Below are 57,671 nucleotides of genomic sequence, written 5' to 3' on the forward strand. Positions count from 1 at the left end.
GCTCGATCTCAACCTGATTCCCTCTCACCGGCCCGCCGCCGAGGCATTCGTCAGCCGCCGAGTACCCAGGGCCCGGCAGAGTCGTGAGGGTCTCCGACTTGGCAGGCCTCAGGGAATGCCCGCGCTGCCGACACCATCGGCCCCTGCCGGGTCGGCCTTCGCCGGGTCGGCCCCTGCCAGGTCGGCCTGCCCTGCGTTGGCCCCTATGGAGCTGCCCCGTTTGTGCTGCCGAGGGAGTGGGAGCGTGGACGGGGCAGCTCCATAGGGGCCAAAGGGCAGGTCCCCGACCGGGTGAGGGGGGTATTCGTCAGGCCGCCGCCCGACTGCCCGCTGCACGGGGCTGCGTGGCGGCGACCTCCTGGGGCATTCGCGGGAGAGGGGAACATGGCCGAGGACCGGTGAGACCGAAGCCCTGGCCAGGATCTCGGCTCATCCGCAAGGAGCGGAACGGGACTCCCGGACGCACGTACCAGTCAGGCGAGGTGGGCAGCAGCGCCAGGCTCCCCAACGGGCAGGGCAAGTTTGGTCAGGCGGCGAGGGCGGCGTAGCGGCCGGCGCGGTCGAGCAGGCCCTCGTGCGTGCCGGACTCGACGATCCGGCCGTGGTCGAGCACGGCGATCTGGTCGGCGTCGCGCACGGTGGAGAGCCGGTGGGCGATCGTGATCGTGGTACGTCCCCGGGACAGCTCGTCGAACGCCCGTTGCACGGCGCGCTCGGTCTCGGTGTCCAGCGCGCTGGTGGCCTCGTCGAGGACCAGCACCCGGGGATCCCGCAGCAGGGTACGGGCGATGGCGAGGCGCTGCTTCTCCCCGCCGGAGAACCGGTGCCCCCGCGAGCCGACCATGGTGTCGTACCCGTCGGGCAGGGCGACGATGAGATCGTGGATCTGGGCGGCGCGGGCCGCGTCGGTGATCTCGGCGTCGGTGGCGTCCGGCCGGGCGTACCGCAGGTTCTCCCGCACGGTGGTGTGCAGCAGGTACGTCTCCTGGCTGACCACGCCCACGACGGCGGCCAGGTCGGTCAGCCGCAGGTCGCGCAGGTCGATGCCGTCGATGGTGATCCGCCCGGCGGTGGGGTCGTGCAGCCGGCTGACCAGGGCGGCGAGGGTGCTCTTGCCGGAGCCGGTGTGTCCGACCAAGGCCAGGCCGGTGCCGGCCGGCACGTCGAGGGTGACCCCGGCGAGGGCGGCGGTGTCGCTGCCCGGGTAGGTGAAGGTGACGCCCTCGACGCGGACGTGGCCGCGCACCCGGCGCGGGTCGATCTCGACCGGGCGCTCGGGGTCGTCGACCTCGACGGGGAGGTCGAGGTACTCGAAGATCCGGGCGAACAGCGCCATCGAGGCGGTGAGCGAGACGCCCACGTCGAGCAGGCCCATGAGCGGCCGGAACAGCCCGCCCTGGAGGGCGGTGAAGGCGACCAGGGTGCCGATGCTCAGCGTGCCGGCGGTCCCGGGGAGGCCCGCGCCGAGGTAGATGAGCGCGGGGATGGCGGCGAAGATGACGCTCATCGAGGCCATCCGCCAGCGGCCGGCGAGGTCGGAGCGCAGCTCCAGGTCGACCAGGCGGGCCGAGGATCCGGCGAACCGGTCGATGAGCGCGTCGCCCGCGCCGAGGGTCTTGCTGAGCTGCACGCCGCTGATCGACAGACCCTCCTCGATGGTGACGTTGAGGTCGGCCAGTTCGCGCTGCCGCTGCGCGGTGATCTCCCGACGCATCCGGGCGACCCGGCGGGTGAGCCAGATCGACGGGGGCAGCACGACCAGGGAGATCAGCGACAGTCGCCAGGACAGCGCCGCCATGGCGACGACGGTGGCGACGACCGTGGTGAGGTTAGACGCGATCGAGGTGGCGGTGGAGGTGACCACCGTCTGCATGCCGCCGATGTCGTTGGTGATCCGGGACTGCACCTCGCCGGTGCGGGTGCGGGTGAAGAACGCGATCGACTGGCGGTGCAGGTGGGCGAAGACGTCGGTGCGCAGCCGGTGCATGACCTGCTGGCCGACGCGGGTGGACGGCGGGTGAGCCTGCGCGTCCCGGTGAGCACCGACCCGACCCGGGCCGGGGTGGTCAGGCCGTCGTTGACGGCGCGGATCAGCGGGGCGGGACGGTCCACGGCCGGCAGCAGCGGCCAGGCATCGACCAGCGCCCGTTCCAGCCGGACGACGGGCACACCCCGGCGGTTCAGCGCGTGCGGCGGTGCGGGGCGGAACCCGCGCCGGTGGTGCAGCACGAGGTACGGCCGGGAACGCAGCCCCGACCCGGCCGGCACGTCGAGGTGCACCGGCTCCCCGTCGGGTTGCCCGCGTACGCCCCAGGCGTGCAGGGCCGTGGGCCCGCCGAGCGCGGCCCTCCCGTACCCGTACGCCAGCGCGGCGCGCTGCCGCAGCTCGGGCGGGAGCCGGGCCAGCGGCGAGGAGTCGCCCCGATGTGCCAGCCGGCTGGCCTGCGCCAACCGTCCGTCGACGTACACGCCGGGAAGCACCCGGAGCAGCTGCCCGGCATCGCGGGCCTGGCGCAGCACCCAGTCGGGCACCACCTGGGTCGCCAGGGCCCGGGTGAGCAGGCCACCGTGCCGGGCCAGCAGTGCCTCCAACGTGGCGTTCACGCCGCGACGGTCCCCCTCGCACACCCCAGGCCGCGATCCGGCCTGTGGACGACGCCCCGCCTCACCACCGGATCTGATACGGGCGCCCTTGATCGTCTGTCGATTTCGGAGACCACTGCCGGCGTGTCGACTCACTTTTCAGCAGACGATCAAGGAAGGGGGTGGGGTGGGCGGCGTACTGGGCCGGATTGGGGGTACGCGGCGGGGTGGAAGCGCGGCGGGAGGGGCGGGAGGGAGTGGTGGGGCGGGTGCGGGTGGGGCGGGTGGTGGTGGTTGGGGGTGGGTTTTCCGGGCTTGCCGCTGCGCTGGCGCTTGCCCGCGCTGGGTGGGACGTGCGGGTGGTGGAGGCCCGGGAGCGGGTGGGCGGGCGGACGCTGACCCGGTGGCTGCCCGACGGCACCCAGCTCGACCTGGGCGCGCAGTGGCTCGGCCCCACCCAGGACCGGATGTACGCACTGGTCGCCGAGTACGGCCTGACCACGTTCCCGTCGGCGGCCCTCGGCGCGCCGGTGCTGCGCTGGGACGGGGAGCGCCGCCCAGAGCCGCCGGAGTCCACCGGACGGGTGCTGGCCCGGCTCGACGCCCTCGCCGCGCGGCTCGATCCGGCGGCGCCCTGGCGGGCAGCCGAGGCGCCCGAGTGGGACCGGCTGCCGTTGTCCGGTTGGCTGGCCGAGGCCGCAGGTGATCCGGCGGGTGCCCGGTACCTGGGCCGACTGCTGGCCGGCGGCCTGCTCGCCACCGGCCCGGACGAGATCTCCCTGCTCCAGATGCTGTTCTACCTGCGCAGCGGCGGTGGCAGCGCCCTGCTGCTGGGGATGGCCGGCGGGGCGCAGCAGGATCGGGTGGTGGGCGGCCCGGCGGCGCTGGCCGAGCGGATGGCGCAGCGGCTGGCGGCCACCGTGGGGCCGGGGGCGCTGTGCCTGGGCGCGCCGGTGACGGTGATCGCGCAGGACGCCGGCGGGGTGCTGGTGCGCACCGACCGGGACGCGTACCCCGCCGACGCGGCGGTGGTCGCCGTGGCCCCGGCGTTGGCCGGCCGGATCCGGTACGACCCACCGCTGCCGGCACTGCGCGACGGGTTGACCCAGCGGATGCCGATGGGGTCGGCGGTGAAGGTGCACGCGCTCTACCCGGAGCCGTTCTGGCGTGCCGGCGGGCTCTCCGGCGTCGGTACCAGCGCGACCGGGCCGGTGACCGAGACAGTGGACAACGGCACCCCGGACTCGACGCGCGGGGTGCTGACCGCGTTCAGCTACGGCGACGAGGCGCGTGAGCTGCGCGGGATGTCCCCGGATGCCCGGCGGGCGGCGGTGCTGGACGCGCTGGTGGCCATGGTCGGCCCGGACGCCGCGCGCCCGGACGGGTTCGTCGAGTACGACTGGTCGGCCGAGCCGTACACCCGGGGGTGTTTCTGCGGGGCGTTGACCCCCGGCTCGTGGCGCGGCTACGGGCCGGCGCTGCGCCTGCCGGTGGGGCGGGTGCACTGGGCGGGCACCGAGACGGCGGTCGGCTGGACGGGCTACCTGGAGGGCGCGGTGCGCGCCGGCGAGCGCGCGGCGGCCGAGGTGACCGCCGGGACCAGCAGGCAGGAACAGCCTTCTGCTGCGACCGACCGGCCGCACGTCAGATGAGTCGAGTCCGATATGAACTTCGGGTGCAGGCCGCCGACGTGCTGGGCGAGCCGGTGCGCCGGCGGACGCTGGAGCTGCTCGCCGAGCGCGAGCGGAGCGCCGGGGCGTCCGACGAGGGACGCCGGCTCATAGCGGAGGAGACCGGTTCATAGCGGAGGTCTAGCTGTTGCAGGGCACGAGGTTGTTGACGGGTCGATCGTGACCTCGACCAGCGGCGGATCGTTCAGTCCCCGTGACGCTCGAGTCGTCCTCGCCTGCGATGCGGCGGGTGAGAAGGTGGAGTGCGTCTGCTGAGGAAGCGTCGTTTGGGGTGTAGATCTCGAGGCGGTGGTCCGGGCTGTCGGGCTGGAGCCACACCTGGTAGGCGACGCTCGCGGTACCGACGGTGGGGTGTTGCAGGTGCATGTCGCCGGTGGTGCAGTCTGCGACCTCCCTGTTCGCCCACATTTGGGCGAACTGGTCGCTGCGCATGGTGAGTTCGCCGATGAGGTTCGCCAGGCGTGCGTCGGTAGGGAACCGGCCGGCGGTGAGCCGGAGGTACGCGACGTGGACGCGGGCGAGCTCGTCCCAGTTGCGGTGCAGGTCTCGGGTCAGCGGGTCCAGGAAGAACATCCTCGGGATTGAGGGGCGCTGTTCTGGGTCGCCTGGCGCGTCGAAGTCCACGTGCTCGGCGAGCAATGCGTGACCGGTGCGGTTCCAGGCGAGCACGTCCCCGCGCCTGCCGAGCACGATCGCGGGAGTGGCCTCGCCAAGCGAGTCGAGCAAGGCGAGTACACGGGGGTGGGGGTGTTCGACGGGCGGTTCGGCGAGGCCGGTCCGATTGGTCTGGCGGGCGAGATTGTGCAGGTGGACCGTCTCGGGCTCGTCGAGTTCCAGCACCCGTGCCAGGGCGTCGAGGACCTGCGTCGAGGGCGTTCCGGCTTGGTCCTGCTCCAGCCGCGTGTAGTAGCCGGCACTGACGCCGGCGAGGTGAGCCAGTTCTTCGCGGCGCAGACCTGGAACGCGCCGGCTGCTGCCGTAGGTGCGTAGCCCGATGGCGTCCGGGGTGACCCGATCGCGACGGCTCTTCAAGAATGCTCCGAGGCTCTCCACGTCCTCGAGCGTAGACACGGGCCGCGGTGGTGTGGGTGCACCTGCTGGGTGTACCCACAGCAGGTGTCTGGCTGTCCCAAAGCGGGACCTGGAGCGTTGACGATATGGCTCAACATCCTGCTGCCTCGTCCGATGCTGGCAACCTCCGGGCTTGGCTCGGTCTGCTCGTCGTTCTCGGTCCGGTGCTGCTGGTCTCGATGGACGGATCCATCCTGTTCCTCGCGATGCCCCGGGTCAGCCAGGCGCTGAACCCCAGCGCTGACCAAGCGCTGTGGATCTTGGACATCTACGGCTTCGCCGTCGGGTCGCTGCTTGTCGCGTTCGGGAACATCGGCGACCGCTACGGACGCCTCAGGCTCCTCATGGTCGGCGCGGCCTTCTTCGGCATCGGCTCGGCCGCCGCCGCGTTCGCCTCCACGCCGGAACTGCTCATCGCCGCCCGAGCCGTCATGGGCATCGCGGGCGCGACGCTGCTCCCGTCCGCGCTGGCGGTCCTCAGCGAGTTGTTCGCCGACCCGAAGCGACGGGCTCAGGCGATAGGCATCTTCGCCGCGGCGTTCGCGGCCGGCTTCGCGATCGGCCCGGTCGTCGGCGGCGTGCTCTTGGAGCGCTTCTGGTGGGGGTCGGTGTTCTTGGTCAACCTGCCCGTCATCGCTGTGTTCCTCTGCTTCGCCCCCGTGTTGCTACGCGAAGTCCGAGCCACCCGACCGGGACGGGTCGACGCGATCAGCGTTGTGACGTCCGCCGTCGGGCTCCTGCTGGCGATCTACGGCATCAAGCACGTTGCCGCCGAAGGTCTGACGCTGTCCGCTGTCACCTCCGCAATCCTGGGCACCGCCGTGCTGTGGTGGTTTGGACTCCGGCAGAGGCGGATCGAACACCCGCTCATTGACTTTTCGCTGTTCCGCGACCGGACCTTCACCGTCGCCATCATCACCGGCCTGCTGCCGCTCGCAGCTTGGTCGGCCGCCGCCTACCTGGCCGGGATCTACCTGCAGTCCGTCCTCGACGTCTCCGCCCTGCAAGCAGCGCTCCTGGCGTTGCCGGGAGCCGTCGTGCTCACCGCGACCTGCATCGTCACCCCGATGGTCGTAGACCGCGTCGGCAAGCGCAGCGCACTGCTCGTGTGTCACTTCTCGATCGCTGCCGGTTTGCTGCTGCTGCTGCCCACCACCGTCACCGGCGGGATCGGCTGGTACATCGCCTCCACCGCGCTCGCGGGCATCGGCTACGGCATCTGCTTCGCTGTCGTCGCGGCCACCGCCGTCGCTGCAGTCCCTCCCGAGCGCGCCGGATCAGCAGGGGCGATCGCCGAGACCAGCAACGAGATCGGCAACGCCCTCGGCATCGCATTGCTCGGATCGCTCGCCGCCCTGCTGTTTCGCCTCCAGGGCCCAGACCTCGCCCCCACGCTTGACGAGACTCTCCAGCTGTCCGATTTGACGGCGACGCTCGTGACCGACGCCAAGGCGGCCTTCCTTGCCGGACTGCACATCGTTGCAGCGACGGCCAGCTTCCTGCACCTCGTCCTCGGCCTCCTCACGCTGCGTTGGTTGCCCCGAGGAGCCGTCGCCTCCCCGGCTGAACATGAAACGGCAGCGGATGAAACGGCAGCGGCCCGATGACCCACGCCAACGCGCCCCTCTCCGTCGAAGGGCGGCGACGTCTCGTCGAACGCTGCAAGACCCGCCCAATCGCTCACATCGCAGTGGAAATGGGAATCTCACGGGCGTGTGCATCGAAGTGGGTCAACCGCTGGCGACGTCACGGGGACGCCGGGTTACAGGACCGCTCATCGACACCGCACGCGAGCCCGGCAGCGACTCCAGCCTGCGTCCTCGAGCAGATCGCGGCCTGGCGACGCGAGCACAAGTGGTCCGCCCAGCGGATCACCGACGAACTGGCCCAGCTTGGCTTTGCGATCAACCGCCGCACCGTAACCCGGAACCGCACCCGACTGGGCCTTGGCAGACGCCGATTCATTGATCCGAATGGGGACAACAGCCGCAAGCCGGGGAAGATCACCGCTCGCTGGCCCGGCCACATGGTCCACCTCGACGTGCAGAAGGTCGGCCGAATCCCTGACGGAGGAGGATGGCGCGCCCACGGTCGGCTCTGGGGCGAGGCCGACGTGGTGGCCGGCACCGACCCGGCCGAGGCCCCTGCGGCGCACCACGTCGGCATACACCGCGGACCCGGCCGGCTGGGAGTCCAGGTGGAAACTCGGCGGCGCACTGTCGGGGGCGCAGGGCAGACTGTCGGCCATGTCGCCTCGATCCGCCGCCGACCTGGTGGCCCTGCAGAGCGCCGGTAAGCCGGTGAAGTACCTGCACTTCTGGGGTCACCGGCCCCAGCGGGACGGCTCCGTCGGGCCGGGCTGCCTGAGCCAGTGGTGGCCCGCGCCGTTTACCGTGGACGGTCGGGTCTTCCACACCGCCGAGCACTGGATGATGTGGCGCAAGGCCGTCCTCTTCGGCGACGACGCGGTGGCGGAGCAGGTCCTCGCCGCCGAGCACCCGCAGCGGGCCAAGGCCCTCGGCCGCCGGGTCCGCGGCTTCGACGAGGCCGTCTGGGTGGCCCACCGGTACGACGTCGTGGTCGCCGGCAGCGTCGCCAAGTTCGCCCAGCACGCCGACCTGCGCGCGTTCCTGCTGGCCACCGGCAACCGGGTGCTGGTCGAGGCGAGCCCGGTGGACCGGGTGTGGGGCGCCGGCCTGGCCGCGGACGACCCCGCCGTCGAGAACCCGGCCCGCTGGCGGGGCGACAACCTGCTCGGCTTCGCCCTGATGGATGCCCGGGCGGCCCTACGCGCCTGATCCGGGCGGCCAGCCCCGGATTCCGGGGCGGCCAACGCCCGACCCGGCGTGACCAGCGCCGGATCCCGGGCGGCCGGCCCGGCCCCCGCACGAGGGCCGGGCCGGCGAGCCCGCCGGACCGCTGCACCGCTCGTCCCGGTCGCTACCTCAGGGGCGCCGGTGGTCAGGCCCGGCGCTGGTCGTGCGGGACGGTGACGGTGACGGAGCAGCCCACCGGGCGGCCGATCTCGTCGTGGCCGGCGTACCGCAGGGTGTAGACCCGGTCCCCGCCGTTGCCTGCGCGTTCGGCGCGCAGCCGGCCGGCGGTGTCCGGGGTGCCGGTGACGAACCCGGCGACGTCGGAGGCGACGTCGCCGCCGGTCACCTCGGTCAGGGCGAAGGCGCGCGGGCCGAGCACCCCGTCGGGGAGGTCGACGGTCACGGCGACGTCGACCAGCTTGTGGCTCGGCGGCCAGAGCACGGGCCGGTCCACCGCGCAGTCCAGCTCCCGGGTGGGCACCGGCGCGGGCAGGGTGGCCACGGCGTGCCCGATCGTCGCGGTGAGCCGGCCGCCGGCCTCGTAGTACATGTGCGCGGTGCGCCCGTCGAAGTAGAACGTCGGCGCGGCCGATCGGCCGAGGTCCGGGGCCTCGGCCAGGGAGTCGTGCACGACCCCGAGGTGCACCTCCCGATCGAGGTTCTCGCCGACGTCGACGGCGTGCATGTTGCCGTCGGCGGCGTGGGGTACCCGCGCCTCGACCGGGCGCCCACCGACGTCACGCAGGGTGATTTGAGGGGTGCCCGGGCGGGGCGGCAGCGCACTCACCGAAGTCTGATAATACGTATTAGCATCTATCTTTCTCCGATGTTCGCCGCCCGGCCGGCCCACTGTCAAGGGGGCGCGTCGATCTCGGCGGGAAACGGCCGCGAGGGGCGAAAGCACGTCGGCGGCCCCGGGCACCGGCAAGCTAATACGCATTAGTTCAGGGAGTTCATCGCGAGGAAATCTCCGGAGAGCTCTTGACATCTCCCCGGGGCACGGGCGAGAGTCCTCTCCAACACCGATCGCTAATACGCATTAGCACCAACCGGAGGCCTCCCCCGTGCCCTCTTCGCCGCGCCGCGTCACCCAACGTGACATCGCTCGCCTGGCTGGCGTCAGTCAGGCCACCGTGTCCCTGGTGCTCAACAACCGCTCAGACGCCGACGTGCGGATCGCGCCGGAGACCCGGGACCGCGTCCTGCGGACCATCGAGGAGACCGGCTACGCCGCCGACCCGGTGGCCCGGCGGCTGGCCGCCCGGTTCAACCGGATCATCGGCGTCTTCACCTACGAGCCGGCGTTCCCCAGCGGCAGCCGGGACTTCTTCCACCCGTTCCTGCTCGGCATCGAGGAGTACGCCGAGCGGGTCGGCTGCGACCTGCTGCTGTTCACCAGCGCCCCGGTCGTCGACGGGCGGCGGCGGATCTTCCACCAGGACAACCGGCTGCGGCTGGCCGACGGCTGCCTTCTGCTCGGCCGGGAGATCGACGCCGCCGAGCTGCACCGGCTCAACCGGGACGGCTTCCCGTACGTGGCGGTCGGCCGCCGCAACGACGCCGACGGTCCGGTCCCGTACGTCGGCGCGGACTACGCCGCGGCGGTCGACGCCCTGACCGGGCGGGCCCTCGGCCACGGGCACCGCCGCTTGGCGTACCTGTCCATGGGCACCCACGCCGAGTCGTCCGAGGACCGGCGGCGCGGCTTCGCCGCCCACGGCGGCGCGGCCGAGAGCGCCCGGGAGCTGCCCACCGCCGGGCGCGACGCCGACGCCATCCTCGACGACCTGCGCGCCGACCGGACCACCGTGGTTTTCGTGGAGGACTTCGCCACGGCGATGGCCCTCGAGCTGGCCGCCCGGCGGCGCGGCCTGACGGTGCCCGGCGACCTGTCGGTGGTGACCCTCGGCGACCCGACCGTGCCGTTGCCCACCGACCTCACCTTCACCGGCTTCCACATCCCCCGCGAGGAGATGGGACGCCAGGCGGTCGAGGTACTGACCTCGGTCATCGACGGCAGCGCCGACGGCGTGGGGCAGCGCCTGCTGCCGTGCCAACTGGTCGAGGGGGACACCCTCGGTGCCCCCAATCCGGCGGTCGGCCGCTCCTGAGCGGCGATCGCGCAACTGGAAGGAAGTAAGTGGTAACGATGCGTGCGGACGTCCTCGTCGTCGGCGGCGGGCTGGGCGGGGTGGCGGCGGCACTGGCCGCCCTCCGGGCCGGCCGGAGCGTCATCCTGACCGAGGAGTTCGACTGGCTCGGCGGGCAGCTCACCAGCCAGGCGGTCCCCCCGGACGAGCACTCCTGGGTCGAGCAGTTCGGCGTCACCGCCAGCTACCGGGAGCTGCGCACCGGGATCCGGGACTACTACCGGCGGCACTTCCCGCTCACCGAGCGGTCCCGGGGTTTGACCGACCTCAACCCGGGGGCCGGCTGGGTCAGCCGGCTGTGTCACGAGCCCCGGGTCGCGGTGGCGGTGCTGGAGGAGATGCTGGCGCCGTACCGGGGGTCCGGGCGGCTGACCGTGCTCCAGCCGTACCGGCCGGTCTCGGCGGCCACCGACGGCGACCGGGTGACCGGGGTGACCGTCGCGCACCGCGACCGCCCCGACGAACTGGTCGAGTTGACCGCCCCGTACGTGCTGGATGCCACCGAGACCGGCGAGCTGCTGCCGCTGGCCGGCGTCGAGTACGTCACCGGGTTCGAGTCGCGGGAGGAGACCGGCGAGCCCAGCGCGCCGGCCGAGGCCCAGCCGATGAACATGCAGGCCGTGTCGGTCTGCTTCGCCCTGGACCACGTCGACGGCGACCACACCATCGACCGCCCGGCCGGGTACGACTTCTGGCGCGACTACAAGCCGGACTTCTGGGGCGACCGGCTGCTGTCCTGGCGCTCCCCGCACCCCCGGACGCTGGAGATCGTCGAGCGCAGCTTCACCCCGAACCCGGACGACGACCCCCTGGCGGTCAACGCCGACCAGCGGCTCAGCCCCGGCGACGGCAACCTGTGGACGTTCCGGCGGATCGCCGCCCGGCGCACCTTCGTCGACGGGGCGTACGCCAGCGACATCACGCTGGTGAACTGGCCGATGATCGACTACTTCGAGGGCCCGGTCATCGACGTGCCGAACGCGTCCTGGCACCTGTCGCAGGCGCGGGAACTGTCGTACTCGGTGTTGTACTGGATGCAGACCGAGGCGCCCCGGCCCGACGGGGGCACCGGATTCCCCGGGCTGCGGCTGCGCGGCGACGTCACCGGCAGCGCCGACGGCCTGGCCCAGGCCCCGTACATCCGGGAGTCGCGGCGCATCCGGGCCGAGTACACGGTCGTCGAGCAGGACCTGTCGCTGGAGGTGCGCGGCGCACGCGGCGCGGTCAGCTACCCCGACTCGATCGGCGTGGGCATGTACCGGATCGACCTGCACCCGTCGACCGGCGGCGACAACTACATCGATGTCGGGTCCTGCCCGTTCGAGATCCCGCTCGGCGCGCTGATCCCGCAGCGGGTGGAGAACCTGCTGCCGGCCGGCAAGAACATCGGCACCACGCATGTCACCAACGGCAGCTACCGGCTGCACCCGGTCGAGTGGAACGTCGGCGAGGTCGCCGGTCTGCTCGCCGACTTCTGTCTGGAGCGGGGCGAGTCCCCGCGCGCGGTCCGCAACACCCCCCGTCTGCTGGCCGATTTCCAGGACCGCCTTACAACGGCCGGCGTGGAACTGCGTTGGCCGCAGATCGCGGGCTACTAAAACACCCCCCGGTAAGGAGAAGATTGTGAGAGCAGGAAAGGCCCTGCGCGGCGTCGCCGTCGCGCTGGTCGGCGCGCTCGCCCTGACCGCCTGCGGCGGCGGGGACGACGCCGGCGACAGCGGTCCGGCGAAGCTGCGGATGACGGTCTGGTCCGCCAACGAGGCGCACCTGAAGCTGTTCAACGAGATCGCGGACGAGTACAAGAAGTCCCACCCCGACGTGGAGTCGATCACCTTCGACCCGCTGCCGTTCGAGAACTACACCACCACCCTGACCACCCAGATCGCCGGCGGCAACGCCCCCGACCTGGCCTGGGTGTTCGAGAACTCGGCCCCCGACTTCGTGTCCTCCGGCGCGCTGCTGCCGCTGGACGAGACGCTGAAGAAGACCGAGGGGTACGGCTACGACGACCTCTCCCCCGCCACCACGAAGCTCTGGCAGGACGGCGGCAAGCTGTACGCCTACCCGTTCTCCAACTCGCCGTTCGGGGTCTTCGTCAACACCGACATGGTGAAGAAGGCCGGGCAGAAGACGCCTGCCGAGCTGATCGCCGCCGGGCAGTGGAACTGGGACAACGCCCTGGCCACCGCCGCGGCGTCCGCCAAGAAGTCCGGCAAGGCCGGCCTGGTGATCCGGGACTTCGACTACAAGGGCTGGGACAACCTGTCGACCTTCTTCACCGGCTGGGGCGCCCAGGCGTGGAGCGAGGACGGCAAGTCCTGCGGCTTCAACTCCCCGGAGATGGTCGCGGCGATGACCGCCCTGCACAAGGGGATCTTCACCGACAAGGCCCTGCCCGGCCCGGGCACCACGGCGGACTTCTTCGCCGGTGACGCGGCCATGACGGTCACCCAGATCTCCCGGGCGTCGCTGCTGAAGGACGGCGGCTTCGGCTGGGACCTGGTGCCGCTGCCGGCCGGCCCGAAGGGCAACTACGCCGTGCTCGGCCAGGCCGGCCTCGGGGTGATGAAGAAGAGCCCGCACGCCGACGAGGCGGCCGACTTCCTGGCCTTCTTCACCAACCCCACCAACTCGGCGAAGCTGGCCCAGTTCTTCCCGCCGCCGCGGCAGTCGCTGCTGACCGCCGAGACGCTGGGCAAGACGAACCCGAAGCTCAAGCCGGAGCAGTTGCAGAAGGTCGTCATCGACGGCATCACCAGCGGCGTGGTCAAGCCGAGCCACGCCGGGCAGGCCGAGCTGAGCCAGCAGGTCCGCGCCGGGCTCGACCCGCTGTGGCAGCCGAACGCCGACATCAAGGCGGTCCTGGACGGCGTGTGCGCCAAGATCCAGCCGCTGCTGGCGAAGTGACCATGTCCCCGACGGACACCAGGACGGGCCCGGTCGCCAAGACCGGGCCCGCCCCGGGCCGGGCCCGTCCGCCGTGGTGGACCAGCCGCCGGCGCGACCAGCTCGCCGGGTACCTGTTCGTCGCCCCGCAGCTCATCGGCAGCATCGTGTTCGTGATCCTGCCGCTGGTCCTGGTGGTCTGGTACAGCCTGCACGAGTGGAACGTGCTCGCCGGCACGTTCGACTACGTCGGGGGCGAGAACTACACGCAGCTCGCCGAGGACACCAACCTGGGTGGGGTGCTGAAGGCCACCGGGCTGTTCTCGGTCGGGCTGGTCGTGTTCAACCTCGCCCTGGCGCTGATGCTGGCCGTGCTGCTCAACCAGAAGCTACGCGGCACCATCGTGTTCCGCACCCTGTTCTTCTCCCCCGTGGTGGTCTCCCTGGTCGCCTGGACGATCGTGTGGGGCTTCCTGCTTCAGGACAACGGCGGGATCAACGGGCTGCTCGACACGATCGGCGTGGACGGCCCGAACTGGCTGCGCGGCGAGGGCACCGCGATGCTGTCGGTGGTCGTCGTGCAGGTGTTCAAGAACGTCGGCCTGAACATGGTGCTGTTCCTGGCCGCCCTCCAGGGCGTGCCGGGCGATCTGTACGAGGCCGCCGAGGTGGACGGGGCGAGCCGGATGCGGCAGTTCTGGCGGATCACCGTGCCGCTGATCAGCCCGACGATCATGCTCACGTCGATCATCACGGTGGTCGGCTCGTTGCAGGTGTTCGCGCAGATCGCGGTGCTGACCCAGGGTGGCCCGGGCACCTCGACCACGGTGCTCGTCTACTACCTCTACCAGCAGGCCTTCCAGTTCCACCACTTCGGCTACGGCGCGACCCTGTCGATCGTGCTGTTCGCGATCGTGCTCGCGCTGACCGTGCTGCAGTGGCAGATGCGCAAGAGATGGGTCTTCCATGAGTCGTGACCTGTCGCCCAGGACGAAGCTGGTGCTCTACGGGGTGCTGATGGTCCTGGCGATCCCGTTCGTCTTCCCCACCTGGTGGATGGTCACCTCGTCGCTGAAGCCGGTGGCGGACATCTTCGCCTTCCCGCCGCAGCTCTGGCCGACGAACCCGCGGCTGGAGGCCTACCAGCGGGTGTTCGAGTTGCAGCCGTTCGGGCGGCAGTACCTCAACAGCGTCTACATCGCCCTGGTGGTCACCGTGGGCACCCTCGCGGTGGCGGCGCTGGCCGGGTACGCCTTCGCCCGGATCCGGTTCCGGGGCCAGAACCTGCTGTTCCTGGTGGTTCTCGCCGGCCTGCTCATCCCGAGCGAGGTCACGATCGTCCCGCTGTTCCAGATGTTCTTCAAGCTGGGGCTGGTCGACACCCACTGGCCGCTGATCCTGGTGCCGATCTTCGGGGCGCCGAGCGTGCTGGCCACGTTCATCATGCGGCAGTTCTTCATCGCCCTGCCCGGGGAACTGGAGGAGGCGGCCCGGGTCGACGGGCTGGGCCGGTTCGCCACCTTCTGGAAGATCGCCCTGCCGCTGTCCCGCCCCGCGCTGGGTGCGGTGGCCATCTTCACCTTCCTGCACAGCTGGAACCTGTACCTCGAACCGATCGTGTTCCTCTCCTCGCCGGAGAAGTTCACCCTGCCGCAGGCGCTGACCCAGTTCGTCGACGCGTACGGCGGGCCGATGTGGAACGTCCAGCTCGCGGCGGCGTCGATGACCGCCCTGCCGGTGCTGGCGGTGTTCGTGATCGCGCAGAAGCAGTTCGTCGAGGGCCTGGCGCACACCGGCCTGAAGGGATGACCTCCCCGGCCCACGCCGCCGTCGGCGTCGACATCGGCGGCACCAAGACGGCGGCTGCCCTGGTCGCCGCCGACGGCACGGTCCTGCGCCGCCTGCGGGCGCCCACCCCCGCCGGGTCCGGGCCGGGCGCGGTGCTGGACACCGCCGCCCGGCTCGCCGCCGAACTGATCCCCGGTGCCGCCGACCGGCCGGTCGGGGTGGGCACCGCCGGCACCGTCGACCCGGCGACCGGCGGCATCCGGTACGCCACGGACAGCCTGCCCGGGTGGACCGGCACGGCCGTCCGCGCCGAGCTGGCCGGGCGGTTGGGCCGGCCGGTGCGGGTCGCCAACGACGTGCACGCCGCCGCGCTCGGCGAGAGCTGGGCGGGGGCCGGTCGGGGCCGGGGACACCTGCTGTTGGTGGCTGTCGGCACCGGGCTCGGCGGGGCGCTGGTCCGGCACGGCCGGATCGACCCCGGCGCCCGGGGCGCGGCCGGCGCCGTGGCCCACCTGCCGGCGCCCGGGGCGGGGCGGCTGCGCTGCGGGTGCGGCCGGTACGGGCACCTGGAGGCCGTCGCGTCCGGCACCGGCCTGGCCGCCGGCTACGCCCTGCGTACCGGCGAGCGGATCACCGGGCGCGAGGTGGCCGAGCGGGCGACGGCCGGGGACGCCGCCGCCCGGGAGGTGGTCGAGCGGGCCGGCGCGAGCCTAGGCGCGGCCCTGGCCGGGCTGGTGACCACGCTCGACCCGCAGGTGGTGCTGGTGGCCGGCGGGGCGGGCGGGGCGCTGCTGCCGGCCGCGACCGCCGCCTACGCCGCAGAGCTGCCGTCGGGCTGGGCGGACGTGCCGCTGCTGCCCGCCGCGCTGGGCGCCGACGCGGTCGTGGTCGGCGCGGCCCGGCTCGCCACCGAGGAGCTGGTCGGCGCGGGCCGGCCGGCGTTCGACGAGGGAAAGGACTGAGGCCGTGGGAATCCTCGACTCGCTCGCCGGGGGGCTGGTGGTCTCCTGCCAGCCGCTGCCGGACGAGCCCGACGACCCGATGCGGGACCCGTACGTCCAGGCCCGGGTGGCCGCCGCCGCCGTTGCCGGCGGGGCGGTGGGGATCCGGGCGAACGGCCCGGCCGACGTGGCCGCCATCCGCGCCGCGGTCGGCGTGCCGGTGATCGGGCTGTACAAGCACGGCCACGCCGAGGTGTTCATCACCCCGACGCCCGAGCTGGCGGTGGAGGTGGCCGCCGCCGGGGCGCACGTCGTCGCGGTGGACGGCACCGACCGGCCGCGCCCCGACGGCCGGGTCTTCGCCGACACGGTCGCGGCGGTGCACGCCGCCGGCGCGCTGGTCCTCGCGGACGTCTCCACCGTCGCCGAGGGGGTGGCGGCCGTGCGGGCCGGGGCGGACGCGGTGGCGACCACGCTGTCCGGGTACACGGCGGCCAGTCCGCGCCGGGACGGGCCGGACCTGGAGCTGGTGGCCGGGCTCGCGGCGGCGGTGCCGGTGCCGGTGCTCGCCGAGGGGCGGTACCGCAGCACCGACCAGATCGGCCGGGCGTTCGCGGCGGGCGCGCACGCGGTGGTGATGGGCAACGCCGTCACCTCGCCGCTGTGGATCACCCGCCGGCTCCTCGCGGCCACCCCGGCGGGGGCCGGGCGGCCGGGACGGTAACGTGCAGCGGCATGACCGGCGCACCGTACTCCCACTGTTCCTCCTGTGGCATCGCCTATCCGGCGGGGAGCGGCTGGCCCCGGGCCTGCGCGGCCTGCGGGCACACCGTCTGGCGTAACCCGCTGCCGGTCGCGGTCGCCGTGCTGCCGGTACGCACCGACGCCGGCCTGGGCGTGGTCGTGGTGCGCCGGGACATCGAGCCCGCGCGCGGCCTGCTCGCCCTCCCCGGCGGCTTCATCGAGTACGGCGAGGAGTGGCGCGACGCCCTGGTCCGGGAGCTGCAGGAGGAGACCGGGCTGGTCGCGGCGGCCGGGGACGCGGAGTTGTTCGGGGTGCACAGCGCCCCGGCCGGGGGCACCATGATGGTCTTCGGGACGCTGCCCGAGCGGGCGGCCGGGGAGCTCCCGCCGTCCGCGCCGACCGACGAGGCGACCGAGTGGCTGGTGCTCACCGAGCCCGCCGAGCTGGCCTTCTCCACCCACACCCGGGTGCTCGCCGACTTCCTCGCCGCCCACCGGGACGCCTGAGAGGCCGCCCTTCACCGGGCAACCCTGGGCAGGGAAGTCGGCACGATGCGTTAACCACGGTGCCCCGTCGGGTCAGTAGGCTGTTTCCGCTCGCTGAGATGCGTCGATGCGATCGGTCCGGCACGCCGACCCCGGAGGTAGCCGCCATGAGCCGCTGGACACCCGACCCGTCCTTCTATCCCTCGCCCCGCGACGCCGCCCGGGCCCCCGCCGAGAAGCTGGCCTACGTGGCCGCCTTCGACCGCTCGGCGGCCCGTCCCGACGCCATCGCGGTCCTCGACACCGACCCCGCCTCCCCCGAGTACGGGCGGGTGGTGGGCTGGACCGACCTGCCGCACACCGGCGACGAGGTGCACCACTTCGGGTGGAACGCGTGCAGCAGCGCGCTCTGCCCGACCGCGCCGCACCCGCACGTCGAGCGGCGCTACCTGATCGTGCCCGGGCTGCGCTCGTCGCGGGTGCACGTGTACGACACCCAGCCCGACCCGCGCGCCCCGGAGCTGGTCAAGGTGATCGGCCCGGAGGAGTTGGCGGCGCGGGCCGGCTACTCCCGGCCGCACACGGTGCACTGCGGCCCCGACGGGATCTACCTGTCCGCCCTCGGCGGCGCCGACGGCGCCGAGGGCCCCGGCGGCATCGCGATCCTCGACCACACCAGCTTCGAGGTCCGCCGGGCGTGGGAGGCCGACCGGGGGCCGCAGTTCCTCGCGTACGACTTCTGGTGGCACCTCAACCACGACGTGCTGGTGACCAGCGAGTGGGGCACCCCGTCGATGATCGAGGACGGCATCGTCGGCGAGCTGCTGCTGGGGCGCAAGTACGGGCACGCCATCCACTTCTGGGACCTGGCGAAGCGCCGGCACGTGCAGCGGGTCGACCTCGGCGACGCGTACCAGATGCCGCTGGAGCTGCGCCCCGCGCACGACCCGACGAAGACGTACGGGTTCGTCGGCGTGGTGATCAACGTGGAGGACCTGTCCGCCTCGGTCTGGCTGTGGCACCGCGACGGCGACGCCTGGGCCGTGACCAAGGTGATCGACATCCCGGCCGAGCCGGCCGACCCGGCCGACCTGCCGGACCTGCTCCAGCCGTTCGGGGCGGTCCCGCCGCTGGTCACCGACATCGACCTGTCGGTCGACGACAGATTCCTCTACGTCTCCTGCTGGGGCACCGGCGAGCTGCGTCAGTACGACGTCAGCGACCCGTTGCACCCCGTGCAGACCGGGTCGGTGCGCCTCGGCGGCATCGTGCGGCGCACCCCCCACCCGGGTTTCCCCGACGAGCCCCTCGCCGGCGGCCCGCAGATGGTGGAGATCAGCCGCGACGGCCGCCGGGTGTACGTGTCCAACTCCCTCTACGGCTCGTGGGACGACCAGTTCTACCCGGACGGGGTGGGCGCCTGGCTGGCCAAGCTGGACGTCGACCCCGACGCCGGCGGGCTCACCCCGGACCCGCGGTTCTTCCCGCGCGGGGAGGAGTTCCGGGGGCTGCGGGTGCACCAGACCCGGTTGCAGGGCGGCGACGCGTCCTCCGACTCGTACTGTTTTCCGTGACCGGGACGACCTGGCTGGCGCTGGCCGGGCTCGGCGCGTTCCACGGGCTGAACCCGGCCATGGGCTGGCTGTTCGCGGTGGGCCGGGGCCTTCAGGAGCGCAGCCGGCGGATGCTCGTGACGTCGCTGCTGCCCATCGCGCTGGGCCACCTCGCCTCGGTGGGCCTGGTGGCCGCGCTGGTCAGCGCCACCAGGTCGGTCGTGGCGAGCACCACCGTGGCGGTCGCCGGCGGGGTGCTGCTGGTCGGGTTCGGGCTGTGGCAGTTGCTGTCGCGGCGACACTTCCGGTGGGCCGGGATGCGGCCGTCCAACGCGCAGCTCGCCGGGTGGTCGTTCCTGATGTCGTCGGCGCACGGCGCCGGGCTGATGCTGCTGCCGGTGCTGCTCGCCGAGCCGGCCGCAGCCGGCGGGCACGCCGGACACGCCGGACAGTTGTCGGCGACCCCGGCGGGCGCGCTGCCCGGGCTGGCCGCCGCCGGGGTGCACACGGTGGCGATGTTCGGCGTGGCGCTGGCCGCGGCCGTGGCGGTGTACGAGGTGCTCGGCGTCGGGGTGCTGCGGCGGGCCTGGTTCAACGTGGACCGGCTCTGGGCCTGGGTGCTGGTGGTCGCGGGGGTGATCACCGTCGTGGCCGCGGCGACCTGAGCGGCGCCGGTCGGCGCGGCCGAAGGGCCGGCGGTTCCCGCCGCCCGGCGCTGTCCCGGCGATAACTCCTACTGATTGAATAGGAGTTCGTGTCGCCGAGCCGGAGGGAACCCCGATGCCGCACCCCCTGTCGTACGACGAAGCCGACCATGACGCCCGACGTGCCCGGCAGTGGCTGGCCGGCCGGGCCCGGGGCGCGGGCGTGCCCCGCTCCCAACTGCTGGAGCTGGGCGCGGCGATGACCGCCCTGGCCGCCGCCGCGGGCGAACGCGAGCCGGTCGCGGTGGCAGCCGACCCGGTCGGCGCCGACCCCGGGCGGGACGCCACCGGGCCGGGCACGGTCAAGCCGCTGCCGGACCGGCTGTTCACCCGGCACGACACCAACGCCGAGATGCGCTGGGAGGCGATGGCCGGGCAGGGGTACGTCGTGCCCAACGACCGGTTCTTCGTCCGCAACCACACCCGCACCCCGATGATCGACCCCGACACGTGGCGGCTGAGCCTGTTCGGCGACGGCCTGCGCGGCACGCCCACCCGGGACCGACCGGTCGAGTTCGGCTACGACGACCTGCGCCTGCTGCCCGCCGAGCGGGTCACCGCGCTGGTCGAGTGCGCCGGCAACGCCCGCCGGTTCTTCGCCGGGCAGCAGGACGGGCCCGCCCCCGGGGTGGCGTGGGGCCTGGGCGGCGTCGGGGTGGCGCACTGGCGGGGTGTGCGGCTGTCCACGGTGCTGCGTCGGGCCGGGCTGACCGGCGCGGCGGTCGACGTGATGCCGGAAGGGCTGGACCCGGACTACGTCACCGGCGGGGTGAACCTGGGCCGGGTCCGCCGGCCGCTGCCGGTCGGCAAGGCCCTCGACGACGTGCTGCTGGCGTACGAGATGAACGGCGACCCGCTGCCGCCGGACCACGGCTTCCCGGTGCGGGTGGTGGTGCCGGGCTGGATCGGCATCTCCTCGGTCAAGTGGGTCGGCCCGGTGCAGGTGTCGGCCACCCCGCTGTTCTCGCCGTGGAACACTGAGCTCTACCGCATGTTCGGCCCCGGCCAGCCCGACGGCGGCGGGCAGCTGGGCCCCCAGTCGGTGAAGAGCGCCTTCGAGCTGCCCTGGGACGCCCGGGTCCCGGCCGGGGCGGAGGTGCTGCTGCGCGGCCGGTCCTGGTCGGGCGGGGGCCCGATCCGATCGGTACAGGTGCACACGGACGACGACGGCTGGCGGCCGGCCGAACTGGTCGCCGGGGACGCGGGAGGGCCGTGGCAGCGATGGACGGCGCGCTGGCGTCCGGCGGGGCCGGGGCCGGCGACGCTACGGGCGCGGGCCACCGACGTCACCGGGGCCGGCCAGCCGGAACGGGCCCGCCCCAACGACCTCGGCTACCTCTTCGACGGCGTCGTCAACCATCCGGTAACGGTCTACTGACCCGTGCCGGCGGCGGGGTCGGCGGCGCCGAGGTAGCCGCTGGCCTGGAGGTGGAACAGTTCGCGGTAGAGCCCGTCCGCGGCGATCAGCTCGTCGTGCGTGCCGCGCTGGACCAGCCGGCCGCGCTCCATCACGAAGATCTGGTCGGCGTGCCGGACGTTGGCCAGCCGGTGGGTGATCAGCACGACCGCCCGGTCGGGACGGCGGCGCAGGTGCTGGAAGAGGGCGTGCTCGGCCCGGGCGTCCAGCGCCGCCGACGGCTCGTCACAGATCAACAGCGGGGCGTCCCGGTACAGGCCACGGGCGGCGACGAGGCGCTGCCACTGGCCGCCGGAGAGGTCGTGGCCGTCCTTGAACTCGCGGTCCAGCAGAGTGTCGTACCCGAACGGCAGATCCATGATCATGTCGTGGGCGGCGGCGGCCCGGGCGGCGTCCTGCACACTCGGCCCTCCGGCGGCCCGGTCGTGTCGGCCGACGCGGATGTTCTGCCCGGCGGTGAACGGGAACTTCCACCAGTCCTGGGTGAGCACCGCGACGTGTGCGCCGGCCTGGTGGGGGTCGAGCTCGGCGGTGTCCACGTTGTCCCAGCGGATCACCCCGCCGGTGGGCCGGTACAGGCCGGCGATGAGCTTGGCCAGGGTGGACTTCCCCGAGCCGTTCTCGCCGACCAGCGCGACGACCTGTCCCCGGTGGACGGTCAGGCTCACCCCGTCGACGGCGGGGCTGTCGGTGTCCGGATAGCGCAGGCTGACCCCGTCCAGTTCGATGGCGTCGAAGCCGTCGGTCGGCTGGTCACCGCGGGGGCCGATCCGGCTGAGGGCCCGGTCCAGGAAGTCCCGGTAGTCCTGGTAGTAGAGGGCGTCCTCGTAGAGCGCGTTGGTGGCGAAAACCGCGATTCCGAGGTTGGAACGCGCGGACTGGAGAGCGATCAGCGCGGTCGCGGCGGCGGCGAGCGCCACCATGCCGGTCAGGAGCAGGCCGGCGAGGACGGCGTACACGCCGAAGGTGGCCAGGCCCGCGGCGGACGTGCCGAGCACCCGGGTCCGGGTCTGGGTACGGACCAGGCGCAGGTGGGCGCGCGTCTCGGTGGCCATCATCCGCCGGTACTCGCCGAGCAGGAAGTCCCGCATCTGGTACGCCCGGACCTCGGCGGCGGTGTGCCGGTTGGCCATCAGGTTGGCCAGCATCGACATTCGGCGGCGCCGGTTGATCCTGGCCAGCATCTCCAGGTACTGCCGGCGGGCGACCTTCACCGCGGTCGCCGCCTCGGGCACCGCGGCGAGCAGCAGGCAGGGCAGCAGCAGCGGCTGGATCACGGTGACCGCCGCCGCAGTGGCCAGCACCCCGACCACGCCGGTGATCAGGTTGACGGTGTGGTCGACGATCCAGGCCGCCTCGGTCACCCCGCGCTCCCGGGCCCGGTCCATCTCCTCGGCGAACCCGGCGTCGTCGAACGCGGCCAGGTCGACGGCCGTGGTGGCCTCGAACAGCCGCAGCTCGACCTGATAGTTGATCTGCGGGGTGAGCCGGGCCTGCGCCGAGCCGGCGGCGATGGTGAGCCCACCCTTGGCCATCACGGCGGCGGCGGTCAGCGCCAGGGCCGGCAGGGCCCCCCGGATCCGGTCCGGCGTGGGGCCGGCCGCGAACAGTTCGCGCAGCACGCCGGTGGTGGCCAGCAGGCCGAGGGTGGTCATCGCCCCGGCGGCGACGTTCAACCCGATGGACGCGGCGGTGTCCCGGCGACTGGTCGCCCAGGCCAGGGCGAGCGCCTCGCGGACCAGCCGGGGCAGCCGACGGGCCACCGCCCAGAAACTGGTGTGGGCGAAGTCGTTCGCGTGGTGCATCCACGCCCGGTCCTCCAACTCGGGCAGGGTCGACGCCTCGACGCCGTCAGCCGGCGAGCCCTCGCCCGGCGTGACGGGGTCGGTTGGCGGGGCCTGGTCTGGCGCTCGGCGTTGGCGGACGGTTTTCTCCACGAACCCTCCCGGAGAGCTGGCTCCGGACCGCCCGCTACGGTCGGCAGCCACGGGGAGCCTACTGTCCGCGACCTAACAGTGTCCCGCCGTAACCGGCGTGTCGTACACGTGTCGCAGGCATCTGGTGGGAGGGGGCCCCGCCGTGGCGCAGGCGCTGGCGGGGCCCCTCCGCTCCGGTCAGCTGGCGGTCAGGGTGACGTCGTCGACGACGAAGCTGGTCTGCAGCGAGGCGTCCTCGACGCCGGTGAACTTCAGGGTGACCGTCTGCCCGGCGTACGCGGCGGCGTTGAAGGTGCGCTGCACGTAGCCGGTGGCCTTGTTCAGGTTCGAGTACGTCGCCAGCGTGGTGCTGCCGACCTGGACGGTGAGCTTGTCGTACGCCACCGACGTGGTGGTCTCGGCGCTGTCGATGTGCAGCCAGAACGACAGCGTGTACGTGGCGCAGCCGGCCGGCACGGCCAGCGACTGGGACAGCGTCTCGGTGTTGGAGGTGCCCCTCCCGTTGAGCCACGCCTTGTAGGAGCCGGTGCGGGCGGCCTGGCTGGTGGAGTTGGTGATCACGCCGGAGGACGCGGTCCAGACGGTGGCCCCGCTCTCGAAGCTGGAGTTGCCGACCACCTGGCCGCCGGCGCAGCCGCCGGTGCCGGTCACGGTGATGCTGTAGGTGGCGGTGCGGGTCGCCGACCCGGTGCCGGTGACCGTGATGGCGTAGGTGCCGGTGGCCGCCGTCGAGGAGGCGGCGACGGTCATCGTGGACGAGCCGCCGGAGGTGACCGACGACGGGCTGAACGACACGGTCACCCCGCTGGGCGCGCCGGAGGCCGACAGGGCGACGGTCTGGGCGCTGCCGGAGGTGGTGGCGGTGGAGACGGTGGCGGTGGTGGAGGCGCCCCGGGCGACGCTGCCGGAGGTCGGGCTGACCGCGACGGAGAAGTCGTTGGTCGGGGTGCCGCTGCCGACCGCCTGGTCCCAGATCGCGTACGCGATGCCGTCGGCGCTGCGGTTCAGCCCGGTGGCGTTGATGTTGCTGGTGGTGTCGCAGGACGAGTGGTAGCAGGGGTCGTACGAGGCGTTGGCGGTGCCGCCCCACTTGCTGGCCTGCGCGCTGGTCTTGCGGGCGCTGGCGCCCATCGCGTACCCGGAGGTCGGGATGCCGCCCTGCTGGAACGAGTAGTCGTCGGAGCGGCCCTGGCCCTCGACGTTCTCCTCCGGCGCCAGGCCCAGCGAGTCCCAGTACGCCTTGAGCGGCGCGGCGGTGGTGGAGGTGACCCGGTTGATGAAGTAGCCGCCGTTGGTGGAGGCGACCATGTCGAAGTTGTAGTACCCCTTGATGTAGCCCTTCTGGGTGGCGCTGAGCGAGTTGACGTAGAACTTCGAGCCCTGCAGGCCCTGCTCCTCGCCGTTCCACCAGGCGAACCGGACCCGCTTGGTCATGGTCGGGTTCTGCTGGGCCAGCACGAGGGCGTTCTCCAGCAGCACCGAGGAGCCGGAGCCGTTGTCGTTCATGCCGGGGCCGGCGGAGACGCCGTCGAGGTGGGAGCCGAACATGACCACCTGGTCGGCCGGCGCGGCGCCCGGCCACTCGGCGATGACGTTGTTGCCCGGGTAGGTGCAGCTCGTGCAGTTCTGCTCGGTGACCGTGTAGCCGGCGGCCTGGAGCTTGCTCTTGACGTAGCTGACGGAGGCCGTGTAGCCGGCCGAGCCGGCCCGGCGGTGGCCGCCGTTGCTGCTGGCGATGCTCTGGAACTGGGTCAGGTGGGCCTGGACGTTGGTCACGGAGATGTCCGGGGCGGCCAGCGCGGCGAGCGCCGGGGCGGGGGCGGGGGCGGCGGCGGCGGCCGGCAGCGTCGCCGTCGACGCCGTCAGCGCGACGGCGGCGGCGAGCGCGATGCCCGCGGTCAACGTGGTGCGTCTCATGATGCTCCTCGGTGCAGGTCGGGGGTTCGTGCACCTGGGCGTGACCGGACCCCGCGCGCCGGGTGGGCGGCGGGGTCCGGCGGCGTCCGGAGGGGCGCCGCGACGTTCGTTCCAGGAAAGCAAACACTGACATGCGTCTATTCCCTGGTCAATATCCATTCCGGTCATACTCCGCGCCGATTCCCCGATCGCGGCGCGGCGTCGGAGCTGCCCGCCGCCGGCGGGTCGCGCGGCTCGGGACGGTCAGGCGGTCGCGGCCGGCCGTCAGGCGGTCACGGCGGTCAGGCGGTCGGGCCGTCAGGCGGTCGCGGCGGCCACGGCGCGTCCGGCGGTCCGGCCGGAGAAGAGGCAGCCGCCGAGGAAGGTGCCCTCCAGGGAGTTGTAGCCGTGCATGCCCCCACCGCCGAAGCCGGCCACCTCGCCGGCCGCGTACAGCCCGGGCAGCGGCTGCCCGTCGGCCCGCAGCACCCGGCCGTCCAGGTCGGTGTGCAGCCCGCCGAGGGTCTTGCGGGTGAGGATGTTGAGCCGGACGGCGATCAGCGGCCCGGCCGACGGGTCCAGCAGCCGGTGCGGCGGGGCCACCCGGATCAGCCGGTCGCCCCGGTACGCCCGCGCGCCCCGGACCGCGGTGACCTGGGCGTCCTTGCCGAACGGGTTGGCGATCGCCCGATCCCGGGCCTCGACGGTCCGCCGCACCTGCGCGACGTCCAGGCTGGGGCCGCCGTCCGGGGCGACGAGGTCGTTCATGCCGGTGACCAGGGCCTCCAGCGTGTCGGCGACGACAAAGTCCGCACCGTGCTCCAGGAACGCCGCCACCGGGGCGGGGATGCCCGCGCGGGCCCGGTCGACCACCTGCCGGATGCTGCGATTGGTCAGGTCCGGGTTCTGCTCCGAGCCGGAGAGCGCGAACTCCTTGGCGATGATCTTCTTGGTGAGCAGGAACCAGCTGTGGTCGTGGCCGGTGGCACGCAGGTGACGCAACGTGGCGAGGGTGTCGAAGCCGGGGAACAGCGGCGCCGGCAGGCGTCGCCCGGTGGCGTCCAACCACAGCGAGGACGGCCCCGGCAGGATCCGGATGCCGTGCTGCGGCCAGACCGGATCCCAGTTGCGCAGCCCCTCGACGTAGTGCCACATCCGGTCGGGGTTGATCACCTGCCCGCCGGCGGCCTCGGTGATGCTGATCATCCGCCCGTCGACGTGCGCCGGGACGCCGGAGACCATCCGCTTCGGCGGGGCCCCGAGCCGGGCCGGCCAGGCCGCCCGGACCAGGTCGTGGTCGCCGCCGATCCCGCCGGAGGTGACGACGACGGCCTGCGCCGCGTACGCGAACTCGCCGACCTCGACCCGGGAGCTGGGCGCGCCGCGCGGGGCGTCGCTGGGCTCCAGCACCGCCCCGCGTACCCCGGTGACCGCGCCGCCGGTGGTGACCAGGTCGTCGACCCGGTGCCGGAAGCACAGCCGCACCCGGCCGGCGTCCACCGCGGCGCGCAGCCGGCGGGCGAACGGCTCGACCACCCCGGGGCCGGTGCCCCAGGTGACGTGGAACCGGGGCACCGAGTTGCCGTGCCCGTCCGCCGCGCCGCCGCCCCGCTCGGCCCAGCCGACCACCGGGAACAGCCGGTGCCCCATCGACCGCAGCCAGGCCCGCTTCTCCCCCGCCGCGAAGTGCACGTACGCCTCGGCCCACCGGCGCGGCCAGTGGTCCTCCGCGCGGTCGAACGCGGCGCTGCCCAGCCAGTCCTGCCAGGCCAGCTCCACGCTGTCGCGGACGCCCATCCGCCGCTGCTCGGGCGAGTCGACCAGGAACAGCCCGCCGAACGACCACCACGCCTGCCCGCCGAGGTTCTGCTCCGGCTCCTGGTCCAGCAGCAGCACCGTCCGGCCGGCGTCGGCCGCCTCGGTGGCGGCGACCAGGCCCGCCAGTCCGGCCCCGACAACGATCACATCCGCGTCCATGCCGGAACCCTACGAACCATGGTGCCAAAATCGGTGGTACGCCGGCGCAGGATCGGCCCCGGCGTTTGTCATCCGGATGACAAGAACTGCGGCTGTGGGTGCCGCACATCGTCGGCGGATCGGGAGGGCAGGCGACCGTGGCGGACACCCTGGAAGAGCTGGAGCCCCGCCTCGCCGGGCTCCCCCGACACGTCGGCGAGCACCTGCGGGCGGTCCGGCCACGGCTGCACGAGGAGACGCTGCGCAGCGTCCGGGCCACCATGCGGGCCCAGGGCCGCTCGCTGACCGGCGGGCAGGGCCGGGGCCTCGCCCTGGGCGTGGAAACCGCCGTCGACGCGTTCGTGGCGGCCGTCGCCGACCCCGGCCGGTCCCTCGCCGACACCCGGCGGGTCTTCCACGACCTCGGCCGCACCGAGTACCAGGAGGGGCACCGCGTCGACGCGCTGCGCTCGGTGCTCACCGTCGGCGCCCGGGCCCTCTGGGCGTTCCTGGTCGCGCCCGAGCGGCCGGACCGGCTCGCCGCCGACGAGCTGTACCTCATCGCCGCCGCCCTGTTCGGCTACACCGACACCCTCGCCGGGGCCGCCGCCGAGGGCTACCTCGACGAGCAGCGGGACGCCGCCCACGACTGGACCGTGGTCCGCCGCCGGCTGATCACCCTGCTCGTCCAGCCGGACCCGCCCGGCGACACCGCGCTGCACGCCGCCGCCGAGGCCGCCCGGTGGCCGCTGCCCGGCACCGTCGCCGTGGTCAGCGTCGACGGCACCGACGACGAGCACCTCGCCCGCGCCATCGGCGGCGGCGCGGTGGCCACGGTCATCGACGACGTGGTCCGGATCGTGCTGCCCGACCCGAACGCCCCGGGCCGCCTCGCCCATCTGCGTCGGGCGCTGACCGGCCGACGGGCGGCCCTCGGCCCGACCGTGCCGCTGCGGCAGGCCCGCACGTCGTACCGGCTGTCCCGGCGGGCGCTGCGCCTGCAACGGGACGGCGTGCTGCCCGCCGACGGCGTGCTGGACTGCGACGCGCACCTGCTCACCCTGCTCACCGTTTGGGAGCCGGGGCTGACCGACCGGCTCGTCGCACGGGCGCTGGCGCCGCTGGCCCCGCTCGGGCCGGCCGCCCGGCGCGCCCTCGCCGACACGCTCGCCGCCTGGCTGGACAGCCAGGGCCAGGTGGTCGAGACCGCCCGGCTCCTGCACACCCACCCGCAGACCGTCCGGTACCGGCTGCGTCGGCTGCGCGAGCGGTACGGCGCGCAGCTCGACGATCCGGACGCCCGGCTCGCCCTGCACCTCGCGCTGCGCCACCACCTCGGCCGCCGCCCCTGACCGCCCCGCCGCTCCGGCCCTGGCCAGCCGGGCCGGGGCGGCCCGCCGTGGTCAGCCGGGCCGGGGCGGCCGGCCCTGGTCAGCCGGGCCGGGGCGGCCGGCCCTGGTCAGCCGCCCCGGGGCTGCCAGCCGTGGTCAGCCTGCGCCGGAGCGGGCCCTGGTCGGCCAGGGCCGGAAACTGCCGGCCCTGGTTCGCCGGGTGGGGTCAGCGGGCCGGGGCGAGCAGGGCCTCGACCTCGGCCGCGGTGGCCGGATGCGCGGCGAGCAGGGCGACCACCTCCGGATCGACCGCCGTCCCGTGCCCGGTCGCCGGCTCGCCGACCCGCCACTCGCCGGGGCAGCCGAGCAGGTCGGCCACGGCGTCGCAGGTCGCCGGGTGGCCGACGAGCAGGTCGACCACCGGCCCGGCCGGGGCGGACGCCGACGCGGCGGCGGGCGACGCCGCCGGTCGGGCCGCCCACGGCGGCACCCACGCGTCCAGGGCGGGCAGGGTGGCGGGGAACGTCCGGCCGGCCTCGCGGACCAGGGTCGGCACCAGCTCGCCCGCCTGCTCGCGCAGGGTGGTGATCAGCGTCGGCAGCCAGGGCAGCAGCACCGGGTCGGGCAGCCGGGCGAACGCCGTGGACATCAGCTCGACCACGAACGGCGCAAGGCCGGGAACCGGCTCCAGGGCCTGCACGAACCCGCTGAGGTACTGCGGGAACGCCGGCACCACCAGCGGGTTGGCCAGCAACTCCACAGCGCGGGCCCGCAGCTCGGCCAGCGGCAGCAGGCCGAGCTGGTGCTGGGCGGCCCAGTGCAGCGCCACCCGGGCCGGTGCCTCCGGCCGGGACTGCCGCACGGCCAGTTCGAGCTGGGCCCGGTCGCAGCCGAGCGCCAGCGCGAGGCTCTCCATGCCGAACAGGAAGCCCAGCATGGCGGCCACCTGACGGACCCCCGCCTCGGCGTCGACGAACGCGGTGGGCAGCAGGGTGCAGTAGTGGGCGTAGCCGGTGGTGACGAAGGCCGCGCACCAGGCCGGCAGGTCCGGCTCGGTGGCCCGGTAGTGGGCCAGCAACCGGCGGATGCGGCGCAGCACCTCCGGGGCCTCGTCGACGGTCCGCTCGGCGGCGAGCAGCTCCACGGCGCGGGCGCCCAGTTCGTCGACGAGCCGGCGGCCGTCGAGCAGCAGGATCGCGTCCTCGACCGCCTCCAGCGCGACCGCCGCGGTGGCCTGCGGCCCCCACGCCCGGCGGCGCAGCCGCTGTTCGAGGACCTGCTCGACGGTGACGCCCTCGTAGCCCAGCTCGATCAGCGCGCGCTGGTGCCGGCCGAGCGCCAGGTCCCAGCTCTCCTGCGTCGAGCGCTCCCCCAGCCGCCGCTCGCCCATGATGGGGCGGACCGCGTCCCGGGGCAGCAGGTGGCGCAGCCGCCACAGCAGGTCGGAGCAGGGGGCCACGGCCGGCTGGCCCTGGAGGTCCAGCAGGGCCCGCTGGATGGTGCGCTTGTCCAGGTCGAGCCCGAGCGGGGCGAGCCGGTCGAGCACGTCGCGGGCCAGCGGCGGCAGGGCTTCGTAGCCGACCTGGCCGATCCGGTCGCCGCCGAGCAGGATCTCGCAGAGCCGGCGGACGTCCCGCCGGCCCGGCACCACGTCCTTCTCGATGCAGGTCACCGCCGCGTCGGCGAAGTCGTACGGGGTGGGGCGGGCCCGGTTACGCAGCCCGGCGAGCAGGATCGACGTCTCGAACACGGCGATCGCGTCGGCGGTGCTGGCCAGGTACCCGTTGCGCCGCGCCAGCCGGACGATGTCCACGCACCAGCCGCGCAGCTCCGCCTCGTCGAGGCCGTCGAGGACCGGCGGGCGGGCCAGGAAGCCCGACAGCCGGTCGGTCACCGGCTCGTCGGCCACCGCGACCGGGGCGGCGGCCCTGCGGGAGCGCCCCTTCGCGGGCTTGCCGCCCTGCTGGCCGGCGAGCCGGAACGGGACCGCGCCCGAGCGGGACACCGCCTTGGCCCAGGTCGCGGCGGCGATGGACACCGAGCCGGGCGCCAACCCGAACTGCGCCTCGATCGCCGAGTGGCTGGACGGGATCAGCCCGTACAGCCAGCGGGTGGCGGTGCGCGGGCTGATCTCGTACGAGGTCGCGTCGGGGCCGGTGCCGAACTGCGCGACGGGGCTGGCGGCGTGGAACGCGCCGCAGACGTACAGGCAGTCGGCCGGGTCGGCGCCGGAGGCGGCCAGGTGCTCCCGCATCCGGGTCCACATGTAGCGCTCGCGCTCCTCGTCGCGGTCGAGCCGCTCGGCGTCGGCCGGGCGCAGCCGCCGGAACAGGCTGCCGATCAGCACCATCACCTGGCGGTACGTCTCGTGGTCGGCGCCGACCAGGGGCTGCTCGACGTACTGGTCCCACCACTCCGACCAGTGCCGCACCTTGCCGTGGTGCAGCAGGTACGCCTCCAGTTCGGCGAAGCGGGGCCGCAGGTCGCCGATCTCCACGCCGACGGCATCGCCGTGTAACGCCGCCTCCTCCTCGTGGGTCGCCGTTGCCTCCTGCGGCGCCCCGTCGGCGGGGCCGCCCGCCTCGCCCCCGCCCCCGGCGGGGTCCCGGGGCGACCACTGGAACACGTGGTCGACCGAGCGGTCCACCAGCACCAGCTCCACGCCGGGGGTCTCCAGCGCGTACGCGATGGCCTGGTACTCCGCCGACGCCTCGGTGATCGGGGCGACGACGCTCAGCGGCGCCCACTCGACGGGGAACCCGTCCAGCTTCGAGGCGAACGCCTGCACCGCCACCGGCAGCCGGCAGTTTCGCAGCTCCCCCAGCAGGGGTTGCAGATCCTCGCACAGCTCCAGGTAGATGACCTTCGGCCGCTTCGCGCGCAGCCGGCGCACCATGGCCAGCGCGGAGGCCGGCGAGTGGTGGCAGACCGGGAAGATCTCCAGCCGCTCGCCGAGCGCCCGGTCGACGTCGTCGACCATCCCGGTGAGGATGCCGGCGAGCGCACCCGGGCTGCCGGCGAACGTCTCGGCGGCGTCGGTGAGCTGCTCGCGCAGCCCCCGGAACGCCCCGGACGCGGCACCGGCGGCCGGGGACCGGTCCCCGCCGGGCACGGTGGTCTCGGCCGGAGACCCGGCCGGTGGGGTCGCGCCGGAGGGCGGTGGTGGGGTCGCGCCGGGCGGCGCGGTCGTCGGGCCGGTCACGACAGGTTGGCGATCGCCTGGCGGCCACCGTCGAGGAAGCCCTCCCAGGAGCCGCCGTCCTTCTTGGCCCGGGGCTCCACGACGCCGTGCAGGTACTTGTTGAGGATGGCCAGGTCCTCCGGGCTGCGCCGGGCCAGCGAGCCGACCAGCGAGCCGGCGAGAGTCGCGGCGCTCAGGGTGCGGTCGCCGAAGAACTGGCTGTGCAGGATCGCGTCCTCCAGCACGCCGATCTGCTCGGCGGTGGACAGCGCCGACTCCAGCTTCTCGTCGTCACTGGTGGCCGAGGCGGCGGCGGCCCGCAGGTCGGCGAAGCTCTGCAGCAGGATGTCCAGCAGGGTGGGCGGGACGTCCAGCTCGATGCTGTGCCGGCGCAGCAGCTCCTCGGTGCGGAACCGGACGATCTCCGCCTCGCTGCGCTTGTTGGTCACCACGGGGATGCGGACGAAGTTGAACCGCCGCTTCAGGGCCGAGGACAGGTCGTTGACGCCCCGGTCCCGGCTGTTGGCGGTCGCGATGATGGAGAAGCCGGGCTTGGCGAAGACGATGTTGTCGTCGTCCAGCTCGGGGATGGAGACGTACTTCTCGGACAGGATGGAGATCAGCGCGTCCTGCACGTCGCTGGTGGAGCGGGTCAGCTCCTCGAACCGGCCGATCACCCCCTGCTCCATCGCGGTCATGATCGGCGAGGGGATCATCGAGTCCCGGGACTGCCCCTTGGCGATCACCATGGAGACGTTCCACGAGTACTTGATGTGGTCCTCGGTGGTGCCTGCGGTGCCCTGCACGACGAGGGTGGAGTTGCCGCAGATCGCGGCGGCGAGCAGCTCGGCCAGCCAGCTCTTGCCGGTGCCCGGGTCACCGATCAGCAGCAGGCCCCGGTCGGAGGCGAGAGTGACGATGGCCCGCTCGACGAAGCTGCGGTCGCCGAACCACTTCTGGGCGACCTCCCGGTCGAGCCCGTCGGCCCGCTCGGAGCCGAGCACGAACAGCCGCACCATGCGGGGACTCAGCCGCCAGGAGAACGGCTTCGGGTCGGTGTCGACCGACTCCAGCCAGGCCAGTTCCTCGGCGAACTTGACCTCGACGGGGGCACGCAACATCTCGGACATGTCAGGGGTCTCCTAGGTGAGGAAGTTCTTGAGCTCGAAGACGAGTTTGCGGATGTGGCCGGAGATGACCGGGGTGCCCAGGTCCTTGAGGCGCTGGCGGAACCAGGGGTTGACGATCTGGCTGCCGGAGCTGTTGACCGAGCCGACCGGGATGAACTTGACCCCGGAACGGTGCACCGCCTCGATGCCGTCGAACAGCGGCTGCGAGCGGTTGAACTCGTAGAAGTCCGAGATCCAGACCATGACGGTGTTGCGCGGCTCGACGATCTTCGGCCGGGCCATGGCCATCGCCACCGGCCCGTCGTTGCCGCCGCCGAGCTTGGTGCGCAGCAGCACCTCGAACGGATCATGCACCCACGGGGTCAGGTCCAGCGCCCGGGTGTCGTACGCGATGAGGTGCACGTCCACCTTGGGCAGCCCGGCGAAGATGGACGCCAGGATGGTGCAGTTGACCATCGAGTCGACCATCGAGCCGGACTGGTCGACCACCACGATCAGCCGGGCCGGGGTGGTGCGCCGGGCGGTCTGCCGGTAGTAGAGCTTGTCGACGTAGAGGCGCTGGTCCTCCGGGCTCCAGTTGGTGAGGTTCTTCCAGATCGTGCGGTCCAGGTCCAGGTTGCGGAACACCCGCTTCGGCGGCACCGACCGGTCGATCGTGCCGACGCTGGTCTGCTCGACCTGGGTGCGTAGCACCTCGGCAACCTCGTCGACGTACCGACGGATCAACGCCTTGGCGTTGGCCAGCGCCACCCCGGACAGGTTGGACTTGTCCCGCAGCAGCTGCTCGATCAGCGACATGCTCGGGGTGAGCTTCGCGGCCAGCCTCGGGTCGGCGAGCACCTCGCGCAGGTGCATCCGGCGCACCAGGTCGCCCTCCAGGCCGGCCAGCACGCCACCCAGCCCGCCGCCGGCCCCGGCCTGCCGGCGCAGCTCACCCGGCTCGCAGCCGAGCGCCCGCTCGAACCAGCCGGCGTCCGACTGCCACCGGGCGAGCTGACTGGCGCTGACGCTGCCCCCGCCCGTGGCGAAGACGTTGAGCAACAGCTTGGACACCAGCGCCGCCCGCCGCACCTCGGACTCCCCCGCCGCGGCCGACTCGTCGTCCGCCGGGGTTGGCTCGTCGTCCGCCGGCTGGTCGGGGGTGAGCAGGCCGTCCAGCTCGTCGGCGAGGCCGGGAAAGCGCTGGACCACGGTGTCGACGGAGACCGACGGATCCAGCAGCGCGGCCGGCAGGCCGAGGTCGTCGACGACGGCCACGCTCGCCGCCTCCAGGGACGGCTGCTCATCGGCGGGGTCGAAGAGCCGGGCCAGCAGCCGCCAGTAGAGCACCTGCCGACGGTTGGCGTCGGCGTTCACCTGCGCGCCTGCACCGGGCGCCTCGGGGGTCGCGCTCATCGGCGCAGCAGCCGTCCGGCGCGTTCCCGCAGCACGGCGACGGAGTCGCCGGCCTTCGCCTCGGCCTTGGCGACCTTCGGGTCGGTGGGGCCATGCGCCCAGTCGCCGTTGTGCGCGGCGACCGTCGATCGCTTGACCGTGGCCTGCACGGCGAGCGGCTGCACCGTCCACCGGCCGTCCCAGCGCAGCAGCCCCAGGCAGGCCGTCGAGGCGGCGACCAGGGCCGGGGTGAGCGGGCCGCAGGCCGGCAGCCGGTCGACGTCCACCGCGATTCGTTCCCCGTCAACGGTGAACCGGAGGCCGCCGTCCTCGCCGGTGTCGACGGCGTACCCCTCCAGCAGCACCGGCTCGCCGACGGCGACCGGGTGCCGGCCAAGCGGCGGGACCGGCGCGGCGACCGCGGTGGGCAGCAGCACCCGGGCAGTGGCGAACGGGTCGGCCGACTCGCCGGGACGGGCCTGCCCGTCGCGCCACCACAGGTCGCCGCCGGCCAGCGGAAGGTCGGTCACCTCCAGGCTGCGGTGCTCGGCGAGCGCGCCCAGCAGGACCGGGTGGTCGGTGAGCAGCCGCCACAGCGCCGGCCCGACGATGGTGTCGACCTTGGCGGCGGCGACGCCGGTGCGCACGAGGCGGGCCGGGCCGCCGTCGGCCGGTTCGAGGACGGCGTGTGCCTGCACCTGGACGGCGGTGGCGTGCTCGTGCACGTCGACGCCGAGCACCAGCAGCCGCCCGGAGACGGTCTCGACGCCGGCGGCGGACGGGTCGGGGACGCCGGCGGCCTCCTGGGCGAGCAGCACGGCGCGGGCCCACAGGTCGGCCCAGCGGCGGGCCGGCACGGCCGGCATCGTGGCGACCGGGCAGGACGCGCGCAGCTCGGCGGCCAGGCCGTCGAGGAGGACGGCCAGCCGACGCAGCGCCGGGACGGCGAGGATCGCCTCGATCGGCCGGCTGCCGGCCGCGACCAGGTCGTGGTCGACGCCGCGCCAGCCGGTGATGGCCAGCTCGGTCAGCCAGGACCGGGCGGCGGACAGCGGGGCCGCCGCCTCGGCGGGCGGCGGGCCGGTGGGCGGGGTCGGCTGCGCGGCGCGTTCCCGGCCGAGGGCGGCGTCGGCCCCGGCGAGCAGGGCGTCGTGCGCCGCGCCGAGCAGGGCGGTGCGCGCCCCGGCCAGGGCGGCCAGGTGCTCGTCGGCCGGCGACCCGGCGGTGAGCTTGGCGACCGCCTCGGCGACCCGGTCGCCGAGCGGGGTGGCGGCCAGGGCGGCGACGAGGTCGCCGAGCGCGGCGGCCTGCGCCTCGCCCACCCGGGCCAGGCCGGCGACGAGCGCGTCGTCGAGGCCGGCGACCAGGTCCAGGGCCGGGGCGAGGCCGGCCGGCGCGGCGTCGCGCAGCGCGGTGAGCTGGGCCCCGCGCATCAGCGGCCCGCCCCGGTCGCCGGGAACCAGTGCAGCTCGGGCAGCGGGCCGTCGGCGGCCGGCAGTTCCAGGTAGGCCAGGTGGCGCAGGAACCGGCTGAACACCACCGCCGCCGGGGTCGGCTCGTGGTGGCCGTCGAGCCGGCGGGCCAGGTCGGCACCGGTCTGCACCCCGTCGGTGACGTCGATGCGCAGGTACCGGCCGACGCGCTCGACCCCGTACTGGAGGACGGCCTCGTCGAGCAGGGCGTGCAGGTGCTTGCAGGGCGCGCCGCGCAGGCCACCGCAGGGCCGGTTGTTGTTGGTGGAGCAGTTGAAGCCGTGGCTGCCGGCCGCGATCGAGGAGACGTAGACCCGCTCGATGTCGGAACCGCTGGACACCACCCCCTGCAACCGGCCGTCCGCCAGCTCGACGAAGGGGACCTTCGCCAGCTTGCGGGGACGCACCGCGGGCAGCACCGGCGCGAGGCTGCGCCGCTCCCACGGGACGTGCTCCGTCTCCAGCACCTACGACCTCCGCACCCGGTGCGCCCGCGGGCGCACCGACTCCGCGCCGACGACGGGCCGGCGCACGACAAATGGGGGTGACGGGCGCGACGACCCGCCGGAACCGGGCCCCACCGGGCGCCGCGTCCTGAGAAAGATCTTGCCTCAGGGGTACGACAGGAAACGCGGGCCCCCGGGGGAGGACCGGCGCGCCGATGCGGGCCAGTACGCCCTGCGTCCCGGCGCGGTGCCGACCCGCCGGCCGGGGCATCGCCCGGGTGGCCTGAGTCGGCCCGGGGTGCGACACGTCCCGGCTGGTGGCAATCTGGCCCGGGCGGGCCGGCACGCACAGTACGGTGACGGCCGCGCAACGGTTGAGCAGGTGCGGGAGGAGAGCCGGAGAATGGCCGAGGAGATCACCACCACCGACGAGTGGCGGGCGCTGGCGGCGCACGCGGAGAAGGCCCGGGACGCGCACCTGCGCGACCTGTTCGCCGCCGACCCGGACCGGGGTGAACGCCTCGCCGGTGAGGTGGCGGACCTGCACGTCGACTGGAGCAAGAACCTCGTCACCGACGAGACGCTCACCCTGCTCGCCGCCCTGGCGCGGCGGGCCCGACTGACCGACCGGATCGCCGCGATGTTCTCGGGCGCGCCCATCAACGCCACGGAGGACCGGGCAGTGCTGCACACCGCGCTGCGCCGGCCGCGGGACGCCTCGCTGAGCGTGGACGGCCGGGACGTGGTGGCCGACGTGCACGAGGTGCTGGACCGGATGGGCGCGTTCGCCGACCGGGTCCGCTCCGGGCAGTGGGTCGGGCACACCGGCGGGCGGATCCGCACGGTGGTCAACATCGGCATCGGCGGCTCCGACCTCGGGCCGGTCATGGCGTACGAGGCGCTGAAGGCGTACCGGGACGCCGGGATCTCCTGCCGGTTCGTCTCCAACATCGACCCCACCGACATCGCCGAGGCGACCGCCGACCTGGACCCGGCGAGCACCCTGTTCGTGGTGGTGTCGAAGACGTTCTCCACCCAGGAGACCCTGGCCAACGCCCGGCAGGCGCGCGACTGGCTGCTGGCCGGCCTCGGCGGCGACGAGTCGGCCGTGGCCCGGCACTTCGTCGCGGTGAGCACCAACGCCGATCGGGTGCGGGACTTCGGCATCGACCCGGAGAACATGTTCGGCTTCTGGGACTGGGTGGGCGGCCGGTACTCGCTGCCCTCGGCCGTCGGGCTGTCGGTGATGCTGGCGGTCGGGCCGGAGCGCTTCCGCGAGCTGCTGGGCGGCTACCACGCCGTCGACGAGCACTTCCGGACCACACCGGTGGAGCGCAACGTGCCGGCGCTGCTCGGGCTGCTCAACGTGTGGTACACGAACTTCCTCGGCGCGCAGACCCACGCGGTGCTGCCGTACTCGCAGTACCTGAACCGCTTCCCGGCGTACCTGCAGCAGCTCACCATGGAGAGCAACGGCAAGTCGGTGACCCTGGACGGCACGCCGGTGTCGTACGACACCGGGGAGATCTTCTGGGGCGAGCCGGGCACCAACGGCCAGCACGCCTTCTACCAGCTGATCCATCAGGGCACCCGGCTGGTGCCGGCGGACTTCATCGGGTTCAGCCGCCCCCGGCACGACCTGGACGACATGCACGACCTGTTCATGTCGAACTTCTTCGCGCAGACCGCCGCGCTGGCGTTCGGCCGGACCCGGGAGCAGGTCGAGGCGGAGGGCACGCCGGCCGAACTGGCGCCGCACAAGGTGATGCCGGGCAACCACCCGACCACCTCGATCACCGCCGCCGAGCTGACCCCGGCGGTGCTCGGCCAGCTCATCGCGCTGTACGAGCACATCGTGTTCACCGAGGGCGCGATCTGGGACATCAACCCGTTCGACCAGTGGGGCGTGGAGCTGGGCAAGGTGATGGCCAACCAGCTCGCGCCGCTGCTCACCGGGGACGAGGCCGACCTGTCCGGGCTGGACTCGTCCACCCGCGCCCTGATCGCCCGGTACCGGGCGCAGCGGCACACTGACTGATCGTCACCGCCGTCCCACCTGATCGGCCGACGCCCGCAGGGGCGTCGGCCGATTAGTCTTCTCGCGGCCCTGAAATTTCTCCGCCCCGGCCCCGGCGGTTTCCTTCCAGATCACACGGCCTCGCGCTGACTTTTGTCACCCCCGACCCGTGTAACACGCATTCTGCTTCGTGACTTAGGGCACTGGGTTCGGGCGGCCACCTCCACGAAACTCGATTCAACGCCGGAGAACGGAACCGGCCGGGATCGCGGAGGGGGCCACGGTGGACGAGCGCTACGACAACTACTGCGCCGCTGACCGGCTCTTCTACGACTCGCTCGGCAGCGCGGTCGCGCAGCCGGCCTTCGCCGCCGCCGAGCGGGACGTGCCGGCGGGCTGGCGCCGTGAGTCGCTCGACGACTGGCTGATCCACGCCCCGGAGGGCGGCTCGCTGCCGCAGCAGGGCTGGAAGATCCACGTGTCGGCCACCCTGGCCAACGCCGAGCGGGTGCTCGACGCCGTGTGGGCGTACTGCGTGCCGCGCGGGCTGTCGTTCAAGTTCCTGCGCGGCCCGCGCACCCTGCTGCTGCGCAACTCCAAGTACGCGTCCCGCTCGGCCAGCGGCAAGTTCGTCACCATCTACCCCCGGGACACCGCCGAGCTGGAGCTGGCCTGCAAGGAGCTCGACGCGCTGCTGGGCGGCGAGGACGGGCCGTACATCCTCAGCGACCTGCGCTACGGCGCCGGCCCGGTCCACGTGCGCTACGGCGGCTTCGCCCGCTGCTACTGCCTCTCCCCGGACGGGCAGGTGGTCCCCGCGATCGCCGACGGCACCGGCACGCTGGTGCCCGACCGCCGCGACCCCGTGTTCCACCTCCCGGACTGGGTCACCCTGCCGGACTTCCTCGCCCCGCACCTGGCCGCTCGCGGCGCCACCAGCACCACCGAGGTGCCGTACCGGATCGAGAAGGTCATCCACTTCTCCAACGGCGGGGGCCTGTACGTGGGCCGGGACCTGCGCACCGACACCGAGGTGGTGCTCAAGGAGGCCCGCCCGCACGCCGGCCTGGACGCCGACGGCATCGACGCGGTGGCCCGGCTGGAGCGGGAGGCCACCGCACTGCGCCGGCTCGCCGACCTGCCCCAGGTGCCCGCCGTGCACGACGAGTTCGCCCTCGGCGAGCACCGCTTCCTGGCCCTGGAGTTCATAGAGGGCCGGGCGCTGAACAAGGTCGTCGTCGACCGGTACCCGCTGATCGACGCCGACGCCACCGAGGCAGACCGGGCGGCGTACGCCGACTGGGCGCGGGACGTCCTGACGCAGGTCGAGGCGATCGTCGCCGCGATCCACGAGCGCGGCCTGGTCTACGGCGACCTGCACCTGTTCAACATCATGGTCCGCCCCGACGACCGGGTGGCACTGGTCGACTTCGAGGTCACCGCGCCGATCGAGGGGCACCGCCGGCCGGGACTGCGCAACCAGGGGTTCGCCGCGCCCGGCGACCGGACCGGCCCGGCAGTCGACCGGTACGCCCTGGCCTGCCTGCGCCTGGCGCTGTTCCTCCCGCTGACCCAGCTCGTCCGGATCGCCCCGGACAAGGCCGCGCACCTGGCCGACGTGATCGCCGAGAGCTTCCCGGTCCCCCGACCGTGGCTGGCCGAGGCGGTCGCCGAGATCACCGGGACCGCCGCGCCCACCGCTCCCGGCCGAGAGGCCGGTGCCGGGACCTCCGCGCCCGCCGCCGACCCGCGCCGGTACGACCTCGACGGCGACTGGCCCGACGTGCGACGGCGGATCGCCACCGCCATCCTCGCCAGCGCCACCCCGGACCGCGACGACCGGCTCTTCCCCGGCGACATCGCGCAGTTCCACACCGGCGGGCTCAACCTCGCCCACGGCGCCGCCGGGGTGCTGCACGCCCTGGCCGTCAGCGGCGCGGGCCGCCGACCCGAGTACGAGGACTGGCTGGTGCGGCGGGCCACCGCCCCCGCGTCCGGCACCCGGTTGGGCTTCTACGACGGCCTGCACGGGGTGGCGTACGCGCTGGAGCACCTGGACCGCCGGTCCGACGCCCTCGACGTGCTCGACATCTGCCTGCGCCAGCCCTGGGCCGAGCTGGACCTGAGCCTGGCCAGCGGCCTGTCCGGGATCGCACTGAACCTCGCCGAGCTGGCCGGGCGCACCGGGGAGACCGGGCTGCGCGACGCCGCCGACAAAATGACGGCGGCCGTCGTCGAACGGCTCGCCGACGATCCCGGCCCGGACATCAGCGGCGGACGCAACCCGTACGCGGGCCTGCTGCGCGGTCGTACCGGGCCGGCGCTGCTGCTGCTACGGCTGCACGAGCTGACCGGCGAGGAGGCCCTGCTGGATCACGCGGCCACCGCGCTGCGCCAGGACCTGCGCCGGTGTGTGGTGCGCCCGAACGGCGCGCTGGAGGTCAACGAGGGCTGGCGGACCATGCCGTACCTCGGGCAGGGCGGCGTCGGCATCGGGCTGGTGCTGGACCAGTACCTGCGCCACCGCGCCGACGAGCGGTTCGCCGAGGCGAGCGCCGGGGTACGCCGCGCAGCCCGGTCCCCGTTCTACGCCCAGTCCGGCCTCTTCGCCGGGCGGGCCGGGATCATCGCGTACCTGGCCACCCTGACCGACGACCCGGTGCAGCGCCGCGAGCTGGACGCGCAGTTGCGCCGCCTCGCCTGGCACGCCCTGCCGTACGGCGGCGGCACCGCCTTCCCCGGCGAGCAGCTCCTGCGGCTGTCCATGGACCTGGGCACCGGCTCCGCCGGGGTGCTGCTCGCGCTGGCCGCCGCGCGGCACGACGAGCCGGTGGACCTGCCCTTCCTCGCGCCGCTGGCCGGCGCGCCGAGACTCCCTCGCCTCGGCGAGGGCCACCCTGACCGCACCCACCACGGAAGGAGGTGATTTGACATGGCGCTCCTCGACCTCCAGGGCCTCGAGATGGCCCCGGCCGACCGCACCGGCGGCGGCGGCTCCAGCGCGAGCCTGCTGCTCTGCGGCGACAGCTCGCTCTCCATCACCACCTGCAACTGACCGCACCGCACCCACCACGCAAGGAGATGATTCAACATGGCGCTCCTCGACCTCCAGGGCCTCGAGATGGCCCCGGCCGACCGCACCGGCGGCGGCGGCTCCAGCGCGAGCCTGCTGCTCTGCGGCGACAGCTCGCTCTCCATCACCACCTGCAACTGACCGCACCGCACCCACCGCACCGACCACACCGCACCCACCACGGATGGAGGTGATTCGACATGGCGCTCCTGGACCTCCAGGGCCTCGAAATGGCCCCGGCCGACCGCACCGGCGGCGGCTCCAGCGCGAGCCTGCTGCTCTGCGGCGACAGCTCGCTCTCCATCACCACCTGCAACTGACCGGGTCGATCCGCGGCGCCCCGGGTGGACAGAACAAGTCCACCCGGGGCCGCCCGCCGTTCGAGGGGGAACCGATGCGCACGGGCGACGGGCTGTTGCGGCGGGTGGTCCGCGACGCCGGGGGATGGACGGCCGCGCTGGCTGCGGTCACACTGACCGGCGCCGTCGCCGAGCTGCTGCTGCCGGCGGTGCTCGGCCTCGCCGTCGACGCGGCGCTGACCGGCGGCACCCGGTGGTGGCCGGCCGCCGCCTGCGCCCTGGTCGTCGTCCTGGTCGCCACCGACACCCTCGGCGACCTGGCCAGCGGGTACGGCGCCGCCCGCGCCACCGCCCGGATCCGGACGCGCCTGCTGCGGCACCTGTTCGCCCTCGACGTGCGCACCGCCCGCCGGCACCCGGTCGGCGACCTGGTCGGCCGGCTGGTCGGGCAGGCCGCCGACGCCGGTCAGGCCGGCACCGCCGTCGTGCTCGGCGCGATCGCGGTGCTCCCCCCGCTCGGCAGCGTCGTCGCGCTCACCCTGATCGAGCCGGTGCTCGGGGTCACCCTGCTCGCCGGGCTCGTGCTGCTGGCCGGGCTGATGCGCGCGTTCGTCACCGATGCCTCGGCGGCCACCGCCGGCTACCAGAAGGCCCTGAACTCGATCGCCGGCCGGCTGCTGGAGTCCCTGGCCGGCGCCCGGACCATCGCCGCCGCCGCGACCCGCGGCCGGGAGGAGGTGCGGATCCTCGCCGCACTGCCGGAGCTTCGCGGGTACGGCCGGCGCGGCTGGGAGCTGCTGGCCCGGGCCAGCGCCCGCACCGCCGCCGTGGCGCCACTGCTGCAACTGAGCGTGGTCGCCGTCGGCGGGTACGCGCTGACCGCCGGCTGGCTCACCCCCGGCCAGCTCGTCTCGGCGGTCCGCTACGCGGCCACCGGCGCCGGTCTGGGCGCGGTGCTGGCCACCCTGAACCGCCTGGTGCGCAGCCGCTCCGGAGCGGCCCGGGTCGCCGAGCTGCTGGCGTACCCGGTGCCGGCCGACGGCGACCGGCCGCTGCCGCCGGGCCGTGGGGCGCTGCGGCTGAGTTCGGTGAGCGTGTACGCCGACGACGGCCGGCCCGTCCTCGACGGCGTCGACCTGACCGTCCCGGCCGGGGCCACGGTGGCCGTGGTCGGACCGTCCGGCGCCGGCAAGTCCGTCCTCGCCGCCGTCGCCGGACGGCTGCACGACCCGGACGCCGGCGAGGTGAGCCTCGACGGGGTGCCGCTGCCCCGGCTGCGCCCGGACGCCCTGCGCCGGGCCGTCGGGTACGCCTTCGACCGGCCGGCGCTGGTCGGTGCGACCGTGCACGACGCGATCGGGCTGGCCCTGCCCCCGGACGGGGCCGCGCCGCCAGCCGATGGCTCCCCAGCCACCCCCGCCGTACGGCGGGCCGCAGAGACGGCGGCGGTCGCCGACGTCGTCGACCGGCTGCCGGCGGGTTTCCGCACCCCGCTGGTTGACACGCCGCTGTCCGGCGGCGAGGCCCAGCGGCTCGGGCTGGCCCGGGCCTTCGCCGCGGCCGACCGGCTGCTGATCCTCGACGACGCCACATCCAGCCTGGACACCGTCACCGAACACCGGATCGCCCGGGCGGTGGCGGGGCAGCCGGGCGAGCGGACCCGGCTGGTGGTCACCCACCGGGTCGCCACGGCGGCGGGCGCGGACCTGGTCGCCTGGCTCGACGACGGCCGGCTGCGCGCCCTCGCCCCGCACCGGCGGCTCTGGGCGGACCCGGCTTACCGGGCGGTCTTCCACGCCGACGGGCACGGCGGATGAGCCGCCGGGGACTCGGTACCAGCCACCGGGGACGCCGGATCGATCCGGGCGCGCCCCGCCCCGGGGTGCGGCAGGTCACCTGGGCGGCGCTGCGGGCCCGCCGGCCGGTCGTGGCGCGGCTCGCCGGTTGGTCGGTCGTCGAGGCGTTGCCGGCGCTGCTCTCCGGCGCGCTGGTCGCGCGGGCGGTCGACGCGGGCTTCCTGGCCGGCCGGCCGGGCGTGGGCCTGGGCTGGCTGGGGCTGCTCGCCGGGGCGGTGCTCATCGGCGCGGTGGCGACCGGCAGGACGTACCGGAGCCTCGGCGCGGTGGTCGAGCCGTTCCGGGACGACCTCGCCGCCCGGGTGGTCCGGGCGGCCCTGCGGGACGCCACCCGGCCCGGCGGACGCGCGGACAGCGCCGCGGCGGCCCGGCTGACCCACCAGGTGGAGCTGGTCCGGGACACCTTCGCCGGCCTGCTGATGGTGACCCGGGGCTTCCTGTTCGCCGCCGGGGCGGCCCTGCTGGGGCTGGTCGCCCTGGACCCGGTGGTCGCGGCGCTGGTGGCCGCGCCCCTGGTCGCCGGGCTGGCCGTGTTCCTCGGTGCGCTGCCGGCGATGGCCGGGCAGCAGCGCCGGTACGTCCGCGCCGGCGAGGAGCTGGGCCGGGCCGGCGCGTCCGCGCTGTCCGGGCACCGGGACGTGCGGGCGTGCGGGGCGGCCGGGCGGGTCGTCGCCGACGTGGGCCGGCGGGTGGCGGACCAGGCCGTCGCCGAGCGCGTCCTGAGCCGGATGTCCGCCGTGCGCAGCCTCAGCCTCGGCGTGGGCGGCTGGCTGCCGCTGGCGGTGCTGCTGCTGGCCGCGCCCCGGCTGGTGGACCGGGGCCTGACCGCCGGCGCGTTGCTCGGCGCGCTGATCTACGTCTCCACCGGCCTGCAGCCCGCCCTGCACGCCCTGGTGCAGGGCCTCGGCGGCGGCGGTCTGCGCTACGTGGTCACCCTGGACCGCATCCTGCGGACCTGCCCGGACCCCACGGACGAGCCCGACTCCCAGCGCGGCGCCGCGCCGGCCGGCCGTCCGGACGAGCAGGCACCGGGAGCGCCGGACCCGGGCCCGCCGGCCGGGCCGGGCGGCACCGAACCGGCCGTGCGGGTGCGCGGGCTGACCTTCCGCTACGGCGCGGCGGCCCGGCCGGTGCTGGCGGACGTCACCCTGAGCCTGCCCGCCGGGGAGCACCTCGCCGTGGTCGGGGCGAGCGGGGCGGGCAAGTCCACCCTGGCCGCGCTGCTGTCCGGCCTGCTCGCCCCGCAGGCCGGCACGGTGCTCCTGGGCGGGGTTCCGGTGGCCGGCGCCCCGCCGGCCGCGCTGGCCCGGCTGCGGGTGCTGGTGCCGCAGGAGGCGTACGTCTTCACCGGCTCACTCGCCGACAACCTGCGCTACCTGCGCCCGGAGGCAGACGGCGGCACCATGTCGGACGCCGTCGACGCCCTCGGGGCCGGGGCGCTGGCAGCCCGGCTCGGCGGGCTGGACGGGGCGGTGACGCCCGGCGCGCTCTCCGCCGGCGAGCGGCAACTCGTCGCCGCGGTGCGGGCGTACCTGTCCCCCGCCCCGCTGGTGATCCTCGACGAGGCAACCTGTCACCTGGACCCGGCGGCCGAGGCGACGGTGGAGGACGCGTTCGCCCGCCGGCCCGGCACCCTGGTGGTGATCGCGCACCGGATCAGCTCCGCCGTCCGGGCCCGCCGGGTGCTCGTGGTCGACGGCGAGCGGCCGGTGGCCGGCACGCACGAGGAGTTGCTGGCCCGGTCGGCGGCCTACCGGGAGCTCGTCGGGCACTGGGACGACCGGCCCACGCCGGCACCGGCCCGGCAGGGCTGACGCACCCGCCCCGCCGCCGCGCCCGCCCCGCCCCGCTGCTCCGCTCGGCTCGGCTCCGTGAGCCGCCGCGCCTCCACGGCGGATCACGGGGCAGTCTCGGGTCAGATCCAGCCGGACTCGCGGGCCACCCGGACCGCCTCGACCCGGGTCCGGGCCCCGGTCTTGCGGGCGATCCGCCCGAGGTGGTTGCGGACGGTACCGTGCGAGAGCCGCAGCGACCCGGCCACCTCGGCGACCGGGGCGCCGGCGGCGGTCAACCGCAGCACCTCGGTCTCCCGTTCGGTCAACGGGCTGTCGGCGCCGAGCGCCGCCAGCACCAGCTCGGCGTCCACCACCGACTCGCGCCGGGCGAGCCGCCGGATCCCGTCGACCACCCGGTGCGGGGCCACGTCGCTGGCCAGGATGCCGACCGTCCGACCCGGGGAGAACACGCCGTACAGGCCCCGGGCCCGGCGGGGGTCGGCGAGCACCAGCAGGGGGCACCGCTCTGTCGCCGCGCCTTCGGTGATCAGGTCGAAGTCCACCACCGCGACGTCCGGCCGGCCGACGCGGACCGCCTGGCCGACCGCGTCGCCCCGGCCCACCTCCGCCACCACGTGGATGTCCTCTTCGGCGGCGAGAACGAGCGACAACGCGCCCCGAACCAAGGCACCGTCCAGGGCGAGCAGGGTACGGATCACGACGGACCTCTCCCGAACAGCTCCATTGATCACAGACAGTCAATATTCAAACACGTTACTGACGGGTCCGCTCGGTGAGCGGGCGGACCCGGGCACGCACCGTGCCGGGCCCGCCCGCGACGGCTACAGCCAGCCGTCCCGTTGCGCCAGTCGGACGGCCTCCATCCGGTTGCGGGCACCGGTCTTGTGCAGGATGGCCGACAAGTGGTTGCGCACCGTCCCATGGGCCAGGAAGAGCCGACGGGCGATCTCCTTGAGCGGCAGGCCCTCGGCCGCCACCCGCAGCACCTCCAGCTCCCGGCGGGTCAGCGGGTTGACCGGCGGGCTCAGCACGGCCACCGCGGCGGCCGGGTCGATGACCCGCTCACCGGCGGCGGTCGTCCGGACCGCGCGCACCAGCTCCGACAGTCCGGCGTTCTTGCTGACCAGGCCGCGCGCGCCGGCCGCCAGAGCCGCCTCGACCAGCGGCGGGCTCCAGCGGTGGCTTATCGCCAGCACGGCCGTTCCCGGGGCCTCGGCGGCCACCTTCGCCACCACCCATGCCGACTCGGGTACCTCCGGCTTCAGCTCCAGCACCAACACCTCGGGGTGCTCCCGGCGCAACACCCCCCACAACTCCCCGATGCCGGCGGCATCGGCGACGACCTCGATGTCCTCCTCGTTCGACAGCGCGGCGCACAGCGCGCTGCGCAGCAGTCCCATGTCCTCGGCCACGACGACGTGGATCACCACGTATCTCCGATCTCGGGTACGCGTCGCGCCGCCCGGACCACCCGGCTCGATGCCGGGGACGGGTACGGTGCGCGCGGGAACGGACAGCGTCGGCCCGGAGCGGCACCACGACGGGTGCTCACGGGCCACGGTGGGCCACGTCGGGCGGTCGGCACGGCAGGAGGCCGGCGACCGCGGGACGGGCCGGGCCGCAGGCTCAGCCGGGGCGGACGGTCACCGCCGGGGCACGGCCGTCGACCGGGACCGACGAGCGCGTGGTGCGCTCCCGGCCACCGGCGTACGACGGCCAGCGGGCGTCGTCGGCCGAGGCGGGCACGGGCCCGGAGGTGGCACGGGCGTCGTCGGCGCGCTCGGTGGCCGGCACCGACCGGCCGGGCCCGCCCGACGGCTGCGCCTCGGCCACCGTACCGACCTGCCCCGAGGCAGCCCGGGCCGCGCCGGGGACGGCCGGACCGGCCGTCCACCCGGTCGGCGACGCCGACGCCATGGCCAGCCCGGAGGACACGCCGCCGACCAGGCCAGGCGACGGCGTGGCGGGAACAGGGGCGGGGATGGGGGACGACGGCGCTCCGGGCTCGACCGGCCCGCCGGGGGAGGGCGCGGGACCGGCCGGTGGGGTCGCGGGCCCGGGTGGGCCCGCCGGGTCGGCCGGCAAACCCGGCAGCGCCGGCAGACCCGGCAGACCCGGCAGCGCCGGCAGCGCCGGCAGCAGCGGGGTGAGCAGCTCGTCGACCAGCACCAGAACCGGGGGCAGGACCTGCTTCGCCGCCCCCGTGACGGGGGCGGTGACCAGCCCGGCCAGGGCGGTCGTGAGGCTCCCGACGGGCACCGGCAGGCGGAAGTCCGGCCGGGCCGCTCCGGCGCCGGCCGTCGACGCCGCACCGGACCCGGGACGCGTCTCGGGCACCGACGCCGCACCGGACCCGGGACGGGCCTGGGGCCGCGACGGCTCGGCGGACCCGGGACGGGCGTCAGGCGACGCGGGCCGAGCCGGGCCGGAGGCGTCGGGCGACGCGGGCCGGGTCGGGTCGGAGGCGTCGGGCTCCGCCGGACGAGGAGTTGCCGGCGGACGCGACGTCGCCATCGGCAGTGGCACGGTGGGCCGGGCGACGAGGCGGCCCGGACGGGAGGTGCCGGGCCGACCGCCGTCGGAGTGGCCCCGGGCGGGGTCGCCATGGTGGGGATCGGCGGTCCGGGCGTGGTCGGCGCGGGTGGGCAGGATGCCGTCGAGGACACCGGCCAGCGGGCCGGCCGATCGGGGCGGCCCGCCGGGGTGCGCAGCAGCCGGAGGCCGGCCGCCGTCGTGCGCGGCGGCCGGGCCGGCGAGCAGCACGGCCGCGACGATTCCGGCACCCGTAGCGGCCAGCAGCAGCGCGATCCGCCGTACGATCCGGGCCGCCCCCGTGACCGGGGAGACGCCGACGCGGCGCGCCGACGCGGTCACCACGGCCGGCGCGGAGCGGACAGCGGGACAACGCACGCGGACAGCCCTCCTCCTCGATGACGTCGACACATCGTAACGATGCCGTCACCCCCACGCATCCCCCGGCCGGCCCGGTCCTGCCGGGCGAGCCGGTCGGTCACCCCGGCCGGAAGATGACCGCGCAGGGCGGCGAACCGGGCCACCGTGAGGTAAGGCGGGTCGACCCCTGCGGCCGGCGGAACACCGTCGGTCCGGCCGACCGCGGGTCAACGTACGGACGGGGTCGGGTCGGGGGTCAGGTGTCGAGCCAGCGGTGGATGCAGTGCAACAGGTCCTCGGCGTCCACCGGCTTGGTGACGTAGTCGCTGGCTCCGGAGGTGATGCTCTTCTCCCGGTCACCGTGCATCGCCTTGGCGGTCACGGCGATGATCGGCAGGTCGGCGTAGCGCGGCATCGCCCGGATGGCGGCGGTGGCTGTGTACCCGTCCATCTCCGGCATCATCACGTCCATCAGCACCAGGTCGATGTCGTCGTGGCGCATCAGGGTCTCGATGCCCTTGCGGCCGTTCTCGGCGTACACCACGTCGAGCCCGTGCAGCTCGAGGATGTTGGTCAGGGCGAAGACGTTGCGGGCGTCGTCGTCGACCACCAGGACCTTGCGCCCGGCCAGTCCGGCGACGCCGGCCCAGGGCGCGTCGGCCTCCTGGGCCGGCCGGCCCAGCGGCACCACCCGCTCGGGTACGTCCACCGACAGGTGCAGGGCGATCCGCTCGCGCAGGTCGTCCAGGCTGGCGACGATCTCCAGGGGGCGGCCCCCGGCCGTCGCCCGGAGCAGGGCCTCCTGCCCGGGTGCCAGCGGTCGCGCGTGATATGCCAGCACCGGCACGCCGCCGTTCACGGCGTCGTCGTGCAGCGCCCTGAGCAGCACGGTGCCGCTGTCGTCCGGCAGGTCCAGGTGGACCACGAGGCAGCGGTGCCGGCGGCCGGCCACGGCCTCCAGCGCCGAGGGGGCGTCCAGGACGGTCGTCACCTCGACCGGTGGGAGGCCGTCGGCCAGCCCGGCCGCGACGCCGTGGACCAGCATGGTCAGCAGCCCCTTGTCGTGGTGTTCGAGGACGAGGACGCGCCGCTCGTCCGCCGGGGGCGGGCCGGTCGGCAGCCCGAACGGGCCGGACACGGCGGCGAGGTCGCGCGCGACCAGGGCGGCGAGGGACATCGGGGGGCCGGCCGGGGCCAACACGCCGGTGGGTACGGCCGAACCGGGCACGGTGGCCGGCAGGTAGAGGGTGAACGTGCTGCCCCGCCCGAGGACGCTGCGCGCGGTGATCCGGCCGCCCAGCAGGTGGGCGATCTCCCGGCTGATCGACAGACCCAGCCCGGTCCCGCCGTACCGGCGGCTGGTGGTGCCGTCGGCCTGCTGGAAGGCGTCGAAGATCGCGGTGAGGTGCTGCTCGGCGATGCCGATGCCGGTATCGACGACTCGGAAGGCCAGCACCGTCTCCCCCGGCGTGAACTGCTCGGGCAGCTCTTCCGGGCGGGCCCGCTCGATGCGCAGTTCCACCCGGCCGTGCTCGGTGAACTTGACGGCGTTGGAGACGAGGTTGCGCAGCACCTGCCGCAGCCGCTGCTCGTCGGTGTGCAGCCGCTGCGGCACGTCCGGCGCGGTGCTGATCTCCAACGCCAGGCCGCGCGGCGTGGTCAGCGGGCGGAACGTGGCGTCGACGTAGTCGCGCAGCACGCCCAGCTCGAACGTCTCCGGGTTGATGTCCATCTTGCCGGCCTCCACCTTGGACAGGTCGAGGATGTCGTTGATCAGTTGGAGCAGGTCGGTGCCGGCGGAGTGGATGACGGTGGCGTATTCGACCTGCTTGGCGGTCAGGTTGCGGTTCGGGTTCTGGGCCAGCAGTTGGGCCAGGATGAGCAGCGAGTTCAGCGGGGTACGCAGCTCGTGGCTCATGTTGGCGAGGAACTCCGACTTGTACTTCGAGGCCAGCGCGAGCTGCTGGGCGCGGGCCTCCAGCTCCTGGCGGGCCTGCTCGATCTCGGAGTTCTTGGTCTCGATGTCGTGGTTCTGCCGGGCCAGCAGCGCCGCCTTGTCCTCCAGGTCCGCGTTGGAGCGCTGGAGTTCCTCGGAGCGGGCCTGGAGTTCCTCCGAGCGGGCCCGAAGCTCGGCGGCGAGGCGCTGCGACTCGGTGAGCAGCACGTCGGTCCGGGCGTTGGCGACGATGGTGTTGACGTTGACGCCGATGGTCTCCATGAGCTGGTCGAGGAAGTCCCGGTGCGCCTCGGTGAACCGGCTCATGCTGGCCAGCTCGATGACGCCGAGCACCTGGTCCTCGAACAGGATCGGGAGCACCACCAGGTGCAGCGGTGCGGCGGCGCCGAGGCTGGAGGAGACGGTGACGTAGTCGGCCGGGACGGCGTCCACCACGATCGCCCGCTTGCTCACCGCGGCCTGCCCGACGAGGGACTCGCCGAGGGTGTACCGGCGGCCGGAGGCCCGGTGGCCGTAGCCGCCGACCACCCGCAGGGTGGGGGTGTCCCCGGTCTCCTCCACCAGGAGGAAGGTGCCGAGCTGTGCGGAGACCAGCGGGGCCAGCTCGTCCATCACCAGCCCGGCGACCACCTCCAGGTCCCGGTGGCCCTGCATCAGGCCGGAGATCCGGGCGAGGTTGGTCTTCAGCCAGTCCTGCTCCTGGTTCATCCGGGTGGTCTCGCGCAGCGACTCCACCATGGAGTTGATGTTGTCCTTGAGCTCGGCCACCTCGCCGGAGGCGTCCACGGTGATCGAGCGGGTCAGGTCGCCGGTGGCCACCGCGCTGGTCACCTCGGCGATGGCCCGGACCTGCCGGGTGAGGTTGCCGGCCAACTCGTTGACGTTCTCGGTGAGCCGCTTCCAGGTGCCGGAGACGCCCTCCACCTCGGCCTGGCCGCCGAGCCGGCCCTCGCTGCCCACCTCCCGGGCCACCCGGGTCACCTCGGCGGCGAACGACGACAACTGGTCCACCATCGTGTTGATGGTCGTCTTCAGCTCCAGGATCTCGCCGCGGGCGTCGACGTCGATCTTCCGGGTCAGGTCGCCCTGGGCGACGGCGGTGGTCACCTGGGCGATGTTGCGGACCTGGCCGGTGAGGTTGTTCGCCATCGAGTTGACGTTGTCGGTGAGGTCCTTCCAGGTGCCGGCCACGTTGGGCACCCGGGCCTGACCGCCGAGCCGGCCCTCCGTGCCCACCTCCCGGGCCACCCGCGTCACCTCGTCGGCGAACGCGCCGAGGGTGTCGACCATGGTGTTGATGGTCTGGGCGAGCACGGCGACCTCACCCTTGGCCTCCACCGTGATCTTGCGGCTCAGGTCGCCCTGGGCCACCGCCGTGGCGACCAGGGCGATCGAGCGCACCTGGTTGGTGAGGTTGTTCGCCATCTCGTTGACGTTGTCGGTGAGGTCCTTCCAGGTGCCGCCGACGTTGGAAACCCGGGCCTGACCGCCGAGCCGACCCTCCGTGCCCACCTCCCGGGCCACCCGCGTCACCTCGTCGGCGAACGCGGAGAGCTGGTCGACCATCGTGTTGATGGTCTCCTTGAGGGCCAGGATCTCGCCCCGGGCGTCGACCCGGATCTTCTGGGTCAGGTCGCCCTTGGCCACGGCTGTGGTCACCTCGGCGATGCTGCGGACCTGGGCGGTGAGGTTGTCGGCCATGACGTTCACCGACTCGGTGAGGTCCTTCCAGGTGCCCGAGACACCCTTGACGTCGGCCTGGCCGCCGAGCCGACCCTCCGTGCCGACCTCCCGGGCCACCCGGGTCACCTCGTCGGCGAACGACGACAGCTGGTCCACCATCGTGTTGATGGTGTTCTTCAGCTCCAGGATCTCCCCGTGCGCGGTGACGGTGATCTTCTGCGACAGGTCGCCCCGGGCCACCGCCGTGGCCACCTGGGCGATGCTGCGCACCTGGTCGGTGAGGTTGACCGCCATCGAGTTCACCGAGTCGGTCAGGTCCCGCCACGTCCCGGCGACGCCGCTGACCTGGGCCTGGCCGCCCAGCCGGCCGTCGGTGCCGACCTCCCGGGCCACCCGGGTCACCTCGTCGGCGAACGACGAGAGCTGGTCCACCATCGTGTTGATGGTGCTCTTGAGTTCGAGGATCTCGCCCCGGGCGTCCACGGTGATCTTCTGCGACAGGTCGCCCCGGGCCACCGCCGTGGTGACCTGGGCGATGTTCCGCACCTGGCTGGTCAGGTTGCCGGCCATGAAGTTCACCGAGTCGGTCAGGTCGCGCCAGGTGCCGGCCACCCCGGGCACCTCGGCCTGGCCGCCGAGCCGGCCCTCGCTGCCGACCTCCCGGGCCACCCGGGTCACCTCGTCGGCGAACGACGAGAGCTGGTCCACCATCGTGTTGATGGTCACCTTCAGCTCCAGGATCTCGCCCCGGACGTCCACGGTGATCTTCTGCGACAGGTCGCCCCGGGCCACCGCCGTGGCCACCTCGGCGATGTCGCGCACCTGGTCGGTGAGGTTGCCGGCCATGGCGTTCACCGAGTCGGTGAGGTCCTTCCAGGTGCCCGACACCCCGGGCACCTCGGCCTGGCCACCGAGCTGGCCCTCGGTGCCCACCTCACGGGCCACCCGGGTCACCTCGGAGGTGAACAGCGAGAGCTGGTCGACCATGCCGTTGAACACGGTGGCGATCTCGCCGAGCAGGCCGTCACCGTCCTCCGGCAGCCGGGTGCCGAAGTCGCCGTCGCGCACCGCGGTCAGGCCCGCCAGCAGCTGCCGCAGGCCCGGGTCGGTCACCGACCCGGCCGGACCGGGAGGCGTACCACCACGTCGTACCGCCGACCGCTCGACCATCGCAACCCCCCGGAACCGACCCGCCGGGTGAACGGCCCGACGGCGACGACAGCAAACCGGGCCAGTATGCACGTGACGGCGTACGGGCGGTGAGCAGTGGCCCTCCGGCGGCTCAGCCCGGGCAGGTTCGGGGCGGGGGCGTGGTCACCGCCCCGGGCCCGCCGGGGTGGCCAGCCGGGCGCTGACCCGGACGGTCGTGCCCCGGCCGTCGGCGCGGATCTCCAGGCCGTCGGTGAGCTGCTGGGCGAGCCACAGGCCGCGCTGACCGACCTCGTTCGGCGCGGGGAGCGCGACCCGCACGTCGCCGAGGCCCGGGCCGTCGTCGGTGATCTCGCACGTCAGCAGGTCGCCGTCGCGGCGCAGTCGTAGTTCGCCGCTGCCCCCGCCGTGCCGGACGACGTTGGCGACCAACTCGTGCACCGCCAGCACGAAGTCGTCCAGGGCCACGCCGGCCAGTCCGGCCGCGCCGGCCGCGGCGGCGACGGCGTGGCGCAGCGCCGTCACCTGCCCGGCGGCGATGGTCTGCGCCAACAGCGTCGACTCGGTACCCGCACGGGACGCGCCGGCTTCCGAGCCGCCACCGTCACCCGCATCGCTGATCATGGCCGGGACCGTACACGGCCCGCACCCGTCCGGGGCGTACCCCTGGTGGATCTTCCGGCGGCCCGCGCTCAGCCGGCCCGGGTCGTGGGCAGCCGGGACATCAGTTGGATCTGGGCGGTCCGGGACCGTTCGATTCGGTCGGCGAGGTCGCGTACCCCGGTGCCGACCGCCGCCGGCCGGTGCGCGCGGGCCAGCGCGGCGGCCCGGCGCTGGTGGGCGGTGAGCACGTCGACGAGCACGGCGTCGAACCGGTCGGCGGGCGCGGAGCGCAGCCGGGCGAGGTCCGCGTCGGCGGTCGGCGACCCGCCGGGGTGCGCGTGGTGCCCGGCGTTCCCGTCGTCGTCGGGCGGGGTCGCGGCGGCCAGCCAGCGCCGCATGGTGGCCAGCTCGTCGGCCTCGGTCGCGTCGACGGCGGCGACCAGGGTGCGCAGCTCGGCGTCGGTGACCCGGCCCGTCGCCTCGGCGGCGATCACCCGGGTCCGATCGTGGTGGGCCACCATGGCCGTCAGGAACGGCACGTCCGCCGGGTCGGGCCGGGCCGACCCGGCGGCGGGCGGCGCGCCGGTCCCGCCGGAGGCCGGAGCGGGGACGGCGGGCGCGGCGCAGCCGGCGACCGCGAGGAGCGCGGCGAGCGGGAGCGCCGCGAGGCGGCGGCGCACGCCGTGGACTGCGTCGGGTCTCATGGTGCCGTGGCCTTCCGTGCTCGGCGGGTGTGGCCCGGGACCGGACCACACCCGTGGCTTCTCCGTGCTGGGCGGGTGTGGCCCGGGACCGGGCCACACCCGGGGCGGATCAGAGCCGGGTCCAGAGCGCCGGCACGTTCGGCGGCTCCCAGCCGGGCAGGGCGGTGTGCGGCTGCGTGCACCGGTACGTCGCGCCGCCGTAGGTGACCTGGTCACCCGCCCGGTACGCCTGCCCGGCGGTCCAGGTGCCGGACGGGGCCGGGGTGGTCGGAGCGGGCGTGGTCGGGGTCGGCGTGGGGGTCCGCGTCGGCGACGTGGTGGGGGTGGGCGTCGGGTTGCCGCCCCCGCCGATCTGGAGGTCCACGCAGGAGTAGAAGGCGTTGGCGGTGTCGGAGATGTTCCAGATGGCGAGCAGCTTCTGCCGCCCCGAGTACCCGCCCAGGTTGACGGTGTGCGAGACGGTGGCGCCCGGCTGCTGCCCGCCCCCGTTGACCACGGCGACCCGGGTGCCGCCGATCCAGTACTCCCAGTTGCTGGTGGCGTGCCGGGCGGTGTTGGTCCAGGTGAAGGTCGCCGAGCTGCCGACCGAGGTGGCCGGCCAGCTCCGGGAGTCGTCGTTGAGGACGGCGAACTGGCTGATCCCGGCGTGGCAGCTGCGCAGCCCTTTCGGGCCCTCGACGCTCTGCGGCTCGTACTTGATCTGGCCGCAGTCGGGCACCCGGTTCTGGGCGCAGAGCGCCTGCCGGCTCGGCGGACCGGAGATGTACCCGTGTGCCTGCGCTGGTACCGCGACGGCCAGCGAGGCGATGACGGCGCCCACCGACGCGAGCGGAAGGACGACTGTTCGACGCATGCGAATGCTCCTTCGGGTCGAAGCGGGCGTCGGCGCACCGCCGAGCTGGGGGAACGCGCCCGCCAGGGGGATGCGATGAACATAAAGTAAACATTCTTAACAGTAAATACCCCCGGCGGAAAACATCCGGGCGACCCGCGTCCGCCGCCCCGTCGTCGCCCCGCACGGGGCGGAGCGGCCGGGCCGCAGGATCCGTCGCCCCGGGCCACGGAGGCCGACCCGGGCCGCATTCGGCGAGGTCAGCGGCAATCCATTCCGCAGCGGCAGCTCATATCTCCGGTTCCGCTCGGACAAATTGCCATTGACGGCTGTTGACCGATTTGAGCACGCGCCGCAGGTCGACGGAGACCAAAAGGATGCTTTTCCGATAGGGAATTCGTAGTTATCGGGGGTGGCGGGAATCGGCCATCCGACTCGCCGGAGGAAAAGCACGGAGGGTGACAATCGGCCCCGCGACCGAAGGCCGCCCGACACGCATCGATCCAGCCCAAGGCGCCGCCCAGGTCAGTCGACCCAGCAGGGCGGCAACCGGCGGTCACGACGGGTCGCCCACCGCCGCGCCGGGCAAGCAGATTGCAGAATGCACGGGTTGACGCGCCGCACCCCCACGACAATCATTGCTGTCACTGGACGGCGATTATCGCGATTCCGGATAGACGACGTTTCCCCACGTCAGGTGGGTTTATTCGCCGCATCCGCAGAACGCGCGATCGCCGTTGGCGTCCAGTCAGGAAATACGCCATCGGAACACCCGCCAGCAACGAGCGAGGAGCCAGCCGGTGAAGGGGAACGACGAAGCTCCCGCGCCGCCCCGGCCACTGCCGGCGGCGCGCCACGACCGACCGGAGGACCGCCTCGCCCTGCACGGCGGCGCGCCGGTCCGCCGCACCCCCTGGCCCACGTACGACAAGGGCGCCGTCTTCGTCCATCCCGAGGACGAGGAGGCGGCCTGCCGGGCCGTCCGCAGCCACCTCTACTTCCGCTACGACCACCGGCCGCAGCACGAGACGGAGTGCGGCCGGTTCGAGGACGAGCTGTGCCGCTTCTTCGGCACCCGGCACGCCCTCGCGGTGTCCAGCGGCACCGCCGCCCTGGCCCTGGCCATCATGGCCGCGCGGGTGCCCCCGGGCGCACTGGTCGCCTGCCCCGGGTTCACCTTCGTCGCCACGCCGAGCGCCATCGTCATGGCCGGGTGCCGGCCGTTCCTGGTCGAGGTGGACCAGGATCTGCGGATGGACATCGACGACCTGCGGCGCCGCTGGGACCCCCGGATCGGCGCGATCCTCGTGGTGCACATGCGCGGCTTCGCCGCCGACGCCGAGGCGCTGGCCCGGTTCGCCACCGAGATGGGGGTGCCGCTGATCGAGGACGCGGTGCCGGCGCTGGGCGCCGAGCTCAACGGCCGCAAGCTCGGCACGTTCGGGGCCGCCGGGGCGTTCAGCACCCAGTCCGACAAGGCGCTCAACAGCGGCGAGGGCGGCTTCCTGGTCACCGACGACCGGGAACTGTACGCCCGCGCGGTGGCGCTGTCAGGGGCGTACGAGGGGCGGTTGCGGCGGCACTTTCCCGACGGCGAGGCGCCGTTGACCGGCCTGGACCTGCCCCTGCTGAGCCTGCGGATGGACGAGATCCGGGCCGCGCTGCTGCACGCCGAGATGGCCCGGCTGCCGGAGCGGCTGCGGCTGTTCCACCGCAACTACGGGTACGTCGCCGCCGCGCTGGCCGACCTGCCGGGCATCGCGATCCGCCAGCCGGTCGCCCCCGGGGCGTACCTCGGTGAGGCGTTCGTGTTCCGGGTGCCCGGCGGCGACGCCGGCTGGTTCGCCCGCGCGCTGTGCCGGGAGGGCGTCGACGCGCGCAACATCGGCGCCGACGACGACCTCAACGTCCGCGCGTTCTGGAACTGGCGGTTCGTGTACGACACCGACGACCTCGACGAGATCCGGGCGATGCTGCCGCGCACCGCCGGGTACCTGCGGGAGGCGGTGGACGTGCCGCTGTCGTCCAGCCTGACCCTCGACGACTGCGACGACCTGGTGCGGGCGGTCCGCAAGGTGGCCGCCGCCGCGCCCGCCGAGCACCCCGTGCCCGCCGGACCCGCGTCGGCCGGGCCGGCGGAGCCGGTGCGCCGATGACGGCCGCTCCGACCCGCGCCGTGCCGCGCCCGGCCCTGGTGGGCATCTTCGGCGGGCTCTTCGCCGGCTACCTCGGCCTCACCGCGGTGCTCCCGGTGCTGCCCGGGTTCCTGCGCGACCGGCACGACGCCGGGGACCTGGTGGTCGGGCTGGTCGTCACGGTGACCGCGGTGACCGCGCTGCTGGTCCGGCCGGTCGCCGGTGCGCTGGCCGACCGGTACGGCCACCGCACCGTGATGCTCACCGGCGCCCTCGTGGTGGCCTGCGGCGGGCTGCTCTACTTCCTGCCGCTCACCGTTCCGGTGCTGGTGGCGGTGCGGCTGCTGCTCGGCGCCGGCGAGGCCGCCCTGTTCACCGCCGGGGCGGTGTGGACGGTGGCGCTGGCCCCGCACCACCGCCGCGGCCAACTCATCGGCCTGTACGGGATGAGCATGTGGGGCGGCATCTCCGCCGGTACCTTCCTCGGCGCCACCCTGCAGCAGGTCTCCTTCACGGCGGTCTGGGCGCTCGCCGCCGCCGCTCCCCTGCTGGCCGCCGCGCTGGTGGCCATGGTCCCGGTCCAGCCCCGGGATCCCGCCGCCGCACCGGCGAAGGGCGGTGGCGGGCTGCTGCTGCGCCCGGCGCTGCTGCCCGGCACCGCGCTCGCCCTCGGCGCCGCCGGGTACGCCGGCCTGGCCGCGTTCATCGTGCTGCACCTGGACGCGCGCGGGATCGGCTCCGGCGTGGTGGTGCTGAGCTGCTTCAGCGCCGTGTACGCGCTCACCCGCCTGGTCATCGGCCACCTGCCGGACAAGCTCGGCCCGCGCCGGGTGGCGGCCTGGTCGGCGGCCGGCGAGGCGGTCGGCCTGGTGATCATCGCGGTGGCCCCGAACCTGCCCGTCGCCGTGGCCGGCGGCGTGGTCACCGGCGTCGGGTTCTCCCTGCTGCACCCGTCGCTGGCGCTGATGGTGATGAACCGGGCCGAGCCGGCCCGGCAGGGGGCGGCGATCGGGGCGTACACCTCGTTCTGGGACCTGGGGCTGGCCGTGTGGGGGCCGGTGACCGGCCTGGTCGCGGCGACCCTCGACTACCCCGCCGTGTTCGGCGTCGGCGCGGCCTGCG

The 57,671-nt window shown here is 74.0% G+C and carries 42 protein-coding genes and 2 pseudogenes (1 of these 44 running past the window's edge); 26 read left to right on the top strand and 18 right to left on the bottom strand.

All coding sequences use genetic code 11. From position 1 onward, the window contains the following. Positions 1 to 526: 526 nt before the first annotated feature. Positions 527 to 2,011: pseudogene (locus ACQPZO_RS16630) on the bottom strand (ABC transporter ATP-binding protein); the annotation flags it as partial. 754 nt (positions 2,012 to 2,765) lie between these two features. Here ACQPZO_RS16630 and ACQPZO_RS16635 point away from each other — a divergent pair. Together ACQPZO_RS16635 and ACQPZO_RS16640 are read left to right on the top strand one after the other, a co-directional pair. Further along, positions 2,766 to 4,235, top strand: a complete 1,470-nt coding sequence (locus tag ACQPZO_RS16635) for a flavin monoamine oxidase family protein (protein ID WP_433341997.1) — start codon at positions 2,766 to 2,768, stop codon at positions 4,233 to 4,235. A 23-nt stretch (positions 4,236 to 4,258) separates the two neighbouring features. Further along, a complete protein-coding gene (locus ACQPZO_RS16640; RefSeq protein ID WP_433341999.1) occupies positions 4,259 to 4,387 on the top strand; it encodes a hypothetical protein in 129 nt (42 codons plus the stop codon). A 7-nt stretch (positions 4,388 to 4,394) separates the two neighbouring features. On the opposite strand, the gene ACQPZO_RS16645 is transcribed toward ACQPZO_RS16640, so the two are convergent. Then, entirely contained in the window at positions 4,395 to 5,327 is a 933-nt protein-coding gene (locus ACQPZO_RS16645) for a helix-turn-helix transcriptional regulator (RefSeq protein WP_433342001.1), read from the bottom strand. A gap of 104 nt (positions 5,328 to 5,431) precedes the next feature. On the opposite strand from ACQPZO_RS16645, the gene ACQPZO_RS16650 reads away from it, so the two are divergent. From ACQPZO_RS16650 to ACQPZO_RS16660, 3 genes and pseudogenes are all read left to right on the top strand, one after another. Further along, the gene (locus tag ACQPZO_RS16650; RefSeq protein ID WP_433342002.1) at positions 5,432 to 6,952 is read left to right on the top strand and encodes an MFS transporter; all 1,521 of its coding nucleotides are present in this window, start codon (positions 5,432 to 5,434) and stop codon (positions 6,950 to 6,952) included. Continuing rightward, positions 6,949 to 7,440 (top strand): annotated as a pseudogene (locus ACQPZO_RS16655) (helix-turn-helix domain-containing protein); the annotation flags it as partial. The gene ACQPZO_RS16650 and the pseudogene ACQPZO_RS16655, both read left to right, overlap by 4 nt. A 151-nt stretch (positions 7,441 to 7,591) precedes the next feature. After that, positions 7,592 to 8,143: an NADAR family protein gene (locus ACQPZO_RS16660; protein ID WP_433342004.1), complete on the top strand. Its 552-nt coding sequence runs from the start codon at positions 7,592 to 7,594 to the stop codon at positions 8,141 to 8,143. A 163-nt stretch (positions 8,144 to 8,306) separates the two neighbouring features. On the opposite strand, the gene ACQPZO_RS16665 is transcribed toward ACQPZO_RS16660, so the two are convergent. Then, the gene (locus ACQPZO_RS16665) at positions 8,307 to 8,948 is read right to left on the bottom strand and encodes a hypothetical protein (RefSeq protein ID WP_433342006.1); all 642 of its coding nucleotides are present in this window, start codon (positions 8,946 to 8,948) and stop codon (positions 8,307 to 8,309) included. 355 nt (positions 8,949 to 9,303) lie between these two features. Here ACQPZO_RS16665 and ACQPZO_RS16670 point away from each other — a divergent pair, with 355 nt between their 5' ends. From ACQPZO_RS16670 to ACQPZO_RS16720, 11 genes are all read left to right on the top strand, one after another. Beyond that, positions 9,304 to 10,272: a LacI family DNA-binding transcriptional regulator gene (locus tag ACQPZO_RS16670; RefSeq protein ID WP_433342007.1), complete on the top strand. Its 969-nt coding sequence runs from the start codon at positions 9,304 to 9,306 to the stop codon at positions 10,270 to 10,272. A 38-nt stretch (positions 10,273 to 10,310) separates the two neighbouring features. Continuing rightward, positions 10,311 to 11,909, top strand: coding sequence for an FAD-dependent oxidoreductase (locus tag ACQPZO_RS16675; protein ID WP_433342009.1), 1,599 nt, complete (start codon positions 10,311 to 10,313; stop codon positions 11,907 to 11,909). Between the two features lie 25 nt (positions 11,910 to 11,934). Beyond that, on the top strand, positions 11,935 to 13,218 hold the full coding sequence (locus tag ACQPZO_RS16680) for an ABC transporter substrate-binding protein (RefSeq protein ID WP_433342010.1): 1,284 nt from the start codon (positions 11,935 to 11,937) through the stop codon (positions 13,216 to 13,218). Between the two features lie 2 nt (positions 13,219 to 13,220). Then, positions 13,221 to 14,174: a carbohydrate ABC transporter permease gene (locus ACQPZO_RS16685; RefSeq protein WP_433342012.1), complete on the top strand. Its 954-nt coding sequence runs from the start codon at positions 13,221 to 13,223 to the stop codon at positions 14,172 to 14,174. Further along, on the top strand, positions 14,164 to 15,006 hold the full coding sequence (locus tag ACQPZO_RS16690; protein ID WP_405108123.1) for a carbohydrate ABC transporter permease: 843 nt from the start codon (positions 14,164 to 14,166) through the stop codon (positions 15,004 to 15,006). Before ACQPZO_RS16685 ends, ACQPZO_RS16690 begins: the two co-directional genes overlap by 11 nt. Continuing rightward, complete coding sequence (locus tag ACQPZO_RS16695; RefSeq protein WP_433342014.1) at positions 15,003 to 15,947, top strand: ROK family protein; 945 nt, start codon at positions 15,003 to 15,005, stop codon at positions 15,945 to 15,947. Before ACQPZO_RS16690 ends, ACQPZO_RS16695 begins: the two co-directional genes overlap by 4 nt. Before the next feature lie 4 nt (positions 15,948 to 15,951). Further along, the gene (locus tag ACQPZO_RS16700; RefSeq protein ID WP_433342015.1) at positions 15,952 to 16,650 is read left to right on the top strand and encodes an N-acetylmannosamine-6-phosphate 2-epimerase; all 699 of its coding nucleotides are present in this window, start codon (positions 15,952 to 15,954) and stop codon (positions 16,648 to 16,650) included. Between the two features lie 11 nt (positions 16,651 to 16,661). After that, entirely contained in the window at positions 16,662 to 17,177 is a 516-nt protein-coding gene (locus ACQPZO_RS16705) for an NUDIX domain-containing protein (protein ID WP_433342017.1), read from the top strand. Positions 17,178 to 17,323: 146 nt separating this feature from the next. Further along, positions 17,324 to 18,730: a selenium-binding family protein gene (locus ACQPZO_RS16710; RefSeq protein WP_433342019.1), complete on the top strand. Its 1,407-nt coding sequence runs from the start codon at positions 17,324 to 17,326 to the stop codon at positions 18,728 to 18,730. Beyond that, positions 18,727 to 19,374 (top strand): hypothetical protein, encoded by a 648-nt coding sequence (locus ACQPZO_RS16715; protein ID WP_433342020.1) that lies wholly within the window; start codon positions 18,727 to 18,729, stop codon positions 19,372 to 19,374. Before ACQPZO_RS16710 ends, ACQPZO_RS16715 begins: the two co-directional genes overlap by 4 nt. Positions 19,375 to 19,489: 115 nt before the next feature. Further along, positions 19,490 to 20,791 carry a sulfite oxidase gene (locus ACQPZO_RS16720; RefSeq protein ID WP_433342021.1) on the top strand — a complete coding sequence of 434 codons (1,302 nt, stop codon included), beginning with the start codon at positions 19,490 to 19,492 and terminating at the stop codon, positions 20,789 to 20,791. Here ACQPZO_RS16720 and ACQPZO_RS16725 read toward each other — a convergent pair. The 3 genes from ACQPZO_RS16725 to ACQPZO_RS16735 form a co-directional block, all read right to left on the bottom strand. After that, positions 20,785 to 22,767: an ABC transporter ATP-binding protein gene (locus ACQPZO_RS16725; protein WP_433342023.1), complete on the bottom strand. Its 1,983-nt coding sequence runs from the start codon at positions 22,765 to 22,767 to the stop codon at positions 20,785 to 20,787. The two genes, ACQPZO_RS16720 and ACQPZO_RS16725, sit on opposite strands and share 7 nt — an antisense overlap. 177 nt (positions 22,768 to 22,944) lie before the next feature. Beyond that, entirely contained in the window at positions 22,945 to 24,684 is a 1,740-nt protein-coding gene (locus ACQPZO_RS16730) for a M28 family peptidase (protein ID WP_433342025.1), read from the bottom strand. A 297-nt stretch (positions 24,685 to 24,981) separates the two neighbouring features. Next, positions 24,982 to 26,640, bottom strand: coding sequence for an FAD-binding dehydrogenase (locus ACQPZO_RS16735; RefSeq protein ID WP_433342027.1), 1,659 nt, complete (start codon positions 26,638 to 26,640; stop codon positions 24,982 to 24,984). 137 nt (positions 26,641 to 26,777) lie between these two features. Between ACQPZO_RS16735 and ACQPZO_RS16740 the strand changes: the two genes are divergently transcribed. Further along, positions 26,778 to 27,971, top strand: a complete 1,194-nt coding sequence (locus tag ACQPZO_RS16740; protein ID WP_433342029.1) for a helix-turn-helix domain-containing protein — start codon at positions 26,778 to 26,780, stop codon at positions 27,969 to 27,971. Positions 27,972 to 28,176: 205 nt separating this feature from the next. On the opposite strand, the gene ACQPZO_RS16745 is transcribed toward ACQPZO_RS16740, so the two are convergent. From ACQPZO_RS16745 to ACQPZO_RS16765, 5 genes are all read right to left on the bottom strand, one after another. Continuing rightward, on the bottom strand, positions 28,177 to 31,062 hold the full coding sequence (locus tag ACQPZO_RS16745; RefSeq protein WP_433351041.1) for a hypothetical protein: 2,886 nt from the start codon (positions 31,060 to 31,062) through the stop codon (positions 28,177 to 28,179). Between the two features lie 86 nt (positions 31,063 to 31,148). Continuing rightward, positions 31,149 to 32,261: an ATP-binding protein gene (locus ACQPZO_RS16750; protein WP_396672815.1), complete on the bottom strand. Its 1,113-nt coding sequence runs from the start codon at positions 32,259 to 32,261 to the stop codon at positions 31,149 to 31,151. A gap of 12 nt (positions 32,262 to 32,273) precedes the next feature. Further along, the gene (locus ACQPZO_RS16755; RefSeq protein ID WP_433342031.1) at positions 32,274 to 33,656 is read right to left on the bottom strand and encodes a VWA domain-containing protein; all 1,383 of its coding nucleotides are present in this window, start codon (positions 33,654 to 33,656) and stop codon (positions 32,274 to 32,276) included. Then, positions 33,653 to 35,068 carry a hypothetical protein gene (locus tag ACQPZO_RS16760; protein WP_433342033.1) on the bottom strand — a complete coding sequence of 472 codons (1,416 nt, stop codon included), beginning with the start codon at positions 35,066 to 35,068 and terminating at the stop codon, positions 33,653 to 33,655. Before ACQPZO_RS16760 ends, ACQPZO_RS16755 begins: the two co-directional genes overlap by 4 nt. Then, positions 35,068 to 35,571 carry a hypothetical protein gene (locus tag ACQPZO_RS16765; RefSeq protein ID WP_433351043.1) on the bottom strand — a complete coding sequence of 168 codons (504 nt, stop codon included), beginning with the start codon at positions 35,569 to 35,571 and terminating at the stop codon, positions 35,068 to 35,070. The genes ACQPZO_RS16760 and ACQPZO_RS16765 overlap by 1 nt, the downstream gene beginning before the upstream one ends. A 385-nt stretch (positions 35,572 to 35,956) precedes the next feature. On the opposite strand from ACQPZO_RS16765, the gene pgi reads away from it, so the two are divergent. The 7 genes from pgi to ACQPZO_RS16800 all read left to right on the top strand — a co-directional run bounded on the left by pgi (position 35,957) and on the right by ACQPZO_RS16800 (position 44,612). After that, complete coding sequence (gene pgi / locus ACQPZO_RS16770; RefSeq protein WP_433342035.1) at positions 35,957 to 37,591, top strand: glucose-6-phosphate isomerase; 1,635 nt, start codon at positions 35,957 to 35,959, stop codon at positions 37,589 to 37,591. A 262-nt stretch (positions 37,592 to 37,853) separates the two neighbouring features. Continuing rightward, positions 37,854 to 40,496 carry a class III lanthionine synthetase LanKC gene (gene lanKC, locus ACQPZO_RS16775; RefSeq protein WP_433342037.1) on the top strand — a complete coding sequence of 881 codons (2,643 nt, stop codon included), beginning with the start codon at positions 37,854 to 37,856 and terminating at the stop codon, positions 40,494 to 40,496. Positions 40,497 to 40,502: 6 nt separating this feature from the next. Further along, complete coding sequence (locus ACQPZO_RS16780) at positions 40,503 to 40,625, top strand: SapB/AmfS family lanthipeptide (protein WP_433342039.1); 123 nt, start codon at positions 40,503 to 40,505, stop codon at positions 40,623 to 40,625. Positions 40,626 to 40,661: 36 nt separating this feature from the next. Continuing rightward, entirely contained in the window at positions 40,662 to 40,784 is a 123-nt protein-coding gene (locus tag ACQPZO_RS16785; RefSeq protein ID WP_433342039.1) for a SapB/AmfS family lanthipeptide, read from the top strand. Between the two features lie 59 nt (positions 40,785 to 40,843). Continuing rightward, positions 40,844 to 40,963, top strand: a complete 120-nt coding sequence (locus ACQPZO_RS16790) for a SapB/AmfS family lanthipeptide (protein ID WP_117669281.1) — start codon at positions 40,844 to 40,846, stop codon at positions 40,961 to 40,963. 74 nt (positions 40,964 to 41,037) lie between these two features. Further along, entirely contained in the window at positions 41,038 to 42,759 is a 1,722-nt protein-coding gene (locus tag ACQPZO_RS16795; RefSeq protein WP_433342041.1) for an ABC transporter ATP-binding protein, read from the top strand. After that, a complete protein-coding gene (locus ACQPZO_RS16800) occupies positions 42,756 to 44,612 on the top strand; it encodes an ATP-binding cassette domain-containing protein (RefSeq protein ID WP_433342043.1) in 1,857 nt (618 codons plus the stop codon). The genes ACQPZO_RS16795 and ACQPZO_RS16800 overlap by 4 nt, the downstream gene beginning before the upstream one ends. 101 nt (positions 44,613 to 44,713) lie before the next feature. Here the strand turns inward: ACQPZO_RS16800 and ACQPZO_RS16805 are convergent, their stop codons facing one another. From ACQPZO_RS16805 to ACQPZO_RS16835, 7 genes are all read right to left on the bottom strand, one after another. Further along, on the bottom strand, positions 44,714 to 45,292 hold the full coding sequence (locus tag ACQPZO_RS16805) for a response regulator transcription factor (RefSeq protein WP_433342045.1): 579 nt from the start codon (positions 45,290 to 45,292) through the stop codon (positions 44,714 to 44,716). Between the two features lie 123 nt (positions 45,293 to 45,415). Next, a complete protein-coding gene (locus ACQPZO_RS16810; RefSeq protein ID WP_433342047.1) occupies positions 45,416 to 46,021 on the bottom strand; it encodes a response regulator transcription factor in 606 nt (201 codons plus the stop codon). A 199-nt stretch (positions 46,022 to 46,220) separates the two neighbouring features. Beyond that, the gene (locus tag ACQPZO_RS16815) at positions 46,221 to 47,504 is read right to left on the bottom strand and encodes a hypothetical protein (RefSeq protein WP_433342049.1); all 1,284 of its coding nucleotides are present in this window, start codon (positions 47,502 to 47,504) and stop codon (positions 46,221 to 46,223) included. A gap of 238 nt (positions 47,505 to 47,742) precedes the next feature. Beyond that, on the bottom strand, positions 47,743 to 52,296 hold the full coding sequence (locus tag ACQPZO_RS16820) for a HAMP domain-containing protein (RefSeq protein WP_433342050.1): 4,554 nt from the start codon (positions 52,294 to 52,296) through the stop codon (positions 47,743 to 47,745). A gap of 144 nt (positions 52,297 to 52,440) precedes the next feature. Next, complete coding sequence (locus ACQPZO_RS16825) at positions 52,441 to 52,899, bottom strand: ATP-binding protein (RefSeq protein WP_433342052.1); 459 nt, start codon at positions 52,897 to 52,899, stop codon at positions 52,441 to 52,443. 68 nt (positions 52,900 to 52,967) lie between these two features. Continuing rightward, positions 52,968 to 53,582, bottom strand: coding sequence for a DUF305 domain-containing protein (locus ACQPZO_RS16830; RefSeq protein ID WP_433342054.1), 615 nt, complete (start codon positions 53,580 to 53,582; stop codon positions 52,968 to 52,970). A gap of 109 nt (positions 53,583 to 53,691) precedes the next feature. Further along, positions 53,692 to 54,435 carry a lytic polysaccharide monooxygenase gene (locus ACQPZO_RS16835; RefSeq protein WP_433342056.1) on the bottom strand — a complete coding sequence of 248 codons (744 nt, stop codon included), beginning with the start codon at positions 54,433 to 54,435 and terminating at the stop codon, positions 53,692 to 53,694. Between the two features lie 779 nt (positions 54,436 to 55,214). Between ACQPZO_RS16835 and ACQPZO_RS16840 the strand changes: the two genes are divergently transcribed. Together ACQPZO_RS16840 and ACQPZO_RS16845 are read left to right on the top strand one after the other, a co-directional pair. Beyond that, positions 55,215 to 56,570: a DegT/DnrJ/EryC1/StrS family aminotransferase gene (locus ACQPZO_RS16840; protein ID WP_433342058.1), complete on the top strand. Its 1,356-nt coding sequence runs from the start codon at positions 55,215 to 55,217 to the stop codon at positions 56,568 to 56,570. Beyond that, positions 56,567 to 57,671: the 5' portion of an MFS transporter gene (locus ACQPZO_RS16845; RefSeq protein WP_433342060.1), read on the top strand. 101 nt of this gene lie beyond the right edge of the window; the window shows 1,105 of its 1,206 coding nt (coding positions 1-1,105); it begins with the start codon at positions 56,567 to 56,569; the stop codon falls past the right edge of the window. The genes ACQPZO_RS16840 and ACQPZO_RS16845 overlap by 4 nt, the downstream gene beginning before the upstream one ends.

Origin of the sequence: Micromonospora sp. CA-111912, assembly GCF_050948415.1 — a bacterium.
GTDB lineage: Bacteria > Actinomycetota > Actinomycetes > Mycobacteriales > Micromonosporaceae > Micromonospora.

Coding starts and splice junctions, on each gene's coding strand:
- ACQPZO_RS16650 (WP_433342002.1), top strand. CDS start 5,432: ATGGCTCAACATCCTGCTGCCTCGTCCGATGCTGGCAACCTCCGGGCT.
- ACQPZO_RS16660 (WP_433342004.1), top strand. CDS start 7,592: ATGTCGCCTCGATCCGCCGCCGACCTGGTGGCCCTGCAGAGCGCCGGT.
- ACQPZO_RS16675 (WP_433342009.1), top strand. CDS start 10,311: ATGCGTGCGGACGTCCTCGTCGTCGGCGGCGGGCTGGGCGGGGTGGCG.
- ACQPZO_RS16685 (WP_433342012.1), top strand. CDS start 13,221: ATGTCCCCGACGGACACCAGGACGGGCCCGGTCGCCAAGACCGGGCCC.
- ACQPZO_RS16690 (WP_405108123.1), top strand. CDS start 14,164: ATGAGTCGTGACCTGTCGCCCAGGACGAAGCTGGTGCTCTACGGGGTG.
- ACQPZO_RS16695 (WP_433342014.1), top strand. CDS start 15,003: ATGACCTCCCCGGCCCACGCCGCCGTCGGCGTCGACATCGGCGGCACC.
- ACQPZO_RS16705 (WP_433342017.1), top strand. CDS start 16,662: ATGACCGGCGCACCGTACTCCCACTGTTCCTCCTGTGGCATCGCCTAT.
- ACQPZO_RS16710 (WP_433342019.1), top strand. CDS start 17,324: ATGAGCCGCTGGACACCCGACCCGTCCTTCTATCCCTCGCCCCGCGAC.
- ACQPZO_RS16720 (WP_433342021.1), top strand. CDS start 19,490: ATGCCGCACCCCCTGTCGTACGACGAAGCCGACCATGACGCCCGACGT.
- ACQPZO_RS16730 (WP_433342025.1), bottom strand. CDS start 24,684: ATGAGACGCACCACGTTGACCGCGGGCATCGCGCTCGCCGCCGCCGTC.
- ACQPZO_RS16735 (WP_433342027.1), bottom strand. CDS start 26,640: ATGGACGCGGATGTGATCGTTGTCGGGGCCGGACTGGCGGGCCTGGTC.
- ACQPZO_RS16750 (WP_396672815.1), bottom strand. CDS start 32,261: ATGTCCGAGATGTTGCGTGCCCCCGTCGAGGTCAAGTTCGCCGAGGAA.
- ACQPZO_RS16755 (WP_433342031.1), bottom strand. CDS start 33,656: ATGAGCGCGACCCCCGAGGCGCCCGGTGCAGGCGCGCAGGTGAACGCC.
- ACQPZO_RS16760 (WP_433342033.1), bottom strand. CDS start 35,068: ATGCGCGGGGCCCAGCTCACCGCGCTGCGCGACGCCGCGCCGGCCGGC.
- pgi (WP_433342035.1), top strand. CDS start 35,957: ATGGCCGAGGAGATCACCACCACCGACGAGTGGCGGGCGCTGGCGGCG.
- ACQPZO_RS16780 (WP_433342039.1), top strand. CDS start 40,503: ATGGCGCTCCTCGACCTCCAGGGCCTCGAGATGGCCCCGGCCGACCGC.
- ACQPZO_RS16785 (WP_433342039.1), top strand. CDS start 40,662: ATGGCGCTCCTCGACCTCCAGGGCCTCGAGATGGCCCCGGCCGACCGC.
- ACQPZO_RS16790 (WP_117669281.1), top strand. CDS start 40,844: ATGGCGCTCCTGGACCTCCAGGGCCTCGAAATGGCCCCGGCCGACCGC.
- ACQPZO_RS16795 (WP_433342041.1), top strand. CDS start 41,038: ATGCGCACGGGCGACGGGCTGTTGCGGCGGGTGGTCCGCGACGCCGGG.
- ACQPZO_RS16800 (WP_433342043.1), top strand. CDS start 42,756: ATGAGCCGCCGGGGACTCGGTACCAGCCACCGGGGACGCCGGATCGAT.
- ACQPZO_RS16820 (WP_433342050.1), bottom strand. CDS start 52,296: ATGGTCGAGCGGTCGGCGGTACGACGTGGTGGTACGCCTCCCGGTCCG.
- ACQPZO_RS16825 (WP_433342052.1), bottom strand. CDS start 52,899: ATGATCAGCGATGCGGGTGACGGTGGCGGCTCGGAAGCCGGCGCGTCC.
- ACQPZO_RS16830 (WP_433342054.1), bottom strand. CDS start 53,582: ATGAGACCCGACGCAGTCCACGGCGTGCGCCGCCGCCTCGCGGCGCTC.
- ACQPZO_RS16835 (WP_433342056.1), bottom strand. CDS start 54,435: ATGCGTCGAACAGTCGTCCTTCCGCTCGCGTCGGTGGGCGCCGTCATC.